Source organism: Paracoccus sp. (in: a-proteobacteria), assembly GCF_030538495.1.
Taxonomy (GTDB): Bacteria; Pseudomonadota; Alphaproteobacteria; order Rhodobacterales; family Rhodobacteraceae; genus Paracoccus.
This window is the reverse complement of the sequence record NZ_JAUNTW010000008.1, coordinates 56,300-112,064: the sequence shown is the minus strand read 5'-3', so window position 1 is coordinate 112,064 and position 55,765 is coordinate 56,300. Positions and strand designations below refer to the sequence as shown.

The 55,765-nt window shown below is 60.6% G+C and carries 56 protein-coding genes, 2 tRNA genes and 1 pseudogene (2 of these 59 cut by a window edge); 25 read left to right on the top strand and 34 right to left on the bottom strand.

All coding sequences use genetic code 11. The features are described 5' to 3' along the window. The 17 genes from nuoK to Q4G20_RS09450 form a co-directional block, all read right to left on the bottom strand. A protein-coding gene (nuoK, locus tag Q4G20_RS09530) for an NADH-quinone oxidoreductase subunit NuoK (protein WP_303343203.1) crosses the window boundary here: on the bottom strand, positions 1-98 show its 5' portion. The gene continues 208 nt to the left of window position 1, outside the view; 98 of the gene's 306 nt are visible here — the first part of the coding sequence; it begins with the start codon at positions 96-98; the stop codon falls past the left edge of the window. A gap of 101 nt (positions 99-199) precedes the next feature. Next, positions 200-802 (bottom strand): NADH-quinone oxidoreductase subunit J, encoded by a 603-nt coding sequence (locus tag Q4G20_RS09525; RefSeq protein WP_303343202.1) that lies wholly within the window; start codon positions 800-802, stop codon positions 200-202. Beyond that, positions 799-1,212 carry a carboxymuconolactone decarboxylase family protein gene (locus tag Q4G20_RS09520; RefSeq protein WP_303343201.1) on the bottom strand — a complete coding sequence of 138 codons (414 nt, stop codon included), beginning with the start codon at positions 1,210-1,212 and terminating at the stop codon, positions 799-801. Before Q4G20_RS09520 ends, Q4G20_RS09525 begins: the two co-directional genes overlap by 4 nt. Continuing rightward, complete coding sequence (gene nuoI, locus Q4G20_RS09515) at positions 1,209-1,700, bottom strand: NADH-quinone oxidoreductase subunit NuoI (RefSeq protein WP_303343200.1); 492 nt, start codon at positions 1,698-1,700, stop codon at positions 1,209-1,211. Before nuoI ends, Q4G20_RS09520 begins: the two co-directional genes overlap by 4 nt. A gap of 3 nt (positions 1,701-1,703) precedes the next feature. Continuing rightward, positions 1,704-2,735, bottom strand: coding sequence for an NADH-quinone oxidoreductase subunit NuoH (gene nuoH / locus Q4G20_RS09510; protein ID WP_303343199.1), 1,032 nt, complete (start codon positions 2,733-2,735; stop codon positions 1,704-1,706). Between the two features lie 17 nt (positions 2,736-2,752). After that, entirely contained in the window at positions 2,753-3,520 is a 768-nt protein-coding gene (locus Q4G20_RS09505; protein ID WP_303343198.1) for a hypothetical protein, read from the bottom strand. 5 nt (positions 3,521-3,525) lie between these two features. Further along, on the bottom strand, positions 3,526-5,547 hold the full coding sequence (nuoG, locus tag Q4G20_RS09500) for an NADH-quinone oxidoreductase subunit NuoG (protein ID WP_303343253.1): 2,022 nt from the start codon (positions 5,545-5,547) through the stop codon (positions 3,526-3,528). A gap of 10 nt (positions 5,548-5,557) precedes the next feature. After that, positions 5,558-5,956, bottom strand: a complete 399-nt coding sequence (locus tag Q4G20_RS09495; protein ID WP_303343197.1) for a DUF5333 domain-containing protein — start codon at positions 5,954-5,956, stop codon at positions 5,558-5,560. A 104-nt stretch (positions 5,957-6,060) separates the two neighbouring features. Beyond that, entirely contained in the window at positions 6,061-7,356 is a 1,296-nt protein-coding gene (gene nuoF, locus Q4G20_RS09490; protein WP_303343196.1) for an NADH-quinone oxidoreductase subunit NuoF, read from the bottom strand. A gap of 27 nt (positions 7,357-7,383) precedes the next feature. Beyond that, positions 7,384-7,596, bottom strand: a complete 213-nt coding sequence (locus Q4G20_RS09485; RefSeq protein ID WP_303343195.1) for a DUF5337 family protein — start codon at positions 7,594-7,596, stop codon at positions 7,384-7,386. After that, the gene (locus Q4G20_RS09480) at positions 7,593-8,045 is read right to left on the bottom strand and encodes a hypothetical protein (RefSeq protein ID WP_303343194.1); all 453 of its coding nucleotides are present in this window, start codon (positions 8,043-8,045) and stop codon (positions 7,593-7,595) included. The genes Q4G20_RS09485 and Q4G20_RS09480 overlap by 4 nt, the downstream gene beginning before the upstream one ends. A 29-nt stretch (positions 8,046-8,074) precedes the next feature. Further along, the gene (gene nuoE, locus Q4G20_RS09475) at positions 8,075-8,950 is read right to left on the bottom strand and encodes an NADH-quinone oxidoreductase subunit NuoE (protein WP_303343193.1); all 876 of its coding nucleotides are present in this window, start codon (positions 8,948-8,950) and stop codon (positions 8,075-8,077) included. A 57-nt stretch (positions 8,951-9,007) separates the two neighbouring features. Next, positions 9,008-10,246, bottom strand: coding sequence for an NADH-quinone oxidoreductase subunit D (locus Q4G20_RS09470; protein WP_303343192.1), 1,239 nt, complete (start codon positions 10,244-10,246; stop codon positions 9,008-9,010). A gap of 53 nt (positions 10,247-10,299) precedes the next feature. Continuing rightward, positions 10,300-10,920 carry an NADH-quinone oxidoreductase subunit C gene (locus Q4G20_RS09465; protein WP_303343191.1) on the bottom strand — a complete coding sequence of 207 codons (621 nt, stop codon included), beginning with the start codon at positions 10,918-10,920 and terminating at the stop codon, positions 10,300-10,302. Positions 10,921-10,922: 2 nt separating this feature from the next. Continuing rightward, complete coding sequence (locus Q4G20_RS09460) at positions 10,923-11,456, bottom strand: NADH-quinone oxidoreductase subunit B family protein (protein ID WP_303343190.1); 534 nt, start codon at positions 11,454-11,456, stop codon at positions 10,923-10,925. Continuing rightward, positions 11,447-11,812 carry an NADH-quinone oxidoreductase subunit A gene (locus Q4G20_RS09455; protein ID WP_303343189.1) on the bottom strand — a complete coding sequence of 122 codons (366 nt, stop codon included), beginning with the start codon at positions 11,810-11,812 and terminating at the stop codon, positions 11,447-11,449. The genes Q4G20_RS09460 and Q4G20_RS09455 overlap by 10 nt, the downstream gene beginning before the upstream one ends. Before the next feature lie 202 nt (positions 11,813-12,014). After that, positions 12,015-15,455, bottom strand: coding sequence for a pyruvate carboxylase (locus Q4G20_RS09450; RefSeq protein WP_303343188.1), 3,441 nt, complete (start codon positions 15,453-15,455; stop codon positions 12,015-12,017). Positions 15,456-15,599: 144 nt separating this feature from the next. Here Q4G20_RS09450 and uvrA point away from each other — a divergent pair, with 144 nt between their 5' ends. From uvrA to Q4G20_RS09435, 3 genes are read left to right on the top strand one after another with little or no spacing between them, the layout of a single operon-like run. Further along, complete coding sequence (gene uvrA / locus Q4G20_RS09445; RefSeq protein WP_303343187.1) at positions 15,600-18,500, top strand: excinuclease ABC subunit UvrA; 2,901 nt, start codon at positions 15,600-15,602, stop codon at positions 18,498-18,500. Between the two features lie 57 nt (positions 18,501-18,557). Then, the gene (locus Q4G20_RS09440) at positions 18,558-18,887 is read left to right on the top strand and encodes a hypothetical protein (protein ID WP_303343186.1); all 330 of its coding nucleotides are present in this window, start codon (positions 18,558-18,560) and stop codon (positions 18,885-18,887) included. Next, positions 18,884-19,252, top strand: coding sequence for a DUF4260 domain-containing protein (locus Q4G20_RS09435; protein ID WP_303343185.1), 369 nt, complete (start codon positions 18,884-18,886; stop codon positions 19,250-19,252). The genes Q4G20_RS09440 and Q4G20_RS09435 overlap by 4 nt, the downstream gene beginning before the upstream one ends. Before the next feature lie 5 nt (positions 19,253-19,257). Here Q4G20_RS09435 and Q4G20_RS09430 read toward each other — a convergent pair whose 3' ends face one another. Both Q4G20_RS09430 and Q4G20_RS09425 read right to left on the bottom strand, forming a co-directional pair. Further along, entirely contained in the window at positions 19,258-19,641 is a 384-nt protein-coding gene (locus Q4G20_RS09430; RefSeq protein ID WP_303343184.1) for a hypothetical protein, read from the bottom strand. Beyond that, on the bottom strand, positions 19,634-20,251 hold the full coding sequence (locus Q4G20_RS09425; RefSeq protein WP_303343183.1) for a DUF5671 domain-containing protein: 618 nt from the start codon (positions 20,249-20,251) through the stop codon (positions 19,634-19,636). The genes Q4G20_RS09430 and Q4G20_RS09425 overlap by 8 nt, the downstream gene beginning before the upstream one ends. A 160-nt stretch (positions 20,252-20,411) precedes the next feature. On the opposite strand from Q4G20_RS09425, the gene Q4G20_RS09420 reads away from it, so the two are divergent. From Q4G20_RS09420 to panB, 5 genes and pseudogenes are all read left to right on the top strand, one after another. After that, a tRNA-Gly gene (locus Q4G20_RS09420) sits at positions 20,412-20,486 on the top strand. A 269-nt stretch (positions 20,487-20,755) separates the two neighbouring features. Further along, positions 20,756-20,857 (top strand): annotated as a pseudogene (locus Q4G20_RS13630) (hypothetical protein); the annotation flags it as partial. 135 nt (positions 20,858-20,992) lie between these two features. Next, a complete protein-coding gene (locus Q4G20_RS09410) occupies positions 20,993-21,337 on the top strand; it encodes a TetR-like C-terminal domain-containing protein (protein ID WP_303343181.1) in 345 nt (114 codons plus the stop codon). A gap of 64 nt (positions 21,338-21,401) precedes the next feature. Further along, positions 21,402-22,253 (top strand): pantoate--beta-alanine ligase, encoded by an 852-nt coding sequence (gene panC / locus Q4G20_RS09405; protein WP_303343180.1) that lies wholly within the window; start codon positions 21,402-21,404, stop codon positions 22,251-22,253. Positions 22,254-22,262: 9 nt separating this feature from the next. Next, the gene (panB, locus tag Q4G20_RS09400) at positions 22,263-23,072 is read left to right on the top strand and encodes a 3-methyl-2-oxobutanoate hydroxymethyltransferase (protein ID WP_303343179.1); all 810 of its coding nucleotides are present in this window, start codon (positions 22,263-22,265) and stop codon (positions 23,070-23,072) included. Positions 23,073-23,109: 37 nt separating this feature from the next. Here panB and Q4G20_RS09395 read toward each other — a convergent pair whose 3' ends face one another. The 5 genes from Q4G20_RS09395 to Q4G20_RS09370 are packed head-to-tail and all read right to left on the bottom strand — an operon-like array spanning position 23,110 to position 29,480. Next, positions 23,110-24,144, bottom strand: coding sequence for a Glu/Leu/Phe/Val dehydrogenase (locus Q4G20_RS09395; protein ID WP_303343178.1), 1,035 nt, complete (start codon positions 24,142-24,144; stop codon positions 23,110-23,112). Between the two features lie 10 nt (positions 24,145-24,154). Further along, the gene (gene lpdA, locus Q4G20_RS09390) at positions 24,155-25,540 is read right to left on the bottom strand and encodes a dihydrolipoyl dehydrogenase (RefSeq protein ID WP_303343177.1); all 1,386 of its coding nucleotides are present in this window, start codon (positions 25,538-25,540) and stop codon (positions 24,155-24,157) included. 1 nt (position 25,541) lies between these two features. Continuing rightward, a complete protein-coding gene (locus Q4G20_RS09385; protein WP_368660788.1) occupies positions 25,542-27,218 on the bottom strand; it encodes a 2-oxo acid dehydrogenase subunit E2 in 1,677 nt (558 codons plus the stop codon). Positions 27,219-27,221: 3 nt separating this feature from the next. Continuing rightward, positions 27,222-28,238 (bottom strand): alpha-ketoacid dehydrogenase subunit beta, encoded by a 1,017-nt coding sequence (locus Q4G20_RS09375; RefSeq protein ID WP_303343176.1) that lies wholly within the window; start codon positions 28,236-28,238, stop codon positions 27,222-27,224. A 3-nt stretch (positions 28,239-28,241) separates the two neighbouring features. Beyond that, positions 28,242-29,480 (bottom strand): 3-methyl-2-oxobutanoate dehydrogenase (2-methylpropanoyl-transferring) subunit alpha, encoded by a 1,239-nt coding sequence (locus Q4G20_RS09370; protein WP_303343175.1) that lies wholly within the window; start codon positions 29,478-29,480, stop codon positions 28,242-28,244. A 281-nt stretch (positions 29,481-29,761) separates the two neighbouring features. Between Q4G20_RS09370 and Q4G20_RS09365 the strand changes: the two genes are divergently transcribed. Next, positions 29,762-30,241, top strand: coding sequence for an Lrp/AsnC family transcriptional regulator (locus Q4G20_RS09365; RefSeq protein ID WP_303343174.1), 480 nt, complete (start codon positions 29,762-29,764; stop codon positions 30,239-30,241). Here the strand turns inward: Q4G20_RS09365 and Q4G20_RS09360 are convergent. The 4 genes from Q4G20_RS09360 to Q4G20_RS09345 are packed head-to-tail and all read right to left on the bottom strand — an operon-like array spanning position 30,238 to position 34,146. Then, positions 30,238-31,029 carry an ABC transporter permease gene (locus tag Q4G20_RS09360; protein WP_303343173.1) on the bottom strand — a complete coding sequence of 264 codons (792 nt, stop codon included), beginning with the start codon at positions 31,027-31,029 and terminating at the stop codon, positions 30,238-30,240. The genes Q4G20_RS09365 and Q4G20_RS09360 overlap by 4 nt on opposite strands. Then, positions 31,026-31,907 carry an ABC transporter permease gene (locus tag Q4G20_RS09355; protein ID WP_303343172.1) on the bottom strand — a complete coding sequence of 294 codons (882 nt, stop codon included), beginning with the start codon at positions 31,905-31,907 and terminating at the stop codon, positions 31,026-31,028. The genes Q4G20_RS09360 and Q4G20_RS09355 overlap by 4 nt, the downstream gene beginning before the upstream one ends. Continuing rightward, positions 31,900-32,967, bottom strand: a complete 1,068-nt coding sequence (locus Q4G20_RS09350; protein WP_368660787.1) for an ABC transporter ATP-binding protein — start codon at positions 32,965-32,967, stop codon at positions 31,900-31,902. The genes Q4G20_RS09355 and Q4G20_RS09350 overlap by 8 nt, the downstream gene beginning before the upstream one ends. A 54-nt stretch (positions 32,968-33,021) precedes the next feature. Further along, positions 33,022-34,146, bottom strand: coding sequence for an extracellular solute-binding protein (locus Q4G20_RS09345; protein WP_303343171.1), 1,125 nt, complete (start codon positions 34,144-34,146; stop codon positions 33,022-33,024). A gap of 170 nt (positions 34,147-34,316) precedes the next feature. On the opposite strand from Q4G20_RS09345, the gene Q4G20_RS09340 reads away from it, so the two are divergent. From Q4G20_RS09340 to Q4G20_RS09320, 5 genes are all read left to right on the top strand, one after another. Then, a complete protein-coding gene (locus tag Q4G20_RS09340) occupies positions 34,317-35,285 on the top strand; it encodes a TAXI family TRAP transporter solute-binding subunit (protein ID WP_303343170.1) in 969 nt (322 codons plus the stop codon). A 4-nt stretch (positions 35,286-35,289) separates the two neighbouring features. Next, on the top strand, positions 35,290-35,817 hold the full coding sequence (locus Q4G20_RS09335; RefSeq protein ID WP_303343169.1) for a DUF1850 domain-containing protein: 528 nt from the start codon (positions 35,290-35,292) through the stop codon (positions 35,815-35,817). A 19-nt stretch (positions 35,818-35,836) separates the two neighbouring features. Continuing rightward, positions 35,837-37,867 (top strand): TRAP transporter permease, encoded by a 2,031-nt coding sequence (locus Q4G20_RS09330; RefSeq protein ID WP_303343168.1) that lies wholly within the window; start codon positions 35,837-35,839, stop codon positions 37,865-37,867. A gap of 277 nt (positions 37,868-38,144) precedes the next feature. Continuing rightward, the gene (locus tag Q4G20_RS09325) at positions 38,145-39,011 is read left to right on the top strand and encodes a hypothetical protein (RefSeq protein ID WP_303343167.1); all 867 of its coding nucleotides are present in this window, start codon (positions 38,145-38,147) and stop codon (positions 39,009-39,011) included. 558 nt (positions 39,012-39,569) lie between these two features. Further along, positions 39,570-41,177 carry a plasmid recombination protein gene (locus Q4G20_RS09320; protein WP_303343166.1) on the top strand — a complete coding sequence of 536 codons (1,608 nt, stop codon included), beginning with the start codon at positions 39,570-39,572 and terminating at the stop codon, positions 41,175-41,177. 62 nt (positions 41,178-41,239) lie between these two features. Here Q4G20_RS09320 and Q4G20_RS09315 read toward each other — a convergent pair whose 3' ends face one another. Then, complete coding sequence (locus Q4G20_RS09315) at positions 41,240-43,885, bottom strand: TrlF family AAA-like ATPase (protein WP_303343165.1); 2,646 nt, start codon at positions 43,883-43,885, stop codon at positions 41,240-41,242. Between the two features lie 277 nt (positions 43,886-44,162). Between Q4G20_RS09315 and Q4G20_RS09310 the strand changes: the two genes are divergently transcribed. Further along, entirely contained in the window at positions 44,163-45,977 is a 1,815-nt protein-coding gene (locus tag Q4G20_RS09310) for an AAA family ATPase (protein ID WP_303343164.1), read from the top strand. After that, positions 45,977-47,206: a hypothetical protein gene (locus Q4G20_RS09305; RefSeq protein WP_303343163.1), complete on the top strand. Its 1,230-nt coding sequence runs from the start codon at positions 45,977-45,979 to the stop codon at positions 47,204-47,206. The genes Q4G20_RS09310 and Q4G20_RS09305 overlap by 1 nt, the downstream gene beginning before the upstream one ends. On the opposite strand, the gene Q4G20_RS09300 is transcribed toward Q4G20_RS09305, so the two are convergent. Together Q4G20_RS09300 and Q4G20_RS09295 are read right to left on the bottom strand one after the other, a co-directional pair. Beyond that, complete coding sequence (locus Q4G20_RS09300) at positions 47,154-48,410, bottom strand: site-specific DNA-methyltransferase (protein ID WP_303343162.1); 1,257 nt, start codon at positions 48,408-48,410, stop codon at positions 47,154-47,156. The two genes, Q4G20_RS09305 and Q4G20_RS09300, sit on opposite strands and share 53 nt — an antisense overlap. 283 nt (positions 48,411-48,693) lie before the next feature. Next, the gene (locus Q4G20_RS09295; protein WP_303343161.1) at positions 48,694-49,341 is read right to left on the bottom strand and encodes a hypothetical protein; all 648 of its coding nucleotides are present in this window, start codon (positions 49,339-49,341) and stop codon (positions 48,694-48,696) included. An 87-nt stretch (positions 49,342-49,428) separates the two neighbouring features. On the opposite strand from Q4G20_RS09295, the gene Q4G20_RS09290 reads away from it, so the two are divergent. Continuing rightward, on the top strand, positions 49,429-49,641 hold the full coding sequence (locus tag Q4G20_RS09290) for a helix-turn-helix domain-containing protein (protein ID WP_303343160.1): 213 nt from the start codon (positions 49,429-49,431) through the stop codon (positions 49,639-49,641). Here the strand turns inward: Q4G20_RS09290 and Q4G20_RS09285 are convergent, their stop codons facing one another. Further along, positions 49,642-50,310, bottom strand: coding sequence for a helix-turn-helix transcriptional regulator (locus Q4G20_RS09285; RefSeq protein ID WP_303343159.1), 669 nt, complete (start codon positions 50,308-50,310; stop codon positions 49,642-49,644). Positions 50,311-50,462: 152 nt separating this feature from the next. Between Q4G20_RS09285 and Q4G20_RS09280 the strand changes: the two genes are divergently transcribed. Genes Q4G20_RS09280 through Q4G20_RS09270 form a run of 3 tightly spaced genes read left to right on the top strand, consistent with a single transcriptional unit; the run spans position 50,463 to position 51,999 of the window. After that, positions 50,463-50,678, top strand: a complete 216-nt coding sequence (locus tag Q4G20_RS09280) for a hypothetical protein (RefSeq protein WP_303343158.1) — start codon at positions 50,463-50,465, stop codon at positions 50,676-50,678. 9 nt (positions 50,679-50,687) lie between these two features. After that, positions 50,688-50,867 carry a hypothetical protein gene (locus Q4G20_RS09275; RefSeq protein ID WP_303343157.1) on the top strand — a complete coding sequence of 60 codons (180 nt, stop codon included), beginning with the start codon at positions 50,688-50,690 and terminating at the stop codon, positions 50,865-50,867. Further along, positions 50,860-51,999, top strand: coding sequence for a tyrosine-type recombinase/integrase (locus Q4G20_RS09270; protein ID WP_303343156.1), 1,140 nt, complete (start codon positions 50,860-50,862; stop codon positions 51,997-51,999). The genes Q4G20_RS09275 and Q4G20_RS09270 overlap by 8 nt, the downstream gene beginning before the upstream one ends. 15 nt (positions 52,000-52,014) lie before the next feature. On the opposite strand, the gene Q4G20_RS09265 is transcribed toward Q4G20_RS09270, so the two are convergent. Continuing rightward, a tRNA-Arg gene (locus tag Q4G20_RS09265) sits at positions 52,015-52,091 on the bottom strand. Positions 52,092-52,198: 107 nt separating this feature from the next. Next, positions 52,199-53,617, bottom strand: coding sequence for a HAMP domain-containing sensor histidine kinase (locus Q4G20_RS09260; protein WP_303343155.1), 1,419 nt, complete (start codon positions 53,615-53,617; stop codon positions 52,199-52,201). Between the two features lie 247 nt (positions 53,618-53,864). Here Q4G20_RS09260 and rpmH point away from each other — a divergent pair, with 247 nt between their 5' ends. From rpmH to Q4G20_RS09235, 5 genes are all read left to right on the top strand, one after another. Beyond that, a complete protein-coding gene (gene rpmH, locus Q4G20_RS09255) occupies positions 53,865-53,999 on the top strand; it encodes a 50S ribosomal protein L34 (RefSeq protein ID WP_126156037.1) in 135 nt (44 codons plus the stop codon). Positions 54,000-54,106: 107 nt separating this feature from the next. Then, positions 54,107-54,445, top strand: a complete 339-nt coding sequence (gene rnpA / locus Q4G20_RS09250; protein ID WP_303343154.1) for a ribonuclease P protein component — start codon at positions 54,107-54,109, stop codon at positions 54,443-54,445. Next, positions 54,442-54,672, top strand: coding sequence for a membrane protein insertion efficiency factor YidD (gene yidD / locus Q4G20_RS09245; protein ID WP_303343153.1), 231 nt, complete (start codon positions 54,442-54,444; stop codon positions 54,670-54,672). The genes rnpA and yidD overlap by 4 nt, the downstream gene beginning before the upstream one ends. 2 nt (positions 54,673-54,674) lie before the next feature. Next, positions 54,675-55,505 (top strand): tRNA 2-thiocytidine(32) synthetase TtcA, encoded by an 831-nt coding sequence (ttcA, locus tag Q4G20_RS09240; protein WP_303343152.1) that lies wholly within the window; start codon positions 54,675-54,677, stop codon positions 55,503-55,505. Positions 55,506-55,602: 97 nt separating this feature from the next. Further along, a protein-coding gene (locus tag Q4G20_RS09235; RefSeq protein WP_303343151.1) for a GGDEF domain-containing phosphodiesterase crosses the window boundary here: on the top strand, positions 55,603-55,765 show its 5' end (the start). The gene runs 1,223 nt beyond the window's last position; 163 of the gene's 1,386 nt are visible here — the first part of the coding sequence; the start codon lies at positions 55,603-55,605; the stop codon falls past the right edge of the window.

The following is a 55,765-nucleotide window of genomic DNA, read 5'->3' as shown; positions in this document are numbered from 1 at the left end:
AGAATCACGATGACATTTTTACGGTTAACGAAGATACCAAAGATCCCCGCGACGAACAGCACCGCACCTACGATCAGGTAATGTGACAATCCGATCATCTTTTTGTCCCTCCGGGTTTGGCACCCGCTGAATTATCTGAAGCCGCTAAATCCGACGACCAGCACAACGATCACAACAACAACGACGATAACGGTTCGGCTCATAGTCCCTGCCCCGGTTTGACATCGCGCAACTGCATGGCTTTGGCCGGGTCGCGGTGCATCTGTTCGATCACATCCTGACGTTTGATGTCGCGGCGGTGACGCATGGTCAGAGTGATCGCGCCAATCATTGCGACCAACAGGATCAGGCCCGAAATCTGGAACGGCAGGATAAAGCGGTCATACATGACCATGCCGATGGCACGGGTGTTCAGCACTTCATGCGCGATTGGCAGATCCCGCAGCGTCGCGGATTGATCCGACGATTGCCACGCGCCAAAAGCAATGCCCAACTGCGCCAGCAGCACCAGACCAATCAGGCCCGCCAGTGGCAGATATTGGGCAAATTCGCCTTTGAGCTGGGCGAAATCGACATCCAGCATCATGACAACGAACAGGAACAGCACCGCCACGGCACCGACATAGACGATGACCAGCAACATGGCGACAAATTCCGCGCCCAGCAGCACAAAGAGGCCCGCCGCCGACAGAAACGCCAGGATCAGCCACAGCACGGAATGCACCGGGTTGCGGGCCAACACGACCATAAAGCCCGCAATGCAGACCGAAATCGCGAACAGGTAGAAGGCAAATGTCATCATTCCGTTTCGCTCCTCTCGGCTTCGGTAAAGACGCCTTGCGCAATTTCCAGCGCCTTTTGCATGGCCGGCAGGCCACCAAACATGCCCATTTGATAAATCACTTCGGCGATTTCGCGCGGTTTCGCCCCAGCCTCGACCGCGTGGCGAATGGCCATGCGCAATTGCGGTTCGGCGTGCGCCCCCTGCACGGTCATCGCGGCAATCGTGACCAGCAGACGCGTTTTAGCGTCCAGACCGTCGCGGTTAAAGGTCTTGCCAAACCACATCTCCATCATGTCGGCGGGCATGGTGGGGATCAGCTTTTCAAAGGCGCGCGGGTCGAAATGTTCCAGCGCAGGGTTGAACGCCCGCGCCATTTCCTGACCCGAGGCAACCATCTGCTGAAACATTTTCTGGAAAGCGTCGTTCATCGGTAGGGCGCATCCATAGCAAGGTTACGGGCGATCTGCGCCTCCCACCGGGCGCCGTTATCCAAGAGTTTCTGTTTGTTATAAAACAGTTCTTCGCGCATTTCGGTGGCGAATTCGAAATTCGGACCTTCGACGATGGCATCGACCGGACATGCCTCTTGGCAGAATCCGCAATAGATGCATTTGGTCATGTCGATGTCATAACGCGTCGTGCGGCGGCTGCCATCGGCGCGGGGTTCCGCGTCAATCGTAATCGCCTGAGCGGGGCAAATCGCCTCGCACAGTTTGCAGGCGATACAGCGTTCTTCGCCATTCGGGTAACGGCGCAGCGCGTGTTCGCCCCGGAAACGCGGCGACAGCGGCCCCTTTTCGTGGGGGTAGTTGATCGTCGGTTTCGGCGCAAAGAAATACTTCATCCCCACGCCAAAGCCTTTGATAAAGTCCACCATCAAAAAGTATTTGGTGGCGCGCATCAGATCAAATGCCATGGATTACACCCCCGCCCAACGGGCCCAGAACGTCCCGAACACCTGGAATTTCGCAAGAAAGGCCACGATCACAACCCAGCCCAGCGACAGCGGCAAGAACACCTTCCAACCGATGCGCATCAACTGGTCATAGCGATAGCGCGGAACGATGGCTTTCACCATGGCGAACATGAAGAACCAGAACACCATTTTGATGAACATCCACAGCGCGCCATCGGGCAGGCCGGGGATCGGCGACAGCCAACCACCGAAAAACAGCAGCGAAATCAACGCGCACATCAACCAGATGGCGATATATTCCCCTGCCATAAACAGCAGGTAAGGCGTGGACGAATATTCGACCATAAAGCCCGCGACCAGTTCCGATTCTGCCTCGGGCAGATCGAACGGCGGGCGGTTCGTTTCGGCCAGAGCCGACACAAAGAACAGCACCAGCATCGGCAGATGCGCCAGCCAGAACCACGACAACAGACCGGCGCCGCGCTGCGCCTCGACGATGGCGGTCAGGTTCATCGAACCGGCCGAGATGATGATGCCGATGATGATCAGGCCCATCGAGACTTCATACGAAATCATCTGGGCCGCCGACCGCAGCGATCCAAGGAACGGATATTTCGAGTTCGACGCCCAGCCGCCCATGATGACGCCATAAACCTCAAGGCTGGACACGGCGAAAATGAACAGGATGCCGACATTGATGTCGGCCATCACCCAGCCCGGCGCAAAGGGAATCGCGACGAAGGCCAAGAGCGCCAACGTCATCGACAAAAACGGCGCCAGAAAGAACACGAATTTGTCGGAACCCGCCGGAACGACGATTTCTTTAACCACAAATTTCAATGCGTCGGCAAAGGTTTGCAGCAAACCCCACGGTCCAACCACGTTCGGGCCGCGCCGCATTTGCACCGCCGCCCAGATTTTCCGGTCGCCATAGACCAAAAAGATCAGCGAGATCATCACAAAGGCAATCACCGCCAGACCCTGCGCCAGCAGGATAACCGCGATCCCTAAGGAAGATGCCCAAAAATCAGCCATGATCCCCTGTCCCCTTCTTACGCCGCGGGAATGCCGCGTGCCTTGCATTCGCGCAAGGTTTCTTTCGTTTCCATGACCCGCAGCCCCAAAGGCCGTTGGTCCGACATTGTAAACGCAGCACCGATCAGCAGCTTGCCGTTGCGTTTGGCCTGCAAGGTGCGGACGTGACGCCCGTAACCTGTTCCATTCGAATCCGCCCACGCAGCCAATGCGCAGGTGGCATACGAAAACGCAATATCGGCGTCCACCCCCTGCCGCAAATTGGCCGTCACCTCGACCAGATCGCGGCGTGGGCCATCGCCCAGAACATCGACACGAACGGCGATAAAATCGTCAGCGTCAGCCGGTTTATCACCACGCCAGACAGGCAAAGCCGGTTGGGTGCGGGCCGCGAAGTCTTCGATCGCCTGTTCCTGTGCGGATTTGGCGCGTGGCAAATTGGCCGCAGCGGTCCGCGAGAAATCCAGCGTCAGATTCTGATTCAACGCCGCCAATTGCGATTCTGTTACCAGAAACGGATCGCTGAACGCGCCGTCATCCAGCGTCATTTCCGTGACACTGCCGTCGGCTTCCAGAATCTGAATGGTGCCGGAACGGGTCGAAATCCGCGCCGGATCCAGATCGCGCACCTCGCCCGTATGGGCCACCAAGGACATGCGCGCCGTCACTTCGTCCGGTTTGGCGGGGGGGCGGCCCTGATCCTTGCCAGCCGCACAACCTGCCAGCAACGCCGCGCACATCATGGCGACGATCAGGTGGATGGGCTGGCGTTTGGCTGGCTGCATCTTGGTTACTCCGCCGCGATGCTGTCGGCGACGCGCGCCGTCGCCATGCGCGACAATTCCCCCATCAGGGGCGAACAGCGCGCAATCGGGTTGGTCAGATAGAAATCCTTCACCGCGTTAACGAAGGTTGCTTTGCCCATAGCCTCGGCCGGCAAGGGCCGCCATTCGTTTTCCGGCACCTGATCGACGCGGCCCAGATGCGGCACGGCATCGACCAGAGCGCGGCGCAGCGTGGCCAGATTGTCCCATGGCAGCGTCTGCCCCAATTCCGCCGACAAAGCGCGCAGGATCGCCCAGTTTTCTTTAGCCTGACCGGGGGCGAAATTGGCACGCATGGCCAATTGCGGGCGTCCTTCGGTGTTGACGAACAGGCCGTTTTCTTCGGTATAACAAGCGGATGGCAGGATAACATCGGCGCGATGCGCGCCGCGATCACCATGGCTGCCCTGATAAATCACGAAGGCGCCGGGGGCGATGTCTACCTCATCCGCGCCAAGGTTAAAGATCACCTCGGCCCCGTCCACAGCCGCCGTCAGACCGCCTTCGGTCACGGCGCCAATGTCCATAGCACCCACGCGGGCAGCGGCGGTGTGCAGGATCAGCAGTTTGGAATTGCTGTTTTCGGCCAGCTTCATCGCATGGGCCAGAACGGCGGCACCATCCGCTTCGCGAATCGCGCCCTGCCCCACGATCACAACGGTGCGTTTGTCGCGCGTCGCGTCGGTGATGTTCAGCGATGACAGGTTTTCCAATGCGGCACGATCATCGCCCGCGTGGTGATAGTCATAGGTCAGATCGACCGCCTGACCCACCAGCCCGATTTGCGCGCCACGCGACCACGCCTTGCGGATACGAGCGTTCAGCACCGGCGATTCGTCGCGCGGGTTGGTGCCGATCAGCTGGATCATCTCAGCGTTATCAATGTCTTCGATGCGCGCGGTGCCGACATAAGCGCTGCGATTGCCAGCAGGCAAACGCGCGCCGTCAACGCGACATTCCACCGTGCCGCCCAGCCCCTCAACCAGTTGTTTCAGGCTAAAAGCCGCCTCAACCGGGACCAGATCGCCGATCAGACCGGCGACCCGTTTTCCCTGCATCGCGGTTGCGGCGGCGGTCAGTGCCTCGGGCCAGGTGGCGGCGCGCAGGCGACCGTTTTCGCGGATATAGGGCTGGTCCAGACGCTGACGACGCAGCCCGTCCCAGACAAAGCGCGACTTATCGCTGATCCATTCTTCGTTAACGCCGTCATGGTTGCGCGGCATGATGCGCATGACTTCGCGGCCCTTGGTGTCGATGCGGATGTTCGAACCCAACGCATCCATCACGTCAATCGACTGCGTTTTGCGCAATTCCCACGGCCGCGCGGTAAAGGCATAGGGTTTGCTGACCAACGCACCAACCGGGCATAAGTCGATGATATTGCCCTGCAAATTGCTGTTCAGCGTCTGGTTCAGATAGCTGGTGATTTCGCTGTCCTCACCCCGTCCCGTCTGACCCATCTGGGTGATGCCAGCAACCTCACTGGTGAAACGAACGCAGCGGGTGCAGGAAATGCAGCGCGTCATATGCGTTTCGACCAGCGGGCCAAGGTTCAGTTCTTCGGCGGCGCGTTTGGGTTCGCGATAGCGGCTGAAATCAATGCCATAGGCGACGGCCTGATCCTGCAAATCACATTCGCCGCCCTGATCGCAGATCGGGCAGTCCAGCGGATGGTTGATCAGCAGAAACTCCATCACGCCTTCGCGGGCCTTGCGGACCATGGGGCTGTTCGTGCGCACTTCGGACGGCGCACCATCGGGGCCGGGGCGCAAGTCCTTGACCTGCAACGCACAACTGGCCGCCGGTTTCGGGGGGCCGCCCACCACTTCGACCAGACACATGCGGCAGTTGCCGGCAATCGACAGCCGTTCATGATAACAGAAACGCGGAATTTCGATCCCGGCCTGTTCACAAGCCTGAATCAAGGTCAGGTTGGGATCGACCTGCACTTCGATGTCGTCGATCTTGATTGTCCGCAATTCGGCCATCATTCCATCCTTATCTTGCGCGCAACAACGATCCGGCGATCGTTTGTTTGGCGATTTCGTCCCGCCCGAGGCGGCAAAATGTCTCTGGCTGGCCCGATACCACGCCGCCAGCAATCATGTAACGGTCCGCTTCGCGATAAATGCGGTCGCGTTCGCTGCGGCTGTCCAGAAAGGCGTCGATTTCCGCCTCGGAATAGCCCTGATTCAACGCATATCGTTTCAGCGCCCGCGCCTCATTAAAGGCGCGAACCATGCGTGCATCAATTGTCGGGCAGCCACGGCGCAGCACATCGGCCACGCGGGCAGCAACCAGACGGTCGTTAATGTATTTTTCCTGATTCAGCGGCACCTGCGCGGCCACCGGGGCCGCCAACAGCGACAGGGCAAACGCAACGGCAAGACGGGTCATGACAGATCCTTTCAGCGGGTTATGCGTGTCCACATAACTGCCTTTGGCCTCTGCCGCCCGACACGTCCCCGTTAACGGGGCGTGAACATATGCCGGTTTTGCGTTCATTCCGCCGCCATGGCCCCCATGCGACCCGTGCGTTTCGCCTTGATCCGGTCTTCGATTTCGTTGCGGAAGTTGCGGATCAGGCCCTGAATCGGCCATGCCGCCGCGTCGCCGAGGGCGCAGATCGTGTGACCTTCGACCTGTTTGGTCACGTCCAGCAGCATGTCGATTTCTTCGACCTCAGCCTCGCCCCGGACCAGACGCTCCATGACGCGCATCATCCAGCCGGTGCCTTCGCGGCAGGGCGTGCATTGGCCGCAGCTTTCGTGTTTGAAGAACGCCGACAGACGCCACACGGCCTTAATCACATCGGTGGATTGATCCATCACGATCATGCAGGCAGTGCCGAAGGACGACCGCAATTCCCGCATCCCGTCATAGTCCATGATCGCGTTTTCGCACTGTTCGGCGGTCAAGATCGGACAGGACGCACCGCCGGGAATCACCGCTTTCAGGTTTTTCCAACCGCCGCGCACACCGCCGCCGTGTTTTTCAATCAGCTCTTTCATGCTGATCGACATGGATTCTTCGACGACGCAAGGGGTGTTCAGATGGCCGGTCAGGCCGAACAGTTTAACGCCCGCATTGTTCGGACGGCCAAAGCTGGCGAACCATTCCGGGCCACGGCGCAAAATCGTGGGGACAACGGCGATTGATTCGACATTGTTCACCGTGGTCGGGCAGCCATAAAGGCCCATGCCCGCCGGGAATGGCGGTTTCATCCGCGGCATCCCCTTTTTGCCTTCCAGTGATTCCAGCAGCGCGGTTTCTTCGCCGCAGATATAGGCGCCGGCGCCGTGATGCAGGAACAGGTCGAAATCCCAACCCGTGCCAGCGGCATTCGCGCCCAGCAGGCCCGCGTCGTAACATTCGTCAATCGCGGCCTGCAACGCCTCGCGTTCGCGGATATATTCGCCGCGCAGATAGATATAGCTGACATGCGCGCCCATCGCAAAGGACGCGATCAGCGCGCCTTCGATCAGGGTATGCGGGTCGTGCCGCATGATTTCGCGGTCTTTGCAGGTCGCCGGTTCCGATTCGTCGGCGTTAATCACCAGATAGGATGGGCGATCATCGCTTTCCTTGGGCATGAACGACCATTTCAGGCCGGTAGGAAAGCCCGCCCCGCCGCGCCCGCGCAGGCCCGACGCCTTGACCTGTTCCACGATCTTCTCGCGCCCGCGGGCCAAAATCTCGGCGGTGCCATCCCAATGGCCGCGTTTTTTCGCGCCCGCAAGGCTGCGATCACCCATCCCGTAGAGGTTGGTAAAAATACGATCCTGATCTTTCAGCATCCGATTTGGTTCCTCATTCCACGGGCGTCACACATTCCTGCGCCGCCAGATACGCCAGGTCACGATCAGCGACCAGACAAAAGCGCCGATAGCGGCAAGATCGGCCAAATAGGCCCATTTTGCCGCCCATCCATATTCCCGGCCAAGCGCCTGAATGGCGATCCAGATGATCATGGCGGCGGCGATCACCACCCCCACCAGACGCATCTGCTTGGCGTCCTTATCCGCCGGGGCCGTCATGCCGTCCCCACCGGTTGATCGGCCAGACTGCGCGCCTGCCCGACCCAATCATCCCCCCGAATCCGGGCGGCACCGCGCCCGATTTCGGTGGCCACTGCGTCGATCCGCGCATCATCCCACGCGGCGATCTGCGCGAATCGGGTGATCCCGATACCATGCAGAGCCTGACCCAGTTTCGGCCCAATCCCCTTGATCTGCGTCAGATCATCGGGTGTCGTCTGCGCCATCACCGGCGGCGCGGGTTTCGGTGCGGGCGGAGGCGCCCAGTTATCCGCGACCATTGCCGTTCCGCCCGACATCCAGATCAGCAGCGCAACCAGCATCCCCCCGGCCATTACACCCAACATCACCGCCGCAATCACCCCGATTGACCCGATCAAAGACGCACCAACAACAGCGCCCAGCACGACCCCGGCGTTCAGGTAAGCAGTGTTGATGCGGTCCGTCATAGCCTATTCCGGGTTAAGGGCGGGTTAAATCAGTCCTCTTTTTCGGCGGCGCGACTGCCTGCTGGTTCGCTGGCCGATACAGGGCGGGCGGCGGATGCGGCCTGAGCCTCTTGTTTGGTGATGCCGGTGACATCCGCCGGGGCGTCGGCACTGGGCTTAGGTTCCGGCGCGGGTTCGCCCGTGGCCGGTTCCGGCTGTTCGCGACGCCATTTGGTCAGGATCGGAACCTCGGTCCCGTCGATCCGTTTCAGCGTTTCACCCAAATCGCGCGCCAAAGTCGCACTGGCATTCAGGTCGCCGCCGGTCCCTTGCAAATCGTGAAGGCTGGTCGGGCCGCCCAGCGGTTCCGACGAAAAACGCCCATTCTGCGGCCCGGGCAACGGCACCTGCCCCGCCGACATGGCGTCGATCAGTTGTTCCAGCTTTTCCGGCGTCAGGTCTTCGTAATAATCCTTGCCGATCTGAGCCATGGGCGCGTTCGAACAGGCGCCCAGACATTCGACCTCTTCCCAGCTGAACTTGCCATCGGCCGACAGCGTGTGCGGGGTGGGCGCGATTTTGCGTTTGCACACCTCGATCAGCGCCTCGGCGCCGCAGATCATGCAGGTGGTCGTGCCGCAAATCTGGATATTCGCAACCGTTCCAACCGGTTGCAGCTGGAACATAAAGTAAAACGTCGCCACCTCAAGCGCGCGGATATAGGGCATATCCAGCAGATTAGCGCAATATTCGATGGCCGGACGGCTTAGCCAGCCTTCCTGTTCCTGCGCCCGCCACAACAGCGGAATGATCGCGGACCGCTGGCGACCCTCGGGGTATTTTGTGATCTGGGCCTGCGCCCATTCCAGATTGGCGGGCAAAAACGCAAAACTATCAGGCTGTTCGGGGTGCAATCGGCGCAGCATAGCAACCTCAGTTCAGTGTCAGCGACCGCGCGGCGGTCTGATTATGGGCGGCACAGGTCAACGGTCAACCTCACCGAAAACAATGTCCAGCGTGGCGATCAGCGCCGGCACATCGGCCAGCAGATGCCCCTTGGCGATCCAGTCCATCGACTGCAAATGCAGGAAACCGGGCGCGCGGATTTTCGAACGATAGGGCCGGTTGGTCCCGTCGCTGACCAGATACACACCAAATTCGCCCTTGGGTGCCTCAACAGCGGCGTAGACTTCGCCCGCCGGAACCTTGAATCCTTCGGTATAGAGTTTGAAGTGGTGGATCAGCGATTCCATATCGCGCTTCATATCGGCGCGTTTCGGCGGGGTCAGTTTGCCCCGCGCCAGCACGTCACCGCCCGGTTCGGCGCGCAGTTTCGCAATCGCCTGCCGCATGATGCTGGTCGATTCGCGCATTTCCTGAACGCGGCACAAATAGCGGTCGTAACAATCGCCATTCGTCCCGACCGGAATCTTAAAGTCGAATTCGTCATAACATTCATAGGGTTGGCTGCGGCGCAAATCCCATGCCAGCCCCGAACCGCGCACCATGACGCCGGAATAGCCCCAATCCAAGGCATCCTGTTCGGTCACAACGCCGATCCCGACAAGCCGTTGTTTAAAAATACGGTTTTCGGTCAGCAGCGTCCCCAGATCGTCGATGACGGTCGGGAAATGGTCGCACCACGCTTCGATATCGTCCAGCAGGTCAGGCGGCAGATCCTGATGCACGCCGCCCGGCCGGAAATAGTTCGCGTGCAGCCGCGCCCCACAGGCCCGTTCATAGAAAATCATCAGCTGTTCGCGCGCCTCGAACCCCCACAGCGGCGGGGTCAGCGCGCCCACGTCCAGCGCACCGGTCGTCAGCCCCAGCAAGTGGTTCAGAATACGGCCCATTTCCGAATACAGCACCCGGATCAGGCTGGCACGGCGCGGAACGGTGGTGCCGGTCAGGCGTTCAATCGCCAGACACCAGGCATGTTCCTGATTCATCGGCGCAACATAATCCAGCCGGTCAAAATACGGCAGGTTTTGCAGATAAGTGCGCGATTCCATCAGCTTTTCGGTGCCGCGATGCAGCAGGCCGATATGCGGGTCGGCACGTTCGACAACCTCGCCGTCCAGTTCCAGCACCATACGCAAAACACCATGCGCCGCAGGATGTTGCGGGCCAAAGTTGATGTTAAAATTGCGGATCCGCTGTTCGCCGGTCAGCGTGTCTGCGCTGCCATCGTCATAGTGGTTATTGCGAATATCGCCGTCCATGTCTCAGCCCTCCGCAACCATGCGGTTGTCGTTCAAATTCACCACGCGCCGGATCACTTCGCTTCGCCTTTTTCATCACCGGGCAGGACGTATTTCGCGCCCTCCCACGGGGATAGAAAGTCGAATTGGCGGTATTCCTGAACCAGATTCACCGGCTCATACACAACGCGGCGTTCGGTTTCGCTGTAGCGCACCTCGACATAACCGGTCGTCGGGAAATCTTTGCGCAGCGGGTGGCCAGCGAAGCCATAATCGGTCAGGATGCGGCGCATATCCGGGTGGCCCGTGAACAGGATCCCAAACATATCAAACACTTCGCGTTCGAACCAATTCGCCGCCGGATGGGTGCCGGTCAGCGACGGCAGCATCTCATCCTCACGAATGGCGACCTTCACGCGGATGCGCTGATTTTGATACATCGACAGGAAATGCCAAACCACATCAAAGCGTTGCGCACGGCCCGGATGATCCACCGCCGTAATATCAACCAGCGTCGAAAACCGGCAATTGCTGTCGCTGCGCAGAAATTCGATCAGGTCCAGAATACCACTGGCCGTCGCCGTGACGGTCAGTTCGCCATAAGCCAGCGTGGTATCAACCACATTGTCCGGGCGGCGGGCCTGAATATGGTCAGCCAGTTGGCGCAGCGCGTCATGATCGGGATACACAGACATCGTTACCTCACCAGCGTTCCGGTGCGCCGGATGCGGCGCTGAAGTTGCAGGATGCCATACAGCAATGCCTCGGCCGTAGGGGGGCAGCCGGGGACATAGATGTCAACCGGCACGATCCGGTCGCAGCCGCGCACCACGGAATAGCTGTAATGGTAATACCCGCCGCCATTCGCGCAGGACCCCATGCTGATGACATAACGCGGTTCCGGCATCTGGTCATAGACCTTTCGCAGCGCGGGGGCCATTTTGTTGGTCAGCGTGCCGGCAACGATCATCAGGTCCGACTGGCGCGGGGATGCGCGCGGCGCGGTGCCGAACCGTTCCAGATCGTAACGCGGCATGGATGTTTGCATCATTTCGACCGCGCAGCAGGCCAAACCAAAGGTCATCCAGTGCAGCGAGCCATTGCGCGCCCAGTTGATGATGTCTTCGGTCGTGGTCAGCAGAAAGCCTTTGTCCTGCAATTCACGGTTCAGGGCAGTGACCTGCTGATCGCGGTCCGGCCCTGCGGTATTGGCCCCGGTCATCACGCCCATTCCAGCGCCCCTTTCTTCCATTCATAGGCAAAGCCCACGGTCAGCACGCCCAGAAACACCATCATCGACCAGAACGCCACATCGCTGATCCCGGCAAAGCTGACCGCCCACGGGAACAGGAACGCCACTTCAAGGTCGAAAATAATGAACAGGATCGACACCAGATAGAATCGGACGTCGAACTTCATCCGCGCATCGTCAAAGGCGTTGAAACCACATTCATAGGCGCTGACCTTTTCCGGGTCCGGGTTGCGCACCGCAATCACAACAGCGGCCAGCAGCAGAATCAGGGCCAAAGCGGCAGACATGCCCGCAAAGACAAGGATCGGCAGATAGTCCTGCAACAAATAAGGCACGGGCGTTGATCCCCCTTTTGGTCGCAGGGGTCGGCTGACCGTGCGACGGGTTGGCTGGCATCGGGTTTAGACGCGGCGCGCGTCCGGGTCAACGGTCCCTGCCCGACTGAACATATCCAAATTGCCGCAAATGCAACACATCCCTGCATTGAAAGGTTGCGGAATTGGCACGGCGCGCGATTCCCCCGCCCGCATGGCGCGGTTATTCGATTTCAAACAACAAATCCTTGGCGTCTATTTGCTGGCCCGGCGCGACGTGAACCGCCGCAATCACACCGTCACGGTCGGCGTGAAGGGCGGTTTCCATCTTCATCGCCTCAATCGTCAGGATCAGGTCGCCTTGGCTGACCGGCTGCCCCGCTTTCACCGCGACCGAGGCCACAACCCCCGGCATCGGCGCGCCAATATGGCCGGGGTTTTGCGCATCCGCCTTGGGTCGTGCGGCAGCGGTTCCGGTGGCCTTGCGGTTGGGGACCCGGACCTGACGCGGCTGGCCGTTCAGTTCGAAAAACACCTTCATTTCGCCGTTTTCATCCGTTTCGCCAAAGGTCAGCAACCGGATTTCCAACGTCTTGCCGGGGTCAATTTCGACGCTGATTTCCTGCCCCGGCTCCATCCCGTAAAAATAATTGCGCGTCGGCAGCGTCCGCACCGGGCCATAGAGGTCGTGCCGCGCCATGTAATCGGTGAAGACCTTGGGATACATCAGATATCCGTTCAGGTCTTCGTCATCGACCGCCGCGCCGCCCAGATCGGCGGACAGCTTCGCGCGCGTCTGTTCCATATCCACAGGCGGCAGATGCGCGCCGGGACGCGTCGTGATCGGGGTTTCGCCTTTCAAAACCTTGGCTTGCAGGGCAGGAGGCCAGCCGCCGGGGGGCTGCCCCAGATTGCCGCGCATCATATCCACGACCGAATCGGGAAAGCTGACATCGACGCCCGGATCGACCACCTGCGCAGGCGCTAACCCCTGCGCCACCATCATCAAGGCCATGTCGCCCACCACCTTGGAACTGGGGGTGACCTTCACAATATCGCCGAACATCTGGTTCACATCGGCATAAGCCTGCGCGACCTCATGCCAGCGATCCTCCAGCCCCATGGAACGCGCCTGCGATTTCAGATTCGTGAACTGCCCGCCGGGCATTTCGTGCAGATACACCTCGGACGCGGGGCTTTGCAGGCCGGATTCAAACGCGGCATAGTTTTCACGCACCCGTTCCCAGTAATTGCTGATCGCGCGGACATGGCCGATGTCCAGCCCGGTGTCGCGATCGGTTGCGGTCAGCGCCTCAACAATGCTGCCCAAGGTCGGCTGGCTGGTGTTGCCCGACAACGCATCCATGGCGCAATCGACGGCATCCACCCCCGCCTCTGCCGCGGCCAAAATCGTGGCCCCGCCCATCCCCGAAGTGTCATGCGTGTGGAAATGGATCGGCAAGCCCACCTCTTCACGCAGGGTCTTAATCAACATCGTGGCGGCATTGGGTTTCAGCAACCCCGCCATATCCTTAAGCCCCAGAATATGCGCGCCCGCATCGCGCAAATCCTGCGCGGTTTTGACATAATAATGCAGGTCATATTTCGCGCGGTCGGGGTTCAGCATGTCGCCGGTATAACACACCGTGCCTTCGCAGATTTTGCCCGATTCGATCACCGCATCCATGGCGACGCGCATGTTTTCAACCCAATTGAGGCTGTCAAACACGCGGAACACATCGACCCCGGTTTTCGCCGCCTGCGTGACAAAGGACTGCACGACATTATCGGGATAATTCGTGTAACCCACGCCGTTGCTGGCGCGCAGCAACATCTGAGTCATCACATTCGGCATAGCCGCGCGAATGTCCCGCAGCCGCTGCCACGGGCATTCCTGCAAGAAGCGATAGGCCACGTCAAACGTCGCCCCGCCCCAGCACTCGACCGAAAACAGCCCCGGCAGATTGGCGGCATAGCTGGGCGCGACCCGGATCATATCAATCGACCGCATCCGCGTGGCCAGCAGCGATTGATGCCCGTCGCGCATCGTGGTGTCGGTAATCAGCAGCCGCCTTTGCGCCGCCATCCAATCGGCAACGGCCTGCGCGCCCTGTTCGTCCAGCATCTGCCGCGTGCCGGGCGTGGGCGCGGCGACCGGCGCAGGCGGCACCGGCGGGCGGGCCTGCGCATGTGGCAGCGGACGCCCCGCCGTTTCGGGATGCCCGTTCACGGAAATATCCGCCAGATAGGTCAGAATCTTCGTCGCCCGGTCCTGACGGCGGGTAAAGGTAAACAGGTCCGGCGTGGTGTCGATGAATTTGGTGCTGTAATCATCGGCCAGAAAAACCGGATGCTTTAACAGATTGATCACAAAATCAATATTCGTGCTGACGCCCCGCACCCGGAATTCGCGCAGCGCCCGGTCCATGCGCTTGATCGCCTGTTCGGGCGTCTGCGCCCATGCCGTGACCTTAACCAGCAGGCTGTCATAATAGCGTGTGATCACACCGCCGGAATAGGCCGTGCCGCCGTCCAGCCGGATCCCCATGCCGGTGGCCGAGCGATAGGCCGTGATCCGCCCGTAATCGGGGATAAAGTTGTTCTGCGGATCCTCGGTCGTGACGCGGCATTGCAGGGCGTGACCGGACAGCGTGATCGCGTCCTGTGTGGCATGGCCCGTCGCCTCGGCCAGCGTCGCCCCTTCGGCCAGTTTGATCTGAGCCTGCACAATGTCGATGCCGGTCACTTCCTCAGTCACCGTGTGTTCGACCTGAACGCGGGGGTTCACCTCGATGAAATAGAACGCGCCGCTGTCCATATCCATCAGAAACTCAACGGTTCCTGCGTTTTGATAGCCGACCGCGCGCCCGATCTTCAGCGCCAGTTCGCACACTTCGGCCCGCTGCGCGTCGGTCAGATAGGGGGCCGGTGCGCGTTCGACCACCTTTTGATTACGGCGCTGCACGGTGCAATCGCGTTCATAGAGATGATACAGCCCACCATGCGTATCGCCCAGCAGTTGCACCTCGACATGGCGGGCGCGCAGGATCATCTTTTCCAGATAGCCTTCGCCATTGCCAAAGGCGGCCTCGGCCTCGCGCCGGCCTTCGCGGACCTTTTCGACCAGTTCGTCGGGGCCGTTGATCGGACGCATCCCGCGCCCGCCGCCGCCCCAGGACGCCTTTAACATCAAGGGGTAACCGATCTCTGCCGCCTGCGCCCGGATCGCATCGAAATCATCGCCCAACACATCCGTCGCCGGGATCACCGGCACACCGGCGGCCATAGCCACACGGCGCGCCGACGCCTTATCGCCCAAGGCGCGCATCGTATCCGCACGCGGCCCGATAAAAGCGATGCCCGCCGCCACGCAAGCATCGACAAAATCAGGGTTTTCCGACAGCAGGCCATAGCCGGGATGGATGGCATCCGCGCCACATTCCTGCGCCACGCGGATAATGTCCGGGATCGACAGATAGGCCGCGACCGGCCCCAGCCCCGCGCCGATGCGATACGCCTCATCCGCCTTGAACCGGTGCAGGCCCAGCTTGTCTTCCTCGGCATAGACAGCGACCGTGCGTTTGCCCAATTCATTCGCGGCGCGCATGACCCTGATCGCAATTTCCCCGCGATTGGCGATTAGGATTTTGTTAAACATGCGCATCCCCCTGTTTGGCGTGATGGTAGCGATCAATCCCCCCCGCGCAACCCCCAAGATAGCTAAAATGTTCAACATTCGTTCCGCGATTTCGGTTGCGTTTTTGCGTGGCGTCACTATCTGATGCGTTTGGATCGCAGGGGACACGCCATGGAACAGAAGTTCATCGAGGTGCGCGGCGCGCGCGAACATAATCTGAAAGGCGTGGATATGGACATTCCGCGCGACAAACTGGTGGTAATTACCGGGTTGTCGGGGTCGGGAAAATCATCGCTGGCCTTTGATACGATTTACGCCGAGGGGCAGCGCCGTTATGTCGAATCTCTGTCGGCCTATGCGCGGCAGTTTCTGGATATGATGGGCAAACCCGATGTCGATCATATCAGCGGGCTTTCTCCGGCTATTTCTATTGAACAAAAAACCACGTCGAAAAACCCCCGTTCGACCGTGGGAACCGTGACCGAGATTTACGATTATCTGCGCCTGTTATTTGCGCGCGCCGGCACCCCCTATTCCCCGGCAACCGGCCTGCCGATTGAGGCGCAGCAGGTTCAGGATATGGTGGACCGCATTATGGGGATGGAGGATGGCACCCGCGCCTATTTGCTGGCCCCCATCGTTCGCGACCGCAAGGGCGAATATAAAAAAGAATTTCTGGAATTGCGGAAACAGGGTTTTCAGCGGGTTAAGGTCAACGGCGCGTTTTACGAATTGGACGAACCGCCGGTTCTGGATAAAAAGTTCCGCCATAATATCGACGTGGTTGTGGATCGTATTGTCGTGCGCGAAGGTTTGGAAACCCGCCTTGCCGACAGTTTACGCACCGCATTGGATTTGGCGGACGGCATCGCCATTCTGGAAACCGCGACGGATGACCCCGAGCGCATTACCTTCAGCGAAAACTTTGCCTGCCCGGTTTCGGGCTTTACGATCCCGGAAATTGAACCCCGGTCTTTTTCATTCAACGCCCCCTTTGGCGCCTGCCCCGTTTGCGACGGTTTGGGGATGGAATTGTTTTTTGACGAACGGCTGGTTGTGCCGGACACCGCGCTGTCGGTGGAAAAGGGCGCAATTGCGCCGTGGGCGAAATCAAAATCGGCCTATCTGACGCAAACCATCAACGCATTGGCGAAACATTACGGCTTTGATAAGAAAACTCCGTGGCGTGATTTGCCCGCGGATATTCAAAACCTGTTCATGCGCGGATCAGGGAAAGAGGAAATCGAATTTTGGTTCGACGACGCAGGCCGCGTGTATCAAATCAGCCGCGTTTTCGAAGGCGTTATTCCCAATATGGAACGCCGCCTGCGCGAATCCGACAGCCAATGGGTGCGCGAAGAATTTGAACGCTATCAAAACAACCGCCCCTGCGGTGCCTGCGGGGGGTATCGCCTGAAACCCGAAGCCTTGGCCGTGAAAATCAATGGCAATCATATTGGGCAGGTCGTCGAATTATCCATCCGCGACGCTTTGGCATGGATTCAAGCCGCGCCTGACAGTCTGACGAAACAGAAAAACGAAATCGCCGCCGCTATTTTGAAAGAAATTCGCGAAAGGCTTGGTTTCTTGGTAAATGTGGGGCTGGATTATCTGTCGCTGAGCCGCGCGGCGGGAACGTTATCCGGCGGCGAATCGCAGCGGATTCGTCTGGCCAGTCAGATCGGTTCCGGCCTGACCGGCGTGTTATATGTGCTGGACGAACCCAGCATCGGCCTGCATCAGCGCGACAATGACCGCCTGCTGACAACCTTGGTTAATCTGCGCGATCAGGGCAATTCCGTGATCGTGGTCGAACATGACGAAGACGCGATCCGCCACGCCGATTATGTGTTCGATATGGGACCGGGCGCGGGCGTTCACGGCGGAACCGTGGTCAGTCACGGCACGCCGGATCAGATCACCGCCGACCCCGCCAGCCTGACCGGGCAATATCTGTCAGGTGCGCGCGAAATTACCGTGCCGGGCGAACGCCGCGCCGGGAATGGCAAGGCGGTGACCGTCATTGGCGCGACCGGAAATAATTTAAAAAATATTTCCGTTGATTATCCTCTGGGCAAATTCGTGTGCATTACCGGCGTGTCCGGTGGCGGAAAATCGACGCTGACCATCGAAACGCTGTTCAAAACCGCCAGTATGCGCCTGAATGGCGCGCGGCAGACTCCGGCCCCTTGCGAAACGATTAAGGGGTTGGAACTGCTGGACAAAGTGATCGACATTGACCAGCGCCCCATTGGCCGGACGCCGCGATCGAACCCCGCGACCTATACCGGCGCGTTTACACCGATCCGCGACTGGTTCGCCGGCCTGCCCGAATCCAAGGCGCGCGGGTATAAGCCCGGTCGCTTCAGCTTTAACGTCAAGGGCGGCCGGTGCGAAGCCTGTCAGGGCGACGGCGTTATTAAGATTGAAATGCATTTCCTGCCCGATGTTTACGTCGAATGTGAAACCTGCAAGGGCAAGCGTTACAACCGCGAAACGCTGGAGGTGCAGTTTAAGGGCAAATCCATCGCCGACGTGCTGGATATGACGGTCGAGGATGCGCAGAGTTTCTTTGCCGCCGTGCCGTCGATCCGTGAAAAAATGGACGCGCTGATGCGGGTGGGTCTGGGCTATATCAAGGTCGGGCAGCAGGCGACCACCCTGTCCGGGGGCGAGGCACAGCGGGTCAAACTGTCCAAGGAACTGGCGCGCCGTTCCACCGGTAAGACCTTGTATATATTGGACGAACCCACCACCGGCCTGCATTTCGAAGATGTGCGCAAACTGCTTGAGGTGCTGCACGAACTGGTGGATCAGGGCAACACGGTGATCGTGATTGAACACAATCTGGACGTGATCAAAACCGCCGATTGGATCATCGACATCGGTCCGGAAGGCGGCGACGGTGGCGGTCAGGTTGTCGCGACCGGCACGCCCGAGGCCGTTGCGCAGGTCGCGGCCAGCCATACCGGGCGTTACCTTGCGCCGATGCTGGATGCAGCGCGGGAACGACGCGGCTGTGACGTGATCCAACCCACGGCGCCGGTGAAAAAACCACGGAAAAAGGCGTGACCGTCCACGAAATCTTCATCTTTTGCCCGCATGATTGGGACGAATCAGGATGGTGACATGACAAAACCGAATTTTCCGCGCCAGCCCGATGGCGAACCCTATGCATGGGGTTTGTCGGGCGATGCGCCAGAAACGATCTGGGAACGCTTTTCCCCGCTGTATGAATCACAGGCGGACCGGCTGTGGTGCGCGATTGATGGCATGGGGCTGACCCCGGTGATGGGCGGCGCGGGCGATCAGGACGGCGAATATATCGCCATTGCGGACGCGTCCGGCGAATGGCTTCACCTGTTCCATCTGGAAGACCCGTCTGAGGCGCAGGAGCTGGCCGCGTTAACCGATGCTGGCCTGCGTGATCTGCTGATCCGCGTCGCGGCCGCCCCATGACCACCGATCTCTGGCAACGCGTTGAAGGCGGGCTGATCGCCATTGCGGGGCTGGCTCTGGCAGTTCTGACCGGTCCCGGCTGGGCGTGGTGGGTCTGGCCGCTGATCCTGCTGGCGCCGGATGTGGCGATGCTGGGATATGTGGCGGGGCCGCGTGTGGGCGCGGTCCTTTATAACGTCGCGCATCTCTATGCGGGCGGGTTGGTGGCCGCGCTGTTTGGGTTGCTGACCGGTCAGCCGTGGTTGATTGCCGCAGGCGCCGCGTGGATGGCGCATGTTGGCGCGGATCGGGCGCTTGGTTATGGGTTGAAACATCCAACCGGGTTCCGTGACACGCATCTGGGCCGCATTGGTCCACCGGATTAGCCCGGTTAATCAGCCGCCCGCCACGAAACCCGATCCACATAACAGCCCTGCCCGTCCACACGGCGATATTGGGATTCGGTTTCGAACGTCGCGCAGATGCTGACCGAATCGTCCGACAGCGCCGTCACCGTGTAAGGTGTGTCGGTGAAGGGATCGTTCACACGCGGGGGAAAGGGGCAAGTCGGCGTCGCGGCTAAATCCGTGACCAGACGCCCGGCATCGCTGGAACGACAGCCGATATGCGTCGCAATTTCAGACACATCGCGCCAACGGACCGAATCGCGCTTTTCAGCCCGGCCCTGCGCGGGGCCGCCGGTCACGATCACGCCCGCGACCAAAACCGCAACGGCCAGTGCCGAAAACCCGATCAGAGGACCCCGCCTATCCATCCAAATCCTCACGATACAGGGCGACGATCAGCGCGCCGGTGACGGCGACCAGCAGCACCTTGGCCAGAAAACGCGCGGACAGATCGCCGGTTAACAGCGCGTAAACCGCGGCAACCACATCGCCCAGCAGGACCAAAGCCGCGACAAACACCGTCAGCGACGCAAAGCTGCGCCGCGCCGGGGAATGACGGCGTGATTCCGCTTCGACCGCGCGGCGGGCCATGCGGCGATCCAGCCACAAAAACACCGGCAAAAACGCAACCAGTGCCGCAACCGAAAACCGCATCGACGAATCGCCACGCCAGACGGTTTCGGTCGCATCCGGCACCCATGCGTCAATCACGGCAAAGCCCAGACTGACCACATGGAAACAGACCATCGCCAGCGCGACGACCAACAGCGCATAGATCGCGGCTTCGCGCGCCGAAACATAGGTGCGCGGCACCGGAACGGGCGGCAGATCGGGCGATACGCGCCAGCCGGACAGAGCGGTGTCCACCTCGGGTCCGGTCCAGCCGGCATCCAGCAACGCGGCGCGAATACGCGCCGGATCATGGCCATCGGCCAAGGCGCGCTGCGTAAAATGGGTCAGATGTTCAACGGCCTGCACGGCATATCCCCATAAATCATGGGGTTCATCATCCCGAAATCCGCCGCCCGGACAAGGGCGCAGGAAAAAAATGACAGAAATGTAATTTTCCCTCTTGCGGGGCGCGCGGGGTTTCCGTAAACACCGCTTCACCGAAGGCAGACAGCCAGACGGAACGGATGCGGGCGTAGCTCAGGGGTAGAGCATAACCTTGCCAAGGTTAGGGTCGTGAGTTCGAATCTCATCGCCCGCTCCAATTAAAAAAAACCGGGCTTTATAGTCCGGTTTTTTTAATTTCGATATGCGCTTGTTTCAAAAGGAAACTTGAATATATAAAAGCAAAAGGGCTGCCCCGGCCGATAACGTAAAAATGTTGGAAAACAGCACATTCGACCGGAGCAGAGGCCCGGCACTGCCGGACCCGAACTAAAAACCAAACGCCACCATGACGTCTTAAATTACCATCGAACATAAGCGTTTTGTTGATAATTTCAGACACTGTCAATCGCTAATATATGGAAAAATATGCCAAAATCCTGCGCACCAGAGAGTCTTAAAGATCGCCTGATCGCCGTAGGGTTGCGCATCTTGGATCAAGAAGGCGTACAAAATCTGACGCTTCGGCGAATTGCCGCGCAGGCCGGCGTGTCCCATGCGGCGCCCGCACACCACTTTGACGGGCTTCCTGGGCTGCGTCGGGCGATTGCAATTTGTGGTTTTGAAAAATTCTTTCATGCTCTGATGCGCGGTCATGACCCGTCCATGTCGCCAAAAGACCAGTTTCTGACCCGAACACGCAACTATGTCAGCTTTGCCGAATCACATGAGGCGCTGTTTCATGTGATGTTTGACGAACTGGACAAAGGCGACCCCAAAGTCCGCGAATCTGCGGTCAAAACATATCTGGCCCTGCGCGAGGTGGTGCGGCCGCTGCTGGGCGATGCCGACGCCGCGCGGGGTGAGTTGGCCGTTTGGGCGATGACGCATGGCTATGTCAGTTTGCGTCTGGGCCAGCCGCGCCCGTCCAGTGCGCCGTTTCAGGCGATCAACATGGTTGATTTGCTGACCACGCTGATTCCATCGCTGAATTTGACGGAACCGACCTGATCCTGATAAAGGCGGTGCCTGTGCCTCGGGAATTGGGGGGCACGTGACGTTCAGGGGTTGTGTCATGCAGATCTGCCGCAGCAAAGATGAAATCCGCACGACCCGTGCCGAATGGCGCGGTGTGCCGGTGGCCTTTGTCCCGACGATGGGCGCGCTGCATGACGGGCATATGGCACTGGTTGCGCAGGCCCGCGCTTGGGTCGAACAGCAGGGCGGCGGGCGGGTGATCACGTCAATCTTTGTGAACCCGACGCAGTTTGGCCCGAACGAAGATTTGGACGCCTATCCCCGCGACGAAGACAACGACCTGCGCCAGTTGCGCGATGCGGGCTGTGACGCGGTGTTTTTGCCCGGCGTGTCCGATATTTACCGCGACGGCGCGCAGACCTTTGTCGATACCACGCGCCTGTCGCGGATGCTGATTGGTCGGCTGCGCCCCGGCCATTTTCGCGGCGTGGCCACCGTGGTGACCAAACTGTTCAACATCGTGCAGCCCGATGCGGCGGTGTTCGGCGAAAAGGATTATCAGCAATTAACCCTGATCCGTCAGATGGTTGCCGATCTGGACATGCCCGTCCAGATCATCGGCGTGCCGACGCAGCGCGAAGCCGACGGGCTGGCCATGTCGTCACGCAACCGCCGCCTGACGCCCGATGACCGCGCTGCCGCGCCGGTGCTGTCGCGCGCCTTGGACGCGGCAGAACGGCAGGTTGCGGATGGCACCACCCTGCCCGCCCTGCGCGCCGCGATTCGCCGTATTTTGCGCGCGGAACCCCGCGCCGATGTGCGATCCATCGACATTCGCGACGCGGGCGATTTGTCGCCGGTCACCACCATCACGCGCCCGGTCGTGATTTTGCTGGCCGTTCGCTTTGGCGATGTGCTGCTGATCGACCAACGCACCGCCCAACCTTAAGGAGGCATCATGTCCGCCCAAGCCCCTGTGAAACGTGTGACCGTCCCCCAAATCGCCGCGCGCAAAGGCGATACGCCGGTGGTCGTGCTGACCGCATACACCGCGCCTCTGGCCGCCATGGTCGATGATCATGCCGATGTGATTCTGGTCGGTGACAGTCTGGGCATGGTCATTCACGGCCTGTCATCCACCGTCGGCGTCACGATCGATATGATGATCCTGCACGGTCAGGCCGTGATGCGCGGATCGTCGCGGGCCATGGTCGTGGTCGATATGCCGTTCGGCAGCTATGAAGAAAGCCCGGAACAGGCATTCCGCAACGCCGCCCGCATCATGTCCGAAGTCGGCTGCGCCGCCGTAAAGCTCGAAGGCGGCACCCGCATGGCCCCCACCATCCGGTTTCTGACCCAACGCGGCATCCCGGTGATGGGCCATGTCGGGCTGACCCCGCAGGCCACGCACACCATGGGCGGGTTCAAAACGCAGGGGCGCGATCAGGCGACCTGGCCCGCGCATGTTCAAGACGCCGTGGACGTTGCCAATGCCGGCGCGTTTTCCATCGTGGTTGAAGGCGTGATGGAGGGCTTGGCCGACCAGATCACCGCCGCCGTCACCGTGCCGACCATCGGCATTGGCGCATCGGCGCGCTGCGATGGTCAGGTTTTGGTGCTGGATGATATGCTGGGCCTGTCGGGGCGGGTGCCGCGTTTCGTGCAGAAATTCGGCGATCTGGGGCCGCGCGCGGAACAGGCGATTGCGGATTACGCGGCAGCGGTGCGCGACCGCAGTTTCCCGACCGACGCACAGGTCTATCGGTAAAACGAAAGGGGCGGGGAAAATCCCCGCCCCGTTCTGATTACAGGCGTTCCTGCGCGATTTGCACCGCGATCACGTGGGGCGAGACGTTTTCCTCAGCCGCGCGGGTCATCACATTGCGGACCTGTTCGCGGAAACCGGGGAACCAGCCTTCCACAAATTCGGCCGCCGGTTTGCCGCCGATTTCGGCCGCCACGTTGCTGATGCCGCCCGCATTGATCAGAAAATCCGGCATATAGGCGATGCCCTGACGTTCCAGACGTTCGGCGTCGGCTTCGGTTTCCAACTGATTGTTGGCCGCACCGGCGATCAGTTTCGCGGTGATTTCCGGGATCGTGCGTTCCGACAAAATGCCGCCCAGCGCGCAGGGGGCGTAAACGTCACATTCAACGGCGTGGAAACCGGCGACGCTGGCAACCTCGGCCCCGAAATCGGCAGCGGCTTGGGCGCAGCGTTCTTCGTTAATGTCGGTGACGATCAGTTTCGCGCCCGCATCATGCAGCATCTGGCACAGGTAGTAACCGACATGGCCCAGACCCTGCACGGCGACGACCAGACCGTTCAGATCCTTGCGGCCCAGAACAACGTCGGCACCGATCTGGATGGATTCAAACACGCCGCGCGCGGTCACCGGCGACGGATCGCCGCTGGCGAATTCGCCGCTGGCCAGACCGGCCACATGTTTGGTTTGGGTCGCGACTTCTTCCATATCGGCGGTCGAAACGCCCACATCTTCGGCGGTGATATACAGACCGTTCAGACGTTCCACCGCACGGCCAAAGGCGCGCATCAGTTCGGGGGTTTTCGTCTGACCGGGGGCCAGCATGATCACGGCCTTGCCGCCGCCCAGATCCAGACCGGCAACCGCGTTTTTCAGCGACATGCCGCGCGACAGACGCAGCGCATCGCGCAGGGCGTCAGCCTCGGTTTCGTAACGCCACATGCGGCAACCGCCCGCCGCCGGACCACGCTTGGTTGAATGAACCGCGATGATGGCGCGCAGGCCGGTTTCTTCGTCGCAGGCAAAGGTGACCAGTTCGTGACCGGCAAAGTCCTGATGAGTGAAAAGCTGCATGGGGATGTCCTTAGATATGCAGGGAATGGCCAAGCGCACGAAGACAGGCTTCGTGGAACGCCTCGGATTGGGTGGGGTGGGCGTGGATCGTTCCGGTAACGTCTTCGATCCGCAGCCCGTTTTCGATGGCCAGAGCAAACGCCGCCGACAGTTCCGACACACCGCCGCCAACCGCCTGAACGCCCAGGATCAGGTGATTATCGGCGCGTGCGACAACGCGGACGAAACCAGCTTCGTTTTCCATGGTCATGGCGCGGCCATTCGCCATGAAGGGGAATACGCCGGTGATGGCGTCGATGCCTGCGGCCTTGGCCTCGTCCGGGGACTGGCCGACCGACACGATTTCAGGGTCGGTAAAGCACACGGCGGGGATACAGCGTTTGTCCCAGTCGCGGTCATGGCCCGCGATGATTTCCGCGACCATTTCGCCCTGCGCCATGGCACGGTGCGCCAGCATGGGTTCGCCGGTCACGTCACCGATGGCGTAAACGCCCTTCATCCCGGTGCGGCAACGGTCGTCGATGCGGATGAACGGGCCATCCATCGGCAATTGCAGTTCCGGGATGCCCGCGCCGGTGCGCGGACGACGGCCCACGGTCACCAGAACCTTATCGGCGGGGATGGTTTCTTCGGTGTCCCCCACCAGCACGCGCAGCGCGCCATCATCGGCCAGACCCTGCGCCTTGGCACCGGTCAGAACGCGGATACCCAGTTCTTTCAGACGGTTGGCGACGGGTTTGGTCAGATCGGCGTCATATTGCGGCAGGATGCGGGGGCCAGCCTCGACCACGGTCACATCGGCACCCAGCTTGCGCAGCGCGATGCCCAGCTCCAACCCGATATAGCCGCCGCCGACAACGGCCAGCCGCCCCGGCACCGCGTCCAGCGACAGCGCGCCGGTGGACGAAATCACATCGCCACCGAACGGCAGGAACGGCAGTTCCACCGGGTCCGAACCCGTTGCAATCACGACGTTTTCCGCGCGGATGGTCACATCGCCCGCATCGGTTGCCACAACCACGGTTTTGCCATCGACAAACCGGGCTGAACCCACCACCAGACGCGCCTTGGCCTTTTTCAGCAAGGCCGACACGCCGTTGTTCAGGCGGGTGACGATGGTGTCTTTCCACGCCACGGTTTTCGCCAGATCAACCGACGGATTCGCCGCGCTGATGCCGATATGGCCGCCATCCGCGAATGCGGTCAGTTTGTGGAATTCGTCGGCGGCGTGGATCATCGCCTTGGACGGGATACAGCCGACATTCAGACAGGTGCCGCCGGGGGCCTGACTGTCCACGATGATCGTATCAACGCCCAGTTGCCCCGCCCGGATCGCGCAGACATAGCCGCCCGGACCCGCGCCGATCACCAGCAATTTGCAGGAAAGTTCGGACATATCAGCCCTCCACGAAAATCAGCGCCGGGGTTTCCAGCAGTTGTTTGATACGGGCCACGAACACCGCCGCGTCCCAGCCGTCGATCACGCGGTGATCAAAGCTGTTGGACAGGTTCATCACCTTGCGCGGGACAAAGCCCTGACCGTCCCACATCGGGCGGGTCATCATTTTGTTCACACCGACAATCGCCACTTCGGGGCGGTTGATGATCGGCGTGGTCGAGATCGCGCCCAAAGCCCCCAGCGAGGTGATGGAAATCGTCGAGCCCGACAATTCGTCACGCGTCGCGGTGCCGTCACGCGCGGCCTGCGCCACGCGCGCAACCTCGGTCGCGGCGTCCCACAGGGTCATGGTTTCGGCGTGGCGGACGACCGGGACCATCAGGCCGGTGGGCGTCTGCGTGGCGATGCCGATATGCACCCCGCCAAAGCGGCGCATGACGCCCGCTTCGTCATCAAAATGCGCGTTCAGGGCGGGCTGTTCGGCCACGGCCTTGACCATCGCTTTCATCAGGAACGGCAGGATCGTCAGTTTCGTGCGCGATTTGTCGGTGTTGAGCTGCTGGCGCAGGTCCTCAAGCGCGGTGACGTCCACTTCCTCGACGATGGTGATGTGCGGGATGTGGCGTTTCGCGGCCTGCATCCGTTCCGCGATTTTGCGGCGCAGACCGATGACGCGGGTTTCTTCGATGTCGTCGCGTTTGGCGGGACCGGATGCGCCGCCCGGAATCGGGCCACCCGATGCGATCCACGCGTCCAGATCGTCATGCGTGATCCGGTCAGCCGGACCCGTGCCGCGAACGAAACGCAGGTCAATCCCGGCTTCGCGCGCGCGGTTGCGGACCGAAGGCGAGGCCAGCGGCTTTTCCCCTTCGGGGCGCAGGCGACCGGCGGCGCGGGGCGCGGCGGGTTTGGCGGCGGGCTTGGCTGCCGGGGCCGCCGCGGCGGGCTTCGGCGCAGGTGCTGCGGCTTTGGGGGCCGGTGCAGCGGCTGCGGGGGCGGCTGCGGGTTTCGCGGCGGCGCTGCTGGACAGGTTGCCCGCGCCGTCGATTTCCAACCGGATCAGTTCGGAGCCAACCGACAGCGTGTCGCCCACGCCGCCGCCCAGATGCAGAACCTTACCCGACACTTGCGACGGGATTTCGACCGTCGCTTTGTCGGTCATCACGGCGCAGATCGGCGTGTCTTTTTCGATCACGTCACCCACGGCAACCAGCCATTCGGCGATTTCCGCCTCGGCGATGCCTTCGCCGATGTCGGGCATTTTCGTGACCCATGTTCCTTTGCCATCCGCCGCAACAGGCGCGCCATCGGCAGGGGTCGCATCCGCCGGGACCGGAGCCTGACCCACGGGTTCCGGCGACGGCTGCGGGCTGTCATCGGTGGTTGCGTCATCCACGGCGTCCAGCCCCTGCCCCGGCGCGACATTGCCTTCGCCCGCGACCTCTAACCGGATCAGCGCGGCGCCCACGGCCAGCGTATCGCCCGCCGCACCGCCCTGCCAGATGACCTTGCCGGACACGGCGCAGGGGATTTCAACGGTGGCTTTGTCGGTCATGACCGCGCAGATCGGCTGATCTTCGGTCACGCTGTCGCCCACGGCGACCAGCCATTCGGCGATTTCAGCCTCGGCGATGCCTTCGCCAATGTCGGGCATACGGATCAGATATTCACCCATGGCTTAGACCTCCTGGACCAGTTCTTGCAATGCGGCACCCACACGGGCGGGGCCGGGGAAATATTGCCATTCATGCACATGCGGATAGGGCGTGTCCCAGCCCGCCACACGACGCACCGGCGCTTCGAGGTGATAGAAACATTCGGCCTGAACCAGCGCCGCCAGTTCCGCACCAAAGCCCGACGTCAGCGTCGCTTCGTGCAAAACCATGCAGCGGCCGGTTTTCTTGACCGATTCCGCAATGGTTTCCATGTCCAGCGGCAGCAGCGTGCGCAGGTCGATCACCTCGGCATCGACGCCGGATTCTTCGGCGGCGGTCAGGGCGACGTGAACCATGGTGCCATAGGTCAGGATCGTGACCGCATCACCAGAACGACGGATCGCGGCCTTGCCCAGCGGCACGGTATAATGCCCTTCGGGGACGTCGCCCAGATCGTGCTTTTTCCACGGCACAACGGGTTTGTCGTGATGGCCGTCAAACGGGCCGTTATAGATCCGCTTGGGTTCCAGAATGACCACCGGATCCGGGTCCGCAATCGCGGCCAGCAGCAACCCTTTGGCGTCATAGGGGTTCGACGGAACAACGGTTTTCAGACCGGCGACATGGGTAAACAGCGCCTCGGGCGATTGGCTGTGCGTGTTCGCGCCGAAAATCCCGCCGCCCGTGGGCATACGGATGACCAGCGGACAGGTAAATTCGCCAGCCGAGCGGTGACGCAGGCGCGCCGCTTCGGACACCATCTGGTCATAGGCAGGATACATATAATCCGCGAACTGAATTTCGACCACAGGACGCAGGCCATAGGCGGCCATGCCGACCGCAGCCCCCACGATCCCCAATTCCGAAATCGGCGCGTCGAAGCACCGGCTGGTGCCGTATTTCTGTTGCAGGCCCGCGGTGCAGCGGAACACGCCCCCGAAATACCCCACATCTTCGCCGTAAACGACCACACGGTCATCAGCGGCCATAGCAACGTCATGCGCGTCGCGGATGGCCTCGATCATTGTCATGCGTGCCATGAATTAATACCCCGCTTCGTGACGTTGGCGGATCAGATGCGGCGGCATCTGTTCAAATACATCTTCAAACATAGTGGCCGGGCTGGCGCGGCGGCCCGTGTGCAGCGTCCCGATGGATTCGGATTCTTTCTGCGCCTCGGCCACGGTGGCGGCGATTTCCGCCTCGGCCTGCGTGTGGCGTTCGTCGGACCATTCGCCGATCTTGATCAGATGCGCCTTCAGCCGTTCGATCGGATCGCCCAGAGGCCAAGCCCCGCTTTCCGCCTGCGGACGATACGCCGACGGGTCATCCGACGTCGAATGGCCACCCGCGCGATAGGTGACATATTCAATCATCGTCGGCCCCAGATTGCGGCGCGCACGTTCAGCGGCCCATTGCGCGGCGGCGTAAACGGCCAGATAATCATTGCCATCCACACGCAGCGACGGAATACCAAAGCCATGCCCACGCGCGGCAAAGCTGTTGGCGCCGCCCCGTGCAATCCCTTGGAACGTCGAAATGGCCCATTGGTTGTTGACGATGTTCAACACCACCGGCGCTTTATAGGTGGATGCAAACACCAAGGCAGCGTGGAAATCGCTTTCGGCGGTCGAACCGTCGCCGATCCACGCGGCGGAAATCTTACGATCCCCCGCAATCGCGGACGCCATGCCCCAGCCAACCGCCTGAATATACTGCGTCGCCAGGTTCCCCGAGATCGAAAAGAACCCGTATTCCTTGGACGAATAGAACACCGGCAACTGGCGGCCATGCGCGCTGTCAGCCTCGTTCGAGAAAATCTGGTTCATCATCCGGGTCAGCGGAAAGCCCCCGGCGATCAGCAGCCCGGCCTGACGATAGGTCGGGAAGTTCATGTCGCCGTCATTCAGCGCGCGGCGAAAGGCGCAGGAAATCGCCTCTTCGCCCAGATGCTGCATGTAAAAGCTGGTTTTTTGCTGGCGCTGCGCCATCATCATGCGCTGATCGTAAATGCGCAGCGTCATCATGTGACGCAGACCTTCGCGCAGCTCGTCCGGCGACAGCGGGCTGGCCGCAGCCCATTCGCCCACGGCGTTGTCGTCATCATCCAAAGCGCGAATAAAGGTAAACGCCAGATCGCGCATGGTTTCGGGGTCAGCGTCCACTTCGGGACGGCGCACCGTGCCAGCGGCGGGAATGTCCACATGCGAGAAATCCGGGGCGCCGCCGGGGCGAACCTCGGGTTCCGGGACGGTCAGGCTGAGAGGCGGAAAGTCGGTCACGGCAGGCGTTTCCTTTTTGATCAGCGGGCAGGGTCGGAACCGGGGGTCAGACACACCGCACGACCAATCGCCACGACAGCGCGACCGTGAAAACGGTGCGGCTGATCCGCAGACAGAATTGTCCGAAAAACGGCTGTGCGCAAAATAATCCCCCCAAGCGCCAGTTATAGCCCGATAATATGATCTGGAACAGGCAGAATTTCCTTTCTTATTATTCGGATTTTGGGGTAACTGCAAAAGAATAGCCGCGAAATGCGGTGCAGCACGAAAGAACCTGCCAGATGCCGGACACCAAAGATGACCTTGACCGAATCGACCGCCGTATTCTGGCCGCGCTGCAACAGGATGGACGCCTGACCAATGCCCAACTGGCCGAGGCCGTGGGCCTGTCCCCCAGCCCCTGCTGGCAGCGCACGCGGCGGCTGGAACAGCGCGGCTTTATCCGGGGCTATACGGCGGTTCTGGATCAGGGGCGGCTGGGTTATTCCGAAACGGTGATCGTGGAAATCGCACTGGACCGGCACGATGATGACGTGCTGGCCGCTTTTGAACGCGCCATGGCCGCCATCCCCGAGGTGCTGGAAGTCTATCTGACCACCGGCGAATATGATTATCTGATGAAGGTCGCCGTGGACGGCACCGCCGGATACGAAGAATTCCTGCGCCGCCGCCTGTATCGCATCCCCGGCATCCGCCATTCGCGCACGATCTTTACCCTGCGCTGTCTGAAATCGGGGGCGCTGCCGGTGGATGCGCCTTAGCGCGCCCGCCTGCGCCGCAGGATTTCGGCCACCACCGCACCCACAATCGCCGCCACAATGATGATCAGCGCCAAGGCGTTGACCGCAGGCGTCAGGCCCGTGCGGACTTTGGTGGCGATGAACACGGTCAGCGGCGTTTCAAACCCGCGCACAAACAGCGTGGTGTTATAGTTTTCAACCGATTGCAGCACCGCCAACCCGGCGGACGCCAACAGCGCGGGTCTCAGATACGGCAGCAGCACCCGGCGAAACACCATCAGCCGCGATGCGCCCAGACCTAATGCGGCTTCTTCCTGCGTGCGGTCGAACCGTTGCAGTCGCGCCATCACCATCAGCATGACATAGCAGATGATAAAGGTGGATTGCGCCAGCACGATCAGAAACACCCCGCCGCCCACGCCCAGTTGCCGCCACAGGATCAGGGTTGAAATCCCGATCACCACCCCCGGCGTCAGCAGCGGCGACACCATCACGGCATAGGCAAAGCCCCGCGCCCGCGCGTGAAGCGATGTCAGGACCAAGGCCGCCGCCGTGCCGACCGGCACCGTGACCGCCACAACGCAGACCGCGACAATCGCGGATGTGCGCAGCGACGCCCACATTGCCGTGTCGGCCCACATCGCGGAAAACCAGTCCAGCGTGGTTCCCTGCCACGGCATCACGGTGGGAAAGCGGCTGGTATTGAACGCCGCCGCGCCCATCACGATCAGCGGCGCGAACAGGTAAACGACAAACGCCACCAGATACAGCGCAAAGACCGCGCGAAAGATACGATCCGCCCCGGTCATTTTGCCACATCCGCCAGATTAACCCGCGCGATGCGCAGCGTGATCAGAACCACGGCCAGACACAGAACCAGCAGGACCAGCGCATAGGCGGCGCCTCGGTTCCAGTTCCCGCCCTCGAAGAACCAGGTATAGATGATTTCCGTGAACCACCGACTGCCCGGCGACCCCAGCAGCGCCGGCACCACATAGGACCCCGCCGCCAGCATAAAGGTAAAGACGAAGCCCGTCGCGATCCCCGCCTTGGCATGGGGGATCACCACGCGCCAATGGATGCGCCATGCGGGCGCGCCCAGATCGCGCGCGGCCTCGATCTGGGCCTTTTCCAGACTTTCAATGGCGTTATACATCGGCAGCAGCATAAACAGGATATAGGCGTAAACCATCGCGGCCAGCACGCCGCCATCGCCCTGCCAGCGGATCGGCCCGTCAATCACGCCCAGCCACAACAGAACCCCATTCAGCGGCCCGCGATAGGCCAGCAGGATGAACCACGCCAAGGTGCGTAAGACTTCGTTAATGAAAAACGGGATGACCAGCAGCATCAGCGCCGCCGCCAATTGCCCCGTCGTGGCCCGCTGCGCCATCCAGAACGCGACCGGGTAACAGACCAGAAACGTGACCAGCGCAACCAGCGCACTGGCCCACACGGTTTTGAAAAAGATCGACCGATGCACCTGTTCATTCGCCAGATACATAATGTTATCAAACGAATACACATCCTGCGGCCCGCCTACGGCCTGCGGGGGCAGGTTCGGGCGCAGCGCGAAATCAATCATCATCAGATTGGGGGCCAGCACCATGCCCGCTAGCCAGATCGCGACCAGCACCAGAAACACCGTCGCCAGCCCCGCGCCAAATCGTTGGAACAGATCACCCATCGGCCAGCACCACGGCATGTTCGGGCGCGAAACTGAACGCGGTTTGCGCGCCCGGTGCGGGGGCATCGGCCAGCCGCGTGCTGGGAACCGATGCGGTCAGCGCCGATCCGTCATCAAACCGGCCATGCACCAGCGCGAACGCACCTTCGAAATCCAGCCGTTCGACATGGGCGGGCAGCGCGTTGCGTTCGGTGCGGCCGGGGATCAACGCCTCGGGGCGGACAAAGATCGTGGCGTTCTGGCCTGCGGTGACGCCATGACCCGCGCGCCCCAACAGAGGCCCCAGCCCCGTATCAATCTGCGCCATCCCGCCCTGAACGGCGGTCACACGTCCCGCCAAGCCATTGGTTTCACCCACAAAGCGCGCCACAAACCCGGTCGAAGGATTGTCATACAATTCGCGCGGGCTGGCGACCTGTTGCAGCAAACCGGCGCTCATGACGGCCACGCGGTCGGACATGGCCAGCGCCTCGGACTGGTCATGCGTGATATAGATAAAGGTCACGCCGGTGCGCTGTTGCAGGGCGCGCAGTTCGGCGCGCATATGCTGGCGCAGCTTCAGATCCAGCGCCGACAGCGGTTCATCCAGCAGCAGCACCCCCGGTTCCACGGCCAGCGCACGGGCAATCGCCACACGCTGACGCTGACCACCGGACAATTCGCCCGGCATCCGGTCGCCGTAACCGTCCAGCGCGATCAGGCGCAGCAGTTCATCCGCCTTGGCCCGACGCTGCGCCCGGCCCACGCCCCGCGCCTCAAGCCCAAAGGCGATGTTTTCCCACACGGTCATCAGCGGAAACAGCGCGAGCGATTGGAAAATCATCGCCGTGGGCCGCTGGTTCGGACCCAGACCGCGCATGTCGCGGTCGCCAATCATCACGCGCCCTTCGGTCGGTTCGATGAACCCGGCGATCATCCGCAGGATGGTGGTTTTCCCACAGCCCGACGGGCCAAGGATGGAAAAAAACTCGCCCGCGTTTACTTTGAACGACACATCGCTGACGGCGCGGGTGGCGCCAAAAGTCATGCCGATGTCGGTCAGCTCTACCGAATGGGACATAGGGGATCCGTGTGTTAGGGGATGCGGGGGCCAGACCCGGCCCCCGCCTTGCGATTATGCGGACAGGAAACGGTCCTGATATTCGGCGCGTTTTTCCACAAACCAGGTTTCCAGAATCGGCCACCACCACAGTTTGTCCAGCGCGTCGCCCGGATAGGCGGCGGCAAAGAACGCCTTGGCTTCGTCCGAAATCAGCTGATCCGAACCAACGGCGGTCGAGTTAATCGACGTCGCATTCGTATACATCGCGCCCGCTTCGGGCGTCAGGAACCAGTTGATGAATTCATAGGCCTGATCGACGTTTTCCGCGCCTTTGGGGATCGACAGCCCTTCCATCCATGCCAGCGCGCCTTCTTTCGGGGCGATGTAGCCGATGGGCAGACCTTCGCGGGCCAGTGCGGCGGCGGTTGAATCCCAGGTTTGGCCGATTTCCGCACCGTTCACGCGGAACGCGCCTTGGGATTCGTTTTCATTGCTCCAGAATTGGATAAAGTTGCCTTTGCGGGCAATCGCTTCGGCCAGAATGACGTCATAGATTTCGGTCATCGCCTCGGGCGTTTTGAACGCGTCGATAAAGGGACGCGGCAATTTGCCTTCGGATTCCAGCAGCAGGCCCAGCCCCACCATCAGCGAATGACCACGGCCCATCGCGCGGCCTTTGGCGTTTTCGCCCCACAGATCGGCATAAGATGCCTGACCGTATTCCAGCGGGAATTGGTCGCGGTCAAACGCGATCGCCTCGGTGCCCCAATCGGTCGGAACCTGATAACGCGCGCCGTTCACCACCGCGCCCAGATTGACCGAGTTTTCCCAAGCCGAGGGCAGAACGCGGGCAATTTCGATGCGCGATTCGTCAATCGGCTGCACCAGATCATATTCGACATAATTCGGCACGCGGTCCACGGTCGGCCAGATCAGGTCGAATCCACGCGCATTATTGGCGCGCATCTGGTTCAGCAATTCGTCATTCGTGCCATAGGGGGTAAAGTTCGGCGTGATGCCGGTGGCGTCGCGGAACGCGGCCAGCATGTCGTCGGTGACATAGCCCGCCCATGCGAAAATGTTCACAGTGCCAGCACCTTGGGCCAGCGCGCGGCGCGACAGATAGGGCGAGGCAAGCGCGATGCCAGCGGTGGCAGCGGCGCCCCGCAGCAGGCCGCGGCGATTCATAGGTTTCATGGCAGAACCTTTCTGTTGGTTGCTCTGGTCACGGCCCTACGCCCGGAACGTAACCACTTCATGACATTGTGTGACAGTTATGTGACGGCCACGCAACAGGTGCCAAAGCGGGTTCCCCTTTGGCCGTCGCGTGCTAAGCTGATCCCCATAAACGAATGGGAGGAAACAAAATGTCCTTTATCAGCAAACGTCTGGGCGTGGCGGTCGCGGCGGCGATGATGACCGCGCCGGTCGTCTATGCACAGGAATTGTCCATCGCAACCGGCGGCACCGGCGGCGTGTATTTCCCGCTGGGCGGCGGGATTTCGGAACTGATCAACCGCCATGTCGAAGGCCGCACCGCCACGGCCGAAGTCACCGGCGCATCGGTCGAAAACGTCGCCCTGATCGCGCGCGACAACAGCGACATCGCGTTCGCCTTGGCCGACACGGTGTATCAGGCCTATAACGGTCAGGGCCAGTTCGAAGGCCGCGCCCTGTCGAATCTGCGCGCCTTGGGTGCGGTTTACCCCAATGTGGTGCAGATCGTGACCACCGCCAACAGCGGCATCGACAGCCTGGACGACCTGAAGGGTCGCCGCGTATCCGTGGGCGCGCCGGGGTCCGGCACCGAAATCAGCGCAAAGCAAATTCTGGAAGCGAACGGCATCACCTATGCCGATTTCAGCCCGGAACGCCTGAATTTCAACGAAACCGCTGACGCGCTGCGTGACGGCGATATTGTCGCCGGGTTCTGGAGCGTCGGCCCCCCCACCTCGTCCATCATGAACTTGGCGGCGACGCGCCAGATCGCCTTTGTTCCGCTGTCCGACGATCAGGTGAACGCCGCATTAGAGGTTGAGCCGACCTTTGCGGCCTTTACCCTGCCCGCCGGCACCTATGACGGGGTGACGCAGGACGTGGCCACCATCGCCACGCCCAACCTGTTGATCGTAAACGCGGATATGGACGAAGAACTGGCCTATCAGATCGTTAAGACCATCTATGAAAACACCGATTTCCTGATCGCCACCCATCCGGCGGCCAAAGATATGACGATTGACTTTTCAGTCAGCGCAACGCCGATCCCGTTCCATCCCGGCGCGCTGCGCTATCTTGAGGAACAGGGCGCGACGATCCGCGACGATCAGCGGCCCTGACCGCGTGATCCGCATAATCCCTGAAATGGCGGCGCGCTGTCGCCATTTCCTTTTGCTGCTGGCGATGACCGCGCCGGTGGACGCCCTGCAACCCGTGCGGCCCGACCGTTTGCAAATCCGCGCGTCCGACAACCGCATCATCGCATCGCTGCCCCTGCCCGTTGGCGGGCGGTTTTGCCTGCACTGGAACCATTCGGTGACGGGCGGCAAGGTCGCGGATTGTTTCACCAATCATCGGGGCGTGCTGACGCTGACCACCAGTTTTCTGCATGACTATGCCGCAGGTCTTGGCGATCTGCCGGGGCGCGGCACGGTGCGGGCGGTCGCTGACGGTTATGTCATTGACAACATAGACGAAGCCCTGCCGCGCGGCCTGCCTCTGCGCATCGCCGCCCCGCGCGTGGCGCAGGAATTGCGCGGGGATTTCGGCTGGATCGCGCTGTCCCATCTGGGCGCGCAGGGCGACCGCATCACGCTGCATTTGGATCTTGACCCGCCCCGCCGATGGTCGGACGATCCCAAGAATAAATAACACGAACAGGGACATCCATATGGCCACCGAAAAGCCACCCCAAACCTTTGACGACGATGTGGCCCGCGCCGCCGAAATGGCCAAGGACGCCAATTCTGCCGACGCGTTCCAGCCCCGCCTGATCCTGATGGCGGTGTCCGTCATTGCGGCGTCCATGTCGCTGTTTCAGCTGTATTCGGCGGGCATCGCGCCGCTGGGGCTGTTTTACCAGCGGTCGATCCATCTGGCCTTTGTGATGGCGCTGTGTTTCCTGCTGTTTCCCATTGGCGGCGCGCGCCCGCGCAAGCTGCATGAATGGGTGATTGATATGTCGCTGCTGGTCGCAGGTGTGGCCAGTGCAATTTATATCGTTGTGTTCCTTGACGATATTATCGCCCGCACGGGGTGGTGGAACAGCACCGACATCACCATGGGCATCATCTGTATTCTGGTCCTGCTGGAAGCATCGCGCCGGTCCGTCGGCATGTCGATGACGGTGATTGGCATGGTGATGATCGCCTATGCGCTTGCCGGTCCGCGTGGCGCGTTGCCGGGTTTGGGCGAATGGATGCCGGGGATTCTGGCCCATCGCGGCGCGGATGTCGAACGGCTGGTCGGCCTGCTGTATCTGGGGCAAGAGGGGATCTTTGGCCTGCCGCTGGGCGTGGCCGCGACCTTTGTGTTCATGTTCGTGCTGTTCGGCGCGTTTCTGGAAAAGACCGGCGCGGGGAAATTTTTCATCGACATCGCCTTTGCCCTGACCGGGCGCAAGGCGGGCGGCCCGGCCAAGGCCGCCGTTATTGCATCCGCTGGCATGGGGTCGGTGTCGGGATCGGCCATCGCGAACGTCGTGACCACCGGCGCGCTGACCATCCCGCTGATGAAGCGGCTGGGCTATCGCCCCTCGCAGGCTGGCGGGATCGAGGCCGCCGCATCCACCGGCGGTCAGATCACCCCGCCCCTGATGGGCGCGGGCGCGTTCCTGATGTCGCAATACACCAACATCCCGTATTCCGAGATCGTCAAAGTGTCCATTTTCCCGGCCATTTTGTATCTGGGAACGGTCTATCTGTTCGTCCATCTGGCGGCGGTCAAACAGGGGATGGCGGGCCTGCCTGCGTCCGAACTGCCCCGCATCCGCGACGTCATGCGCACCGGCTGGCAGTTTCTGGCCCCGCTGGTCGTGCTGATGATCCTGTTGTTCATGAACATCTCGGCCATGCGCGTGGGGTTCTGGGCGATTGTGTCGGTCGTGGCCGTCGCGGGTCTGCGCGGGCTGTGGCATCTGGCATCCGGGCCGATGACCGGGGACCGCATACGCGCATCCTTAATGTCGGGGTTCCGCATCATCTGGGAATCGCTGGAACTGGGCGCACGCAACGCGGTGTCGGTGTCGATTGCCTGCGCCGTCGCGGGGATCATCGTGGGCGTCGTTGGCCTGACCGGGCTGGGGCTGAAATTTTCGTCGATGATGATTTCGCTGTCGGGCGGCAATCTGGTGCTGGCACTGATCTTGGTGCTGCTGGCATCGCTGATCCTGGGGCTGGGGCTGCCGGTCACGGCGTCCTATATCGTGCTGATCGTGCTGATGGGTCCGGCTTTGCAGACCGAATTTGGCATCCCGCTGCTGATCGCGCATCTGGTCGTGTTCTGGTATAGCCAAGACAGCAACGTCACCCCACCCGTCGCGCTTGCGGCCTTTGCCGGGGCGGCGATTGCCAAAGCGGACCCGATGAAGACCAGCTTTCAGGCGTGGAAATACGCCAAGGGTCTGTATCTGATCCCGTGCTTTTTTGTGTTCAACCCGGAAATCATCATGGGCGGGCCGGTCTGGTATGTGATCTTTACCGGGTTAATCGCGATCCTTGGGCTGGTGGCCTTTGCCGCCGCAATCGAAGGCTGGCTGTTCGGCCGCATGGATGTGCTGTCGCGTCTGGCCTGTGTGCCGCTGGTGATCTGCCTGTTCTGGCCCGATTTCCGGATCGAGGTGCTGGGAACCGTCGGCCTGATCGCCGTGCTGGGCCTGAACTGGTGGCTGTATCGCGACACCGCCCGACCGGCGACCGGCTGACACCAACGAAAGCCCCTGCATCTGCGGGGGCTTTTTTTTACGCGGGTCACGATGAAACGACAAAAAAGCCCCCGCAAATGCGAGGGCTTTTTTATGGCGGACCCGGAGCGATTCGAACGCCCGGCCCCCAGATTCGTAGTCTGACCGCACCCTTTGTTTCCAAAGCATTTTTTCTGCAACTGGCGCAGAAATCGTCCCTTTCAGATCAAATACTTACGATTCCCGTACAAACCGGAATGGGTGATTCGCAATCGCCGTTTTCTGACAGGTCCGGGCGATGAGCTACCATGTCGAAAGCCTTTGCGACTGCCGCAAGTTCGGCAGCGCGGCGCGGAAGCAGATCGCCATGTATCTGGCCAACAAGGCAAGCGATGACGGCTCGGGGATCTGGTGTTCCAAACACACCATGGCGCGACATACCGAGCTGAGCCTTGCTACGGTAAAGCGCACCATCCGCGAGTTCCTGGCCGAAGGAATCCTTGTCGAAACCGGCGAACAGCGTCCCTGCGATCATGGCCATACGGTGGTTTACCGAATGGTGCTGGAGGTCGTGGCGAGCCTGGGGCTTCTTGGCCCCGGCAGACCGGCCCGACCAACGGGGGTCACCGTGAACCCGGTTCAGCCCGCACCCCCGAGAGGGGTCAGGGTGACCCCCCGACCGGGTTCACCACGACCCCCAAACCATCCAGGGAACCATCCTGGAAATCCCCCTACGCGCGCAAGCGCGCGGGAGGAGGAGGCTGAAAAGCTGGATATGCTTTGGGAGGTCTATCCCGAGGATCGCCGCCGGGACAGAGTGACAACGCTTCGCCGCGCGGCGGAAGCGTTGGCCGAGGCCTCGGCCGAGGAATTGCTCGCCGCCGTAAAGCGATACGCCGCCGAGAGCGCCAGCTTCACGCGATCGAAGGTCAGCTTCTCTGACAATTGGTTTCGTGATGGGAAGTGGCGGCGGCATGTGGACGAGATGCGGCGGCAAACCGATCAGGATGCGGAGAAGTTGGCCTCCCACTATGCCCAACTCGCAGCCTGGGTGACGTCTCGGCATCCGCTTTGCCGCCATGTTTCCGAAAAACAGGCCGGTGAACTGATCCGTCTTGGCCTGGTCACCGATGATCAGCTTCATGCGGCGGGGGTGCGGCCATGAGCCGATGGTGGTCGTATGGAGCCAGATCGACGCCATTCTCGTGGAGGAAGAACGACGATGCAAAAGCCCTTTCGTGTCCGGTGCCTGACATGCGGGATGGTCGCCAAAAGCTGGCACAGAGCGTTCTGGGCGCCGCCAGAAGCGATGCGCGGTCCCGTGAGTTGTCCCTGTGGCGCCATCACGGTGGATTCTCTGGGCGGCGTGACGAAAGCTCGGGGCCGCGTTTTGACAGGCACGGCGGCGGCTCGATGGGCGGTGCTGCGCGAGGAGTAAAGCGCGATCCAGGGTTTGTTGGCTGCCAGGCGCCTGTTAGCGGATCATCCCCGACCGCCCCCCACAAGGCTGGGGCGGGGATGATCCGCAGCCGCCGTCAGGTAGCTGTCTATCGGCATCAAGTGATCCTTTTCTGCCTTCGCGGACGAGGCACAGACGGGGGTTTCCAAAGGGGGTTACCCCTTGGCCAGCGGAGCGATGGGGGTTTTGAAAGGGGGGTCTGCTCCCCTTCACCTACGCCGCAACCTTGGTTGCGGCTAGTAGGTTAAACCGCAGGTGGCGAGCATGGAACAATCCTCCCACCCTGCGCCACCGGCAAGCAAGGCCAATCCCCGCGCCATCTCGACCCGGATCAAAAGCAAGGCTCGCGTGCAAACCAATGGGCAGCGACAGCATGATCTGCGCATCGGCCGGCAGCCGAAATACGTTGACCACGACCGTAGCCAGCTTAACCGCGTCATCGTCGCCCCACTCTCCGGCGGCGAGATGCGTCGCATCTGCGACGACCGCCGGAACGAATCCGGTCGCATTCGGCAGCGCCGTGTCAGCGACAGCGCCGCAGTTTCGACGGTCGGCATCATCACATTTGGGCACGAGGCGCAGCATTGGGTTGAGGCCATGCCCGCCGCTGATCAGAATGCGCTGTTTCTTGGGGTGGCAACGGCTGTCGCGGATCGGCTTGGCACCAGCTTGCATGGGCTCGTCGTCCATCTCGATGAAAGCGCGATTCATGCGCATTATCAAATGGCGGCTGTGACGAGGGACGGGCGGCCGGTTTCCAAGGTCGCAACCAAATCTGTCCTGAACGCCTTGCAGGACCTCGCAGCCGAGGTCGGGCGGAAATATGAGCCCCGGATCGAACGGGGCCACCGAAAGCGCGACAGGTTGGCGGCCGGCGCCAAGCTTGCCGACACGATCAACCGATCCGTGCGGCAGTTGCATGAGGATCTGCCTGAGGAACTGGCCGAACTGCTGAATCGCATCGAGGCAGCGCGGACAAGGTTGCAGAAGAACCTTAGATTGGCGGATCGGCTACGAGTTGCGGCCGAAAAGAAAGGCGAGCACCTTGACGCTAGCCACAAAACGCTCGCGCGCTACCTCAGTCGTGCCGACCAAGCCAAAAGCGAGCTTGAGAAGTTGGAAGCCGAGATGCGGGCCGGACAGGCTGCACTGAAGAAAGCTACCAGAGCCAGGTTCCGGGCCCATACCATCGAGGCGGCTGCAAAGGCACGATCACGAGAAGCCGAAATGCGCCTTGCCGATCTCCAGCGACAGGAAGCCGCTGCGGCCAGTCGCCTTGAAAAACTTGAGGAGCAAGAGGTGGCGTCGGCGAGGCGATTGCGCGAGGTCGACGAAAAAGCTCAGCAGGCGACCGCGCTTATTCAGGAAGCACGGGCGTTGCGACGTTCCCTTGCGCCACTCCGCGCAGCAGCCGAGGTCTGGCAGCGACATATGGAGCAAGTGGAGGCGCAGATTCCTGATTTCCTCGACGCTGCCAGACGGTGGGTTTACGGGCAAGGGGGTAATTCCGGGCCCAACCCGCGCTTAGAGAGATTGCAAGAATACGCAGGAGAATTTCTTGGCGATCCCGCGTGGAGGGCGGCTGCGGGAAAGGCGATACACACTCGATTATATTCGACGGCAAGGGCGCTGTGGACCCAACTGACAGGCATGGACAATCGGGCAGCGCGTGCGCTGACGGCGTGGCGGCAGGAGCGAAATCTACGCGGCGATAGGCCAAATGGCTCACAGGATCTAATCGCTGCTGTCGCGACAGAACTATCTGAGGAGGCGGCGGTTCGCCCAAAACAAATAGACATCATTATGTCAATGCCTGCCGAGGAAAGGCAGAAATTACAGGACGCCGTTCATCACCTGTCAAAAATGCCGTAGCTTCTTATGATGAACTCGCGACCATCATGACAGCGATGCGCCCCGTTCACGCCTTGCCATTCTCAAACAACACGGGCTTTCCAAATTTGATAGATCGCCTTACGCCGTTCAAATGCCTCCGGGCCTCCCTCCATGATGGAGATGACATTCGCCTGACAGGCCTTATCGTCGATGTTACCAACCGATATGACGATTTCATCATCGCTGGCGCTGCATGTTGTGATAGTCTCGGCATCGCCCAACACCGGAAAATTTGCATTATGCGTTGCGAAGATGAATTGCTGGTTCGGCTTGAGCCGCCGAAGCAGTTTGACCACCTCCTCATAGACAGTCTGGCTGTCGAGATCATCCTCCGGCTGGTCGATGAGCAGGAGATCATTCCCCTTTTGACTCAGCAGGAAGAGCATCATCGCAGAGGCGCGTTGCCCAAGAGAATGCGATGAGAGCGCCTTCCCGTGATATGTCACCGCATAGCTGTTGGGCACCTGATAAGCGGTGAGCGCATAGAGGTTCGCCATGAATAGCTTTTTGAAATCCTCAGATTTTCCCTTTGTGTGAGCAGAGGCTTTTTCGAGGTCTTTGAAGATCTCGGCAAAATCTGTATAGGCCTCGGCGAGCGCCTCATAATATTCTCTGCGAAGGTTATTGCCGCGAAGCAACGCTTCAATATGGCCTTTGAAGGCGCTACGGTCTCCCTTGAACTCAGCCTCTACTTTCAGCGCCCCCTGCGATTCATTGATGATTTTCAGCGCCGCCGCGATGAGCTTGAACTCATCATGCCACGCATCATTCAGCGATGTCATGGTGGTCATGAGTGCATCGAGCCTGGATTTCTCTTTACCCGTACGCTTGGCAAGCTCTGCGATTTCAGCTTCAAGCTCCTGCTTACGCTGCGTTAGCTTGATATAGGCATCCGGCTGGATAGAGGTAACGCCTTGCTCTTCAAGCGCCTTGACGAGATCCCGCTCGGTCTCGGCAAATTCTTCCTTCAGGCTATCGCGCACGCCTTCAAGCTCCTGGCGCAGCACGCCCAGATCACCGGATTTTGATTTGATGGTGGCCGCAAGGGCTTTGGCGCTAGCAACGGTCTCTTTCATCTCTTCCACCTTGGCCGCATAGCGCGTGAAGAAATCGGCGTTGTGATCGGAGGCATGGGCCTCGATCAGCTTGAAATCTTCCTCGGCGTGGCTCGCCGCATCATCAATCGTCTTGCGCCAGCCTTCAGCCGCTTCGTCGACGCCTTGGCAATAGGTCAGGTCCTCGCTATAGGCCAGTTGCTTTTCAAGCTTATCCTTGATGCCGTGCTTGTCGAAATGCTCCAAGTTGAACTCAACATCCTTGAGCTCACCTTCCAGCGATTGCTTGTCCTCGGCATCGCTGCGAACGGCATCGAAGCTTTCTATTGCCGTCTTTAGCTCGCCCGCGCGTTCCTCGATCTTTTGCCGCACAGCCTTGAGGCTATCACCCATGAGCTTTTCGACAAGATCGTGCCCGAAGCCTTTCCCAGCGGCCGAGAGGTCCTTCTGTCCGAAGTAAAGTGGCTTGGCGATAATCGTCTCCTTGATGGAGACACCGGGGCGCAGCACGTCATCAACGTAAACATCCGGCAAATGTCCCAAGATACGGCTCACCTCGAAGCGTCCGCCATGCCGGTCGGTCGCCTCGACAATCACCTTCCCGCCACTCTTAAGGACATGGGGTAACAGCTTGTCCTTATATTCCTTGTCCTGCGCCTTTTCTCCGAACGGAATATCGAGCGCGTAGCGCACGCTTTCTAGAATCGAGGACTTTCCGCTGCCTTGGATGCCGATCAGGCAATTCAGGTGCGGGGAGAAGGTGACGCGCTCGCCGTCCAGCAGCCCGCCTTCAAAGCGAACGGCGTTGATGTGGGAATGACCCACGGCCGGAATATCCGGCGCAACGCGGAAGGTATGATCGGTCAGGGCAAATTTTACCGCATCAAATCCGACATCGCCAAGCTTGAGATAGACCTTCTCCCCCTTGCCAATTTCCGCGATTTCCTTTGCGTCAGAGCCTTCTACTTCGGCCGGATAGTAATCGCCCCACCAGCCCTTGACTTTGGTGCGGCATACACCATGGGGCTTGTCATGGGTGCGGACCTTCTGGAAGCCAAGGGCGTATTTCTGGATAAGCGGCTCGGCGGCAAGCTCACCCATCCGTCCGCCGCTCATCTCCTTCCAAAGGCCGCTATTGGCCTCGACATGCGCAAAAATGATGAAGAAGTCGCGGTTATAGGATTCCAGCTTCTTTAGTGTCTCGATCAGGTCATCATTGCTGCGTCCGTTCTCGTGTTCGTATTGCGCGCGAACCTTGCCAGCGAAGGCTACGCCAAGAAACTGGTTGATATAATCCTGCCCCTCGGCCAGCCAGGCCTCGGAGAAAACAACAAGGGTGTGGACGCCGTTCGCGCCGTCCTTGACCGATAGCTCTACGCCAGGAAGCACGCCGATGCCGGACTTGCGCGCTCGTTTGCGCAGCGCCTTGAATTCTTCCAGGTCAAATTTGTTGTGGTTGGTAATGACGGCAAGGCGCGTTCCGGCAGCCTCCAGCGCCTCAACATAGCTGGGGACGAAGCGGCTGGCATCGCCGTCATAGCGAAACTCCTTATCTGCCCGCGTATGCAGGTGAAAATCTGCCCTTACCCACTGCACGCCTTGCTCGAAGAGTTTCTGAAGTGCCTCGCTCAATCCCTACATCCCTGTGATCAATCAGTTTCGCCGCCGATTAGATCACGTCTGGCGGCCCTTTGTACAGGCTGAAGCTAACACGGTCCGGGGGGCGACCTGCGCAGCGCTCGGGTCGCAGTAAGGCGGGTCAGATGAGGCCAGCGCGACAGACAGGATTTCTGTAAATGGCGTGACACTGACAGAAAGGAGGGGAGCTGGCGGAAGACAAGCCTCGGCAGGTATCTTTCTGATTTGCTTGCATCTACCGTGCGGTAAGGCGAGAAGATTCCTGCCGTGAATGAAACTGCAAGCAGCGTGGAAAATGCCAGACCAGTCCCTCTATAGTGATTTCATCAGTTGGCTGAAGATCTTCCTCAGGGCGAGGGGTGGCCAGCCCACGCAGTCCGGCTTCAAGTTTGCCGAGCTTCAGGGCAAGCACGCCATCAATCCAGCAAACGGTCAGTGGGCCGTTCCAGGTCACTCGCTGAGCAAGCCACAACGCTGGCTGTTCCAGATTGGCTATGACGGCGCGGCTGTCACGGCGAGACCTGCTTACCAGGGCATGTCCAACATTGGGTTTCAGAGCACAGGCCAGGGCAACAAGGCTGCGCTGGTGGTGCGCATCCTTCCCGTGCTGGAAGAAGGTCCCGGAGCGTTCAAAAGACTTGATGCCATGGAGGTTCATGCCCTTTTCAACTTCCGGGACCCGATTGCGCAAGGCGGCAATGCGGACCCTACAGCGTTCGATCCGGCAACGGGCGCGATGAACCATCGCCCGCAAGGCCAGCACCCTCATCCCCAGCCCTATATCTTCGCCGGGCTTCTGGGCATTCATCCTCGGACAGAGACGCTCGCCGTCACACTGCAAGGTCAGGTGGTGAATCTGGCATATGGCGATCTTGTCGATGCGATGGCGGCTGCGATCCAGATCACGCCGATAGGTGGCGCGGCCGGGAACATCCCCGTTTATGATCTAACCAAAGAGGCAGAGCTGGAGCGCCTGCGCCAGGACGTGGAAGCGGCCTATGTCCAGGCTGGCCCGCCGATTGCCCCGCTGGCGCTCCCCGCCGGTGCTGCCGCCGCTGGCGCGGCCGACCTGGAAGATGATGAGGATGACGAGTCCGAGGCCGTTCCCTATGTCGATCCCGCGACGATCCGGATTCCGGAAGAGCCTACGCTGATCGGCGTCGATCCGGCCGTTTACCGGCAGATCAATGCAGCGCTTCATTCCGGCAAGCAGCACATCATGTTCTACGGCCCGCCGGGGACCGGAAAGACGACACTGGCCCGCTGGGTTGCAACCGCGCTGACAGGCGTGCACTGGACAATGATTACCGGCTCTGCGGACTGGAGTTCGCAGGATATTGTCGGCGGCTACCAGCCGGTCGGCGGCGGCGCGATCAAGTTCTTTCCGGGCGTGTTGCTGCGCGACTATGACAGGCCGCTGATTATTGACGAGCTGAACCGCTGCGATATCGACAAGGTCATTGGCCCGCTCTTTACGGTGCTGAGCGGACAGGAAACGTCGCTGCCATACCGCATTGATGCCGAGGATCCAGAGAGCGCCCAGTTTGTTGTCCTCCCGAAGCCCAAAGCCCTTCCCAAGCCGCATGAATATGCGCCCGGTCCCGCATGGCGTTTGCTGGCAACCATCAACTCCATCGACAAAGCGTCGCTCTATCAGATGTCTTATGCGCTCTCGCGGCGTTTCGGCTGGGTCTATGTCGATGTCCCCAAAGATACGACAGTCTTCATGCGGGAATACTTCCAGAAGCAGGACCCGGCATGGGCGTCGCCACCAGCGGGCGCGCCTTGCCCCTTGGGAGAATTCTGGGCGGTGATCAACACGGTTCGCCCCATCGGCTCAGCGCCGATCCTCGATGCGGTGGCCGCGATCCGCGCTATGGTGGACAATCCCGATTTCTTCCAGGCACCTTCGCCCGAGATGCGCACGGCCCTGCTGGACGCGGTGGATATGGTGTTGCTGCCGATGCTGGACGGGATTATAGTCCGCGATGCCGAGAAACTCACCGAGGTGGCCATCAAATCCTTCGCGCTTGAGGGCGATGATAGGGATCGCATTATCGAGCGGATGAAATCGGTAGCAGTCTGATGCCGGATGATGCGCAGGATATCACCGATTATACGGCGGGGCTTTTCCTTCGCTATTTTCGGAGCGGCCTTCTTGCGCCAACATCTACGCCTTCCATAGATGTGCGGCGCGACATTGATCTTCTGCGCAGCCATTGGGCTGTCTCTGCGCCGGTACGTTCATTCGCACAGTATGTCCTTCGGCATCCGCATGAAGCCCAAAGTCTGCTGAGCTTTAGGGAGCGGGTCGATGATACGATAGCGCGCGGGCGCATTGATGCCCGCGCGACTGCTATGCTGCGCGTGAGAAGCGGCCTTCCTTCGGTCGTGGTAGCGCATGAACCGGTGCGATCTTTTGATACAGGCCCCAATCAGCTTGTGGCCTGGGTCGTGCACAATGCTTCGCTGCATGCCGGTAGATTGCTAGACGAGCAGCCCGCCGAATCCGGCTACCGGAGCCTGGTTGAGGCCGCGATGGCGGAGCTTGCCGCCATCAAGCGGCTGGATGCCCTGCGCGAGCCGCTTAAATCCGCCTCTGCCGCTAGGCGGCCAGGTCCAGGCGCGACCCGTGATGCCGCCCGCTCGCGAAAAGCCATGTACCGCCATGCGGTCGCGGCATACCGCGTCCTCTCAGATATGGAATCGGGCTATGAGTCCGCTATCTGCGAAATCATCCAGAGCACACTGATTGCCCCAGCAGAAATCTGGCGGCGCTTCGAACTGGCCGTTGCCGTAGGGGTTGGGCTGGCGCTTTCTGAGGCCACCGACATCCCGATGAAAATGCGCATCCTGAGCGGCGGCGGATCAGTTCCGATCCTGACTTGTGGTCCTTATGCGATCTATTGGCAACAGGTGACGACGCACTATACTCAGCCAGCGCCGGAGCCTTCCGAGCAAAAAATCTCGCAAGCCTTGGCCGCTTACGGCAAGTATTCATCCACAGAGCGTCCCGATCTCATCCTTGTCGATCGGGACAAGGACAAGGTCATGGCTGTCATCGAGGTCAAGCACCAGGGCGGCGATACCGCTGATACGCGGTTCCGCGAAGCCATGAGCCAGATCATCCGGTATGCGCGAGGCTATGCCAGCGGCGGAGATATGGATGATCTTATCCGCCGCTCTCTTATTGCGGTGAATACCGGAGTGCCGGAGCTGCTCGATGATAGCGCCCCGACACCATTGGCCGTTGATTTTGCTTCTATGCGATCTGGCGGTCTTGGCGCGTGGGTGAGACAGCGCCTTCTGGCGTGAGCGTTTTGGGCCGCGACCTGCCGCCATCCTCAAAGAGCGGTGCGCTTTCTTCCGCAATAGGCTGCGTGCAAGGTGGGACGATCTCATAGATGACATCCCGCTGCTTGCCGAGCGGCTGGACCTCGGGTATGAAGCGTGCCCTGCCGCCCATCAGATATTCTTCGGATAGCTCGCAGCACGTCCATTTGCGTTCCAGTGCTTCGGCAACAGCCCCGGTCACGCAGGACCCACCGAAGGGATCGACAACATAGTCACCGGGGTCGGTGAGAAAACGGATAAAGTATTCGGGCAGGGCCGCCGGGAAGCGCGCCGGGTGGATCGCTATGTTTTCCGCGCGGCAATGATCTTGATACCGGCCGTTTGACTCGGTATTGGCGATAGCCAGAAGGTTCGGTGGGACCGAGCCGCCGTTATCGCGCGAGAACTTCTCGGAAATATCATGACCTGAGGGGCGAAGCTTCGCCACATAGCCGTTCTTGAGCAAGTGCTTCATTGACTTGCTATAGGGCTGGAGCACGCGCTTATTGTTGGCCTTGGGATAAGGCGTTTTAGAGAGCCACCAAACGCAGTTGACGGCATCCTTCACCCGCACGCGCCGGACGTTGACCCACTCGGCAGGCGTGGGGAGTTTTGAGGGGTTCCACCAGTAATGTTCCTGGCAAAGATGGAAGCCAAACTCCTCAACCAGCATGATCAGAAGCTTGAAGTGATATAGGCTCCTGGTCGGCTGACCCGGCACCCATGCGCCGCCAATGTCGATGACAAGGCTACCGCTGTCCTTGAGGACACGCTTGAAGCCTTCGGCAAAGGAGCGGAACCAGTCGCAATACTGGTCGGCATCCTCGTTGCCGTAGCTTTTCTTGCGCACCAGCCCGAACGGGGGACTGGTCATGATCAGGTCAACACTCTCGGGTTTGGCCTTGTTGAAGAGGAACGAGCGGGAGTCGCCCCAGAGAATTTTACCGTGCTTTGTGGTGTGGAAATTGCGGATTTTTGATGCCGGAAACTGCCTGCTATAATCGGTCAGCATGTCATCTTCGGCGGTTTCCTTGTCCGCAAAGGCTTCGTGAAGAAAGCGGATGTATTCGCTGAGGCTGCTAAGGCCCAACTCGTCGGCCTTGGCCTCGAACGCCTCTCGCTCCTGCTCGGTAAGGCGAAGGTTGGTGACCTTGCTGCGCGGGTGTTCTGCTCGGGGGCGTGCCAAAATCTGTGCTCCGTGTGTTCGCGCTACGTATTCTTCCTAGCTCACGGTTTTTCGTAAGACAAGAACCAAGTGATCTAATCCGTAAGACAGAGACTGCGTTGCACGGATTTCCGCCCGCGAAACGGCACAGAACGGCTCGGGCGGCCGTGATATCGTGATGCCTGCCTAATCATCCGAAGTTAGGGTGCGCTGGCGGAACAATAAATGCGGCAAAGACTGGCAAAGATGGTGCAAGTCTCACGCTCGGCCAGCGGGAATCCATGTGGGGCGGTCAGCGGACAGTCTATCTCCCAGCATCGAGCAGGCCAGTGCCGCCGACCCGCTCCGGCCCGCCAGGCAGGCCTAGTTGCACGCGCTGGTTCCGGGTCAGGATCTTGCCGCCGTGCGAGGGTAGACCGTAGATGCCCGTGTCGCGAAAGGTCCGCTCGGCTTCGGCGCGCAGGCCCTCGGGCGACAGCGCATCAGGCACAGCGCGGGCAGCGGCCCGGCGGGCCTCGCCAGCGGCGAACTTTGCCGCTTGCTCGGCCTCATACTGCATGCGCCAGTCGGCCCCACGCTGTTCAGCCGTGGCCTCGAGCCACTGGATGACGCGCCGCTGATAAACCGCTTGGGCGAGAGCCTTCCGTTTCCGCTCGGGCAGATCGGCCATCTCGGCATCGACATAGGCTTGATAGATCTTCGGTGCCTCCCTGGCCGCCTCGGCATCAAACCCTTGATAGGCGTCGCGTTCGTCGAACATCCATTCCGGTAGCGCAATCTTGGCAATCAACTCGTCCAGGTAGTCTTTGGGAAGCGATTTCACCCAGAGTTTCAATGCGCGCTTCTCTCGGCAAGCTTCTCTTATTTCGTTGAAGCCCTCCTTGATGGCCTGGATCAATGCTCCCACTGTTCTGGCACCAGCACCTCGCCAGCCGTTCTCCAAGTTCAGCATCGCTGTTCTCCATCCAGGCACAATCACGTTACATATTATAGTTGATAAACTTAAAGTATGTAAGCTGCGATCCGTCCACGCATGGATATGCGTAAGCTGGTCGGGCGGAACTTCGCGCGCCTTCGTCGGGAAAAAGGCCTGACGCAGGAGCAGGTGGAGGAGCGTTCAGGCTTCAGCCAGCAGTACCTGAGCGGACTGGAGCAAGGTCGCCGTAATCCGACGGTCATCACGCTCTACGAGCTGGCGCAGGCGCTTGGAGTCAACCATGTCGATTTGGTGACACCGGATTCGGAGATCTGATCAGGATGCCTTCCGAGGCCGGCCTCGACGCGCAGGTGGTGCAGGTCTGAAGCGGAAGGCACCAGCAGGCTCAGGCGGTCGTCGCTGCATGGTGGGTTTGGCCGCGCCGGGCGGATCGCTCAAATTTTCACTATATTCTTCGCCGTATCGGGCCATCAGCATCTGCACGCACATCTGAACTCTATGTCCTCGTTCGGCCACTAGGACCATCTGCGGGTCGGGGAAGGACAGGATTTCACCCTTCACCATAGCCTCGACATCCTTGCGGTCAGCTTCGGGATAAATGTCCAGGATTTCGCCGACGAGTTCGAACGCCAGGTCGATTATTGCGGCGCGATCTTCGATGATCGGCTGATCGGGCAACACCCAGAATGGCTCATGCAGACCTACGGTTGTTCTTTCCAGCAGGCGTCCAAGCCTCTCGGCTGGCATCGACCGGCGGCCTGCCTCATAGTCCGCCACTGAGCGTTCTGTGCAGTTCAGGATGTTGGCCAGTTCGCATTGCGTCAGCCCGAGCTTCTTGCGGCAGGTTTTCAGGCCATGAGCGATGTTCAGACCGGCTCGCCGAATCGCAACGTCCTCGCCCCAGGCCTCGTCGGCGCGGAACGGGTCAGGGCCAAGTTCGATTTCTGGGTCGGGCGCATCCTGTCGGCGCATGATGATCTCCATCGCTCGAAAGCATGCTAGGGCATATTTTTGGGCCTGTGAACCGGAAGCATCTTTCCGGTTGCGGGGGCCATAATTTTAATCGCCCTTTCAATGACTTGAAAGAGGGCCGTTCGACGCCGAAGCTTGCAAATACGTGCAATAAGGAGTTGGCGATGAACGCAAAGGTCCAAGAGGCCCTGACGCCGGAAGTATGGTGCAGGCGCCTGCAAAATACGGGCGCTTTCGTCTCGCCCCGCACTCTGCGGAAGCAAGCACGTGCCACGGGGCTGTATTACTCACTGGGCCGCACGATGCTGTTGCATCCCGATCATATCGAGGCGCTGATGGCTCCGCCCCCGCCTGATGCAGACGATCAGCGCAAAGGGTAAGGGGGCAGCATGACGTTCAGCAGCCCGCAGTTGAAGAAGGCCATCAAGGTCGCGCAAGACCTGGGCCTTCCTGTTGCCGGTTTCGAGGTTCTAGCCGACGGCGGTGTGCGCGTGTTGACCTCACCACCCGCCCAGTCGAACCAAGCCGATGCAGCGCTCGATCAGTGGCTGAAAACACAGAATGGTTAAGGCCAAGATCAAAGGGGTGAATACTGTTCGCAAGCGCCTCGCGAACGGCTCCGTGCGGGTCTATCACTACCATCGGGCGACCGGGGCGGCGCTGCCAGGACGGCCCGGTGACCCCGAGTTCATCGCTGCCTTTGCGGAGGCGGAGCGGATCGCCCCGAAGGATGTAGCAAACATCAACGCTCTCATACGCGACTATCTGGGAAGCCTTGGCTTTTCGCGCAAAGAGGACAGCACGCAGCGGGAGTACAGGCGAATGCTCCTGCTGCTTGGCGAAAAGTTTGGCAAGCTCCCGCTTCGTGCGCTCGACAGCCCGCGCGTACGTGGCGTGTTTCTCGACTATCAGGAGCAGATCGGCCGCACGCGCCCGCGCGAGGCTGACAACCGGCTTTCCGTGCTGTCCGCCGTCTTCAGCCATGCGGCACGGAAGGGGCGTATCAAGGACAATCCGCTGCGCGGCTTCGAGCGTATCTATTCCGGTGACAGGTCAGAGAAGATCTGGACAGCCAGCGACATCACCACCTTTATGGCCGATGCCCCGGTAGAACTGCAACGCGCGATGATCCTGGCGCTGCACACTGGCCAGCGTTACGGCGATCTGATCCGACTGGAATGGTCGCAGTATTCCGGCATGACTATCCTCCTGCGCCAGCGGAAAACCAAGGTCCTAGTCCCGATCCACACCTCGCGAAGCCTGCGGCAGATGCTGGACGGAATGCCACGGCAGGGCGAGAACGTCCTGACGCGCGCGGACGGGCGCCCGTGGTTTACCGACGCCAACGACAAAGCCCTGAGCAAGGAATGGTCCGCCCACATGATCGCCTGCGGGCTGCGTCCCCAGAACTATGCGACCCTTACGCAGCAGGAAAAATCGCACTTCCTGCGCTTCAATGACCTGCGGGGCACGGCGGTCACCTTGCTGGCCGAAGCTGGCTGCGAGGTGCCCCAGATCGCATCGATCACCGGGCACACGCTGCAATCGGCGACCCGCATTCTAGAAAAGTATCTGGCGATGACGCCTGCGCTTTCGAGGGCCGCGATTCAGGCTTTCGAGAGCAGCCCGGCCACCGCCTTTGCAAACAAGTTGCAAACCGGCCCCCAGAGGAAGGAGCAGAGCAGTGAAAAAACGCAATGATGTCTGGATATTAAATGGCGGACCCGGAGCGATTCGAACGCCCGGCCCCCAGATTCGTAGTCTGGTGCTCTATCCAGCTGAGCTACGGGTCCGCTGTGAGGAGGGTGTTTAGAGATACTGCCGGGGGGGCGCAAGGGGAAAAATGAAAAAAATGCGACAGTCGCGGATTTTTGTTGAAATCCCCAGCAATTGCAGGCGCTTAGGCGTCGGCCCCATTCAGCCCGCGCGGCAGAATTGCCATGGCGCGCGGGATATGCAGCATAAATTCGGTGCCGTCCGCATCGCTGCGCAGCAGCTCCAGATGGCCGCCATGCGCGCGGATCAGATCGGCGGCAATGGTTAACCCCAGCCCGGTGCCGCCCTTGCGCGCGCTGCCGCTAAAAGGTTTGAACAGATATTCGCGCGCCTTATCCGGCAGGCCCGGCCCGGTATCGCCAATGCGAATCCACCAATCCGAATCCGTCTCACCGGCGCCCAATTCGATGGTGCCAGCTTGGGCGGTGCCTTCGATCGCCTGACGGGCGTTGCGGACCAGATTCGACAACACGCGATACAGTTGGTCACGATCCGCGCGGATCATCAGGCTGGGGGGGATGTCGGCCAGAAACTCGACCTGCCCGGCGGCTGCGGCCAGCGATTCGGCCTCGATCACCTCGGCGGCCAGCTTGGCGATGTTGAACCGCGACAGCGTGGGCGCGGGTTCCTCGGCCTTGCCAAAGGCCAGTGTGGTTTCGCACAGATGCACCGCGCGGGTGATCGAATTAACCAGTTTCGGCGCGGCCCGCACGACTTTGGGGTCGGCGCTGTCTTCCAGACGGTCGGCAAAGATCTGCGCCGTGGTCAGGATATTGCGCAAATCATGGCTGATTTTCGCAACCGCCTGCCCCAATTGCGCCATCCGTTCCTTTTGTTTCAAGGACGAGGTGACGGTTTTCTGCATGGATTGCAGAGCGGTTTCGGCCTCATGCAGCTCGGCCAGACGGGCGTCGGGATTAATGATGAATCGCGCATCTTCGGGCGCATTGGCATAACCCGACATATGGCTGATCACGCGCCGGATCGGGGCCAGAATCAACCGCTGCGCCGCCAGAAACAGCAGCAGCGCCGTCAGAATCGAAAACGCCGCCGACACGACCAGCAAACGCAACCCGTATTCCGTCATCGCATCCCGTAACGGCCCGGTTTCCATTGTGATCTCAATCAATTGCCCCGCCTGATTGACCGGCGCGCCAATCACCCGGATCACCCGGTTTTCCGCGTCAAACATGGTGCTGACGGCATCATCGACGGTCTGCAACACCCCCTGTTGGCGCAGGTCATAGGTTGCCGCAATCGGCCCCGGAATGGGCGATGACAGCACCAATTGGCGAATATCGTCGCGGCGCAAAACCACGTTGAACACGCCCGCATTCTGCAACAATTCCGATTCCAGATCGCTGGCCAGCATGTCGTCCGTGGCCAGCAAAGCAAGGCTGGCGATCTGCGCACGTTCCAGCCGCGACTGCAAATAGTCCAGCCGAAATCCCGCCAGTGACGGCAGCAGAATCAACAATTCGGCCAAAATGACGAAAATCATCGTCAAAGCGGCGAATCGGCCCGAGATCGTGTTCAGTCGCATCTGCCCGATTTCTGCGTTATGAGCCGGGGCTTGCCTCCCCGGATAACGGATATGACATAACAAGCGCCTGTAATAAAGCGCGGTTCCACCTGATGATCCGAAAATACGGGCTTTTTGCGGTCATTTTAGTTGACGAATGGGGTTTCGGGCTGTATCAGACGGGCTTCGAATAACCGGCGCCCCTGCGCAGGGGTTGTTTTCATACCCCGCCGCAACCGCCACCCGCAAGCTATCCGGAGTTTTGACCATGAAGCGCACTTTCCAACCTTCGAACCTTGTTCGTGCGCGCCGTCACGGCTTTCGCGCCCGCATGGCCACCAGTGGTGGCCGCCGCGTGCTGAACGCCCGTCGCGCCAAAGGCCGTAAACGCCTGTCCGCGTAATCACGCAAGGGGTGGATATCTGCCCCGATAAGGCTTGTGAAATGCCGCCTATGCCCCATCCCCATGCTGACCACCAGCCACAGGATGACGGCAAGGCGGCTTTTCGCATGGAAAAACCTCTGCCAATCTTGCAGAAACGCGCCGATTTTGTGGCCGCGGCCCGCGCGCGCCGTCAGGGAACGCCTGCCTTTTTGTTGCAGGCGCGGGCGCGTGGCGATGATGGCCCGCCGCGTGTGGGCTTTACCTGTTCGAAAAAGGTCGGCAACGCCGTGGCGCGCAACCGGGCCAAGCGGCGGCTGCGCGAAATTGCGCGGCTGGAAATGAACGGGCGCGCGCGGAACGGTTGGGATTATGTGCTGATCGGGCGGGCCGAACTGACCGCGACGCGCCCTTTTGACGCGCTGCGCGCCGATCTGGTGCAGGCGCTGCGCAAGGTGCATTCGTGACTCCGCTCGCGTATATCGTGGCGCTGCCGGTGCGGGCCTATCGCTTGGTGGCCTCGCCCTGGGTTGGGCATGGCTGCCGGTTTCAGCCGACTTGTTCGGCCTATGCCCTTGATGCGCTTGCCGAACATGGCGGGGTGCGCGGATCGTGGCTGATGCTGCGCCGCATCTGCCGCTGTCACCCATGGGGTGGATCGGGCTACGACCCCGTGCCGCCAAAGGAAAAATAACCATGCTGGACGATCTGGACGACGACATTCACCCGCTGTTTTCTGGCGCGCCCACCACGACCGAGTTTCGCAAACTGCGCAAACGTCTGGTGCGCGAAACCCGCGCGGCGATTGATGATTATGGCATGGTGCGTCCCGGAGATCGCTGGCTGGTCTGTCTGTCGGGCGGCAAAGACAGCTATACCCTGCTGGCGATTTTGCACGAACTGCAATGGCGTGGCGTGCTGCCGGTCGATCTGCTGGCCTGCAATCTGGATCAGGGCCAGCCCGGTTTTCCGTCCGGCGTTCTGCCCGAATTTCTGGCGCAGCGCGGCGTGAAACACCGGATTGAATATCAGGACACCTATTCAATCGTCACCGATAAGATCCCGCAGGGCAACACCTATTGTTCGCTGTGTTCGCGGCTGCGGCGCGGCAATCTGTATCGAATCGCCCGCGAAGAGGGCTGTTCCGCCGTCGTTCTGGGCCATCACCGCGACGACATTCTGGAAACCTTCTTTATGAACCTGTTCCATGGCGGGCGTTTGGCAACCATGCCGCCTAAACTGTTGAACGAAGAAGGGGATTTGACCGTCCTTCGCCCCCTTGCTTATGTGTCCGAGGATGATTGCGACCGTTTCGCCCGCGCGATGAATTACCCGATTATCCCCTGCGATTTGTGCGGCAGTCAGGACGGATTGCAGCGGATGCAGGTCAAAAAGATGCTGGATGACTGGGAATCGCGGCGTCCGGGGCGGCGTCAGGTGATGTTCCGCGCCTTGGCCAATGTGCGCCCGTCACATTTGTTGGACCCGTCGGTCTTTGATTTCGCATCGCTTTTTCCCGATAGTTAAAGTTTTAGGAATTTTCTGGGGCGGAGCGTCTGTTCTTTAACTGTTCGCAAGGGAATTTGGGTTACAACAGGCCCAAGACGAACGGAAAGGATCAGGCATGTTGTCATTGTTAAAGGAGGCGGCCCGCAAGCTGGGCTGGGCTGGCGGCCCCGTTGGTGGGGCGGCGCCCTTGGTGCCTGATTCGATCAGTCTGGTCCTTTTTCGGTTGGAAAACATGGCGCTGCTGGACGCGCATCTGGGCAAAGCGGGGCTAAATCACC

What these genes read in the sequence shown, in the direction of transcription:
- Q4G20_RS09525 (WP_303343202.1), bottom strand. Translation starts at nt 802, where the DNA reads ATGATGACATTTGCCTTCTACCTGTTCGCGATTTCGGTCTGCATTGCG.
- Q4G20_RS09520 (WP_303343201.1), bottom strand. Translation starts at nt 1,212, where the DNA reads ATGAACGACGCTTTCCAGAAAATGTTTCAGCAGATGGTTGCCTCGGGT.
- nuoI (WP_303343200.1), bottom strand. Translation starts at nt 1,700, where the DNA reads ATGGCATTTGATCTGATGCGCGCCACCAAATACTTTTTGATGGTGGAC.
- nuoH (WP_303343199.1), bottom strand. Translation starts at nt 2,735, where the DNA reads ATGGCTGATTTTTGGGCATCTTCCTTAGGGATCGCGGTTATCCTGCTG.
- Q4G20_RS09505 (WP_303343198.1), bottom strand. Translation starts at nt 3,520, where the DNA reads ATGCAGCCAGCCAAACGCCAGCCCATCCACCTGATCGTCGCCATGATG.
- nuoG (WP_303343253.1), bottom strand. Translation starts at nt 5,547, where the DNA reads ATGGCCGAATTGCGGACAATCAAGATCGACGACATCGAAGTGCAGGTC.
- Q4G20_RS09495 (WP_303343197.1), bottom strand. Translation starts at nt 5,956, where the DNA reads ATGACCCGTCTTGCCGTTGCGTTTGCCCTGTCGCTGTTGGCGGCCCCG.
- nuoF (WP_303343196.1), bottom strand. Translation starts at nt 7,356, where the DNA reads ATGCTGAAAGATCAGGATCGTATTTTTACCAACCTCTACGGGATGGGT.
- Q4G20_RS09485 (WP_303343195.1), bottom strand. Translation starts at nt 7,596, where the DNA reads ATGACGGCCCCGGCGGATAAGGACGCCAAGCAGATGCGTCTGGTGGGG.
- Q4G20_RS09480 (WP_303343194.1), bottom strand. Translation starts at nt 8,045, where the DNA reads ATGACGGACCGCATCAACACTGCTTACCTGAACGCCGGGGTCGTGCTG.
- nuoE (WP_303343193.1), bottom strand. Translation starts at nt 8,950, where the DNA reads ATGCTGCGCCGATTGCACCCCGAACAGCCTGATAGTTTTGCGTTTTTG.
- Q4G20_RS09470 (WP_303343192.1), bottom strand. Translation starts at nt 10,246, where the DNA reads ATGGACGGCGATATTCGCAATAACCACTATGACGATGGCAGCGCAGAC.
- Q4G20_RS09465 (WP_303343191.1), bottom strand. Translation starts at nt 10,920, where the DNA reads ATGTCTGTGTATCCCGATCATGACGCGCTGCGCCAACTGGCTGACCAT.
- Q4G20_RS09460 (WP_303343190.1), bottom strand. Translation starts at nt 11,456, where the DNA reads ATGGGCGTGATGACCGGGGCCAATACCGCAGGGCCGGACCGCGATCAG.
- Q4G20_RS09450 (WP_303343188.1), bottom strand. Translation starts at nt 15,455, where the DNA reads ATGCGCATGTTTAACAAAATCCTAATCGCCAATCGCGGGGAAATTGCG.
- uvrA (WP_303343187.1), top strand. Translation starts at nt 15,600, where the DNA reads ATGGAACAGAAGTTCATCGAGGTGCGCGGCGCGCGCGAACATAATCTG.
- Q4G20_RS09440 (WP_303343186.1), top strand. Translation starts at nt 18,558, where the DNA reads ATGACAAAACCGAATTTTCCGCGCCAGCCCGATGGCGAACCCTATGCA.
- Q4G20_RS09435 (WP_303343185.1), top strand. Translation starts at nt 18,884, where the DNA reads ATGACCACCGATCTCTGGCAACGCGTTGAAGGCGGGCTGATCGCCATT.
- Q4G20_RS09430 (WP_303343184.1), bottom strand. Translation starts at nt 19,641, where the DNA reads ATGGATAGGCGGGGTCCTCTGATCGGGTTTTCGGCACTGGCCGTTGCG.
- Q4G20_RS09410 (WP_303343181.1), top strand. Translation starts at nt 20,993, where the DNA reads ATGTCGCCAAAAGACCAGTTTCTGACCCGAACACGCAACTATGTCAGC.
- panC (WP_303343180.1), top strand. Translation starts at nt 21,402, where the DNA reads ATGCAGATCTGCCGCAGCAAAGATGAAATCCGCACGACCCGTGCCGAA.
- panB (WP_303343179.1), top strand. Translation starts at nt 22,263, where the DNA reads ATGTCCGCCCAAGCCCCTGTGAAACGTGTGACCGTCCCCCAAATCGCC.
- Q4G20_RS09395 (WP_303343178.1), bottom strand. Translation starts at nt 24,144, where the DNA reads ATGCAGCTTTTCACTCATCAGGACTTTGCCGGTCACGAACTGGTCACC.
- lpdA (WP_303343177.1), bottom strand. Translation starts at nt 25,540, where the DNA reads ATGTCCGAACTTTCCTGCAAATTGCTGGTGATCGGCGCGGGTCCGGGC.
- Q4G20_RS09385 (WP_368660788.1), bottom strand. Translation starts at nt 27,218, where the DNA reads ATGGGTGAATATCTGATCCGTATGCCCGACATTGGCGAAGGCATCGCC.
- Q4G20_RS09375 (WP_303343176.1), bottom strand. Translation starts at nt 28,238, where the DNA reads ATGGCACGCATGACAATGATCGAGGCCATCCGCGACGCGCATGACGTT.
- Q4G20_RS09365 (WP_303343174.1), top strand. Translation starts at nt 29,762, where the DNA reads ATGCCGGACACCAAAGATGACCTTGACCGAATCGACCGCCGTATTCTG.
- Q4G20_RS09360 (WP_303343173.1), bottom strand. Translation starts at nt 31,029, where the DNA reads ATGACCGGGGCGGATCGTATCTTTCGCGCGGTCTTTGCGCTGTATCTG.
- Q4G20_RS09355 (WP_303343172.1), bottom strand. Translation starts at nt 31,907, where the DNA reads ATGGGTGATCTGTTCCAACGATTTGGCGCGGGGCTGGCGACGGTGTTT.
- Q4G20_RS09350 (WP_368660787.1), bottom strand. Translation starts at nt 32,967, where the DNA reads ATGTCCCATTCGGTAGAGCTGACCGACATCGGCATGACTTTTGGCGCC.
- Q4G20_RS09345 (WP_303343171.1), bottom strand. Translation starts at nt 34,146, where the DNA reads ATGAAACCTATGAATCGCCGCGGCCTGCTGCGGGGCGCCGCTGCCACC.
- Q4G20_RS09340 (WP_303343170.1), top strand. Translation starts at nt 34,317, where the DNA reads ATGTCCTTTATCAGCAAACGTCTGGGCGTGGCGGTCGCGGCGGCGATG.
- Q4G20_RS09330 (WP_303343168.1), top strand. Translation starts at nt 35,837, where the DNA reads ATGGCCACCGAAAAGCCACCCCAAACCTTTGACGACGATGTGGCCCGC.
- Q4G20_RS09325 (WP_303343167.1), top strand. Translation starts at nt 38,145, where the DNA reads ATGAGCTACCATGTCGAAAGCCTTTGCGACTGCCGCAAGTTCGGCAGC.
- Q4G20_RS09320 (WP_303343166.1), top strand. Translation starts at nt 39,570, where the DNA reads ATGGAACAATCCTCCCACCCTGCGCCACCGGCAAGCAAGGCCAATCCC.
- Q4G20_RS09310 (WP_303343164.1), top strand. Translation starts at nt 44,163, where the DNA reads ATGAAACTGCAAGCAGCGTGGAAAATGCCAGACCAGTCCCTCTATAGT.
- Q4G20_RS09305 (WP_303343163.1), top strand. Translation starts at nt 45,977, where the DNA reads ATGCCGGATGATGCGCAGGATATCACCGATTATACGGCGGGGCTTTTC.
- Q4G20_RS09295 (WP_303343161.1), bottom strand. Translation starts at nt 49,341, where the DNA reads ATGCTGAACTTGGAGAACGGCTGGCGAGGTGCTGGTGCCAGAACAGTG.
- Q4G20_RS09290 (WP_303343160.1), top strand. Translation starts at nt 49,429, where the DNA reads ATGCGTAAGCTGGTCGGGCGGAACTTCGCGCGCCTTCGTCGGGAAAAA.
- Q4G20_RS09285 (WP_303343159.1), bottom strand. Translation starts at nt 50,310, where the DNA reads ATGGAGATCATCATGCGCCGACAGGATGCGCCCGACCCAGAAATCGAA.
- Q4G20_RS09280 (WP_303343158.1), top strand. Translation starts at nt 50,463, where the DNA reads ATGAACGCAAAGGTCCAAGAGGCCCTGACGCCGGAAGTATGGTGCAGG.
- Q4G20_RS09275 (WP_303343157.1), top strand. Translation starts at nt 50,688, where the DNA reads ATGACGTTCAGCAGCCCGCAGTTGAAGAAGGCCATCAAGGTCGCGCAA.
- Q4G20_RS09270 (WP_303343156.1), top strand. Translation starts at nt 50,860, where the DNA reads ATGGTTAAGGCCAAGATCAAAGGGGTGAATACTGTTCGCAAGCGCCTC.
- Q4G20_RS09260 (WP_303343155.1), bottom strand. Translation starts at nt 53,617, where the DNA reads ATGCGACTGAACACGATCTCGGGCCGATTCGCCGCTTTGACGATGATT.
- rpmH (WP_126156037.1), top strand. Translation starts at nt 53,865, where the DNA reads ATGAAGCGCACTTTCCAACCTTCGAACCTTGTTCGTGCGCGCCGTCAC.
- rnpA (WP_303343154.1), top strand. Translation starts at nt 54,107, where the DNA reads ATGGAAAAACCTCTGCCAATCTTGCAGAAACGCGCCGATTTTGTGGCC.
- ttcA (WP_303343152.1), top strand. Translation starts at nt 54,675, where the DNA reads ATGCTGGACGATCTGGACGACGACATTCACCCGCTGTTTTCTGGCGCG.